This window comes from Thalassospira sp. (genome assembly GCF_002709775.1).
Classification (GTDB): domain Bacteria; phylum Pseudomonadota; class Alphaproteobacteria; order Rhodospirillales; family Thalassospiraceae; genus Thalassospira.
In genome coordinates, this window is record NZ_PAQR01000033.1 from 1 (window position 1) to 57671 (window position 57671).

The 57671-nt window shown below is 55.5% G+C and carries 50 protein-coding genes and 1 tRNA gene (1 of these 51 running past the window's edge); 20 read left to right on the forward strand and 31 right to left on the reverse strand.

Features of this window, described 5'->3' with window-relative positions; translation table 11 throughout:
• Positions 1-58: 58 nt before the first annotated feature.
• The 11 genes from CMO10_RS12245 to CMO10_RS12295 form a co-directional block, all read right to left on the reverse strand.
• On the reverse strand, positions 59-415 hold the full coding sequence (locus tag CMO10_RS12245; protein ID WP_044827705.1) for a Na+/H+ antiporter subunit C: 357 nt from the start codon (positions 413-415) through the stop codon (positions 59-61).
• A 1-nt stretch (position 416) separates the two neighbouring features.
• Positions 417-3281 carry a monovalent cation/H+ antiporter subunit A gene (locus CMO10_RS12250; protein ID WP_297022498.1) on the reverse strand — a complete coding sequence of 955 codons (2865 nt, stop codon included), beginning with the start codon at positions 3279-3281 and terminating at the stop codon, positions 417-419.
• 184 nt (positions 3282-3465) lie between these two features.
• The gene (locus CMO10_RS12255) at positions 3466-4674 is read right to left on the reverse strand and encodes an MFS transporter (protein WP_297022500.1); all 1209 of its coding nucleotides are present in this window, start codon (positions 4672-4674) and stop codon (positions 3466-3468) included.
• Between the two features lie 59 nt (positions 4675-4733).
• Positions 4734-5900: a trans-sulfuration enzyme family protein gene (locus CMO10_RS12260; RefSeq protein WP_297022505.1), complete on the reverse strand. Its 1167-nt coding sequence runs from the start codon at positions 5898-5900 to the stop codon at positions 4734-4736.
• Positions 5901-6131: 231 nt separating this feature from the next.
• Positions 6132-7367, reverse strand: a complete 1236-nt coding sequence (locus tag CMO10_RS12265) for a phenylacetate--CoA ligase family protein (RefSeq protein WP_297022508.1) — start codon at positions 7365-7367, stop codon at positions 6132-6134.
• A gap of 58 nt (positions 7368-7425) precedes the next feature.
• Positions 7426-8208 (reverse strand): ABC transporter ATP-binding protein, encoded by a 783-nt coding sequence (locus tag CMO10_RS12270; protein WP_363928342.1) that lies wholly within the window; start codon positions 8206-8208, stop codon positions 7426-7428.
• Positions 8209-8360: 152 nt separating this feature from the next.
• A complete protein-coding gene (locus CMO10_RS12275) occupies positions 8361-9605 on the reverse strand; it encodes an ABC transporter substrate-binding protein (RefSeq protein WP_297022516.1) in 1245 nt (414 codons plus the stop codon).
• Positions 9606-9710: 105 nt separating this feature from the next.
• On the reverse strand, positions 9711-10784 hold the full coding sequence (locus CMO10_RS12280; RefSeq protein WP_297022519.1) for a branched-chain amino acid ABC transporter permease: 1074 nt from the start codon (positions 10782-10784) through the stop codon (positions 9711-9713).
• Between the two features lie 18 nt (positions 10785-10802).
• Positions 10803-11696, reverse strand: a complete 894-nt coding sequence (locus CMO10_RS12285) for a branched-chain amino acid ABC transporter permease (protein ID WP_044827699.1) — start codon at positions 11694-11696, stop codon at positions 10803-10805.
• Positions 11697-11766: 70 nt separating this feature from the next.
• Complete coding sequence (locus CMO10_RS12290) at positions 11767-13716, reverse strand: long-chain fatty acid--CoA ligase (protein WP_297022522.1); 1950 nt, start codon at positions 13714-13716, stop codon at positions 11767-11769.
• Positions 13717-13718: 2 nt separating this feature from the next.
• Positions 13719-14528 carry an ABC transporter ATP-binding protein gene (locus tag CMO10_RS12295; protein ID WP_044827697.1) on the reverse strand — a complete coding sequence of 270 codons (810 nt, stop codon included), beginning with the start codon at positions 14526-14528 and terminating at the stop codon, positions 13719-13721.
• A gap of 818 nt (positions 14529-15346) precedes the next feature.
• On the opposite strand from CMO10_RS12295, the gene acnA reads away from it, so the two are divergent.
• The 12 genes from acnA to CMO10_RS12355 all read left to right on the forward strand — a co-directional run bounded on the left by acnA (position 15347) and on the right by CMO10_RS12355 (position 28729).
• Positions 15347-18034 carry an aconitate hydratase AcnA gene (gene acnA / locus CMO10_RS12300; protein WP_044827696.1) on the forward strand — a complete coding sequence of 896 codons (2688 nt, stop codon included), beginning with the start codon at positions 15347-15349 and terminating at the stop codon, positions 18032-18034.
• Positions 18035-18254: 220 nt separating this feature from the next.
• Entirely contained in the window at positions 18255-20810 is a 2556-nt protein-coding gene (locus CMO10_RS12305; RefSeq protein ID WP_297022530.1) for an EAL domain-containing protein, read from the forward strand.
• 99 nt (positions 20811-20909) lie between these two features.
• On the forward strand, positions 20910-21662 hold the full coding sequence (locus CMO10_RS12310) for a DUF1223 domain-containing protein (RefSeq protein WP_297022533.1): 753 nt from the start codon (positions 20910-20912) through the stop codon (positions 21660-21662).
• 139 nt (positions 21663-21801) lie between these two features.
• Positions 21802-22515 carry a heme ABC exporter ATP-binding protein CcmA gene (gene ccmA / locus CMO10_RS12315; protein WP_297022536.1) on the forward strand — a complete coding sequence of 238 codons (714 nt, stop codon included), beginning with the start codon at positions 21802-21804 and terminating at the stop codon, positions 22513-22515.
• Positions 22512-23177 carry a heme exporter protein CcmB gene (ccmB, locus tag CMO10_RS12320; RefSeq protein WP_297022540.1) on the forward strand — a complete coding sequence of 222 codons (666 nt, stop codon included), beginning with the start codon at positions 22512-22514 and terminating at the stop codon, positions 23175-23177. The genes ccmA and ccmB overlap by 4 nt, the downstream gene beginning before the upstream one ends.
• A 60-nt stretch (positions 23178-23237) precedes the next feature.
• Positions 23238-24026 (forward strand): heme ABC transporter permease, encoded by a 789-nt coding sequence (locus tag CMO10_RS12325; protein ID WP_297022543.1) that lies wholly within the window; start codon positions 23238-23240, stop codon positions 24024-24026.
• Positions 24023-24220, forward strand: coding sequence for a heme exporter protein CcmD (ccmD, locus tag CMO10_RS12330; protein WP_044827690.1), 198 nt, complete (start codon positions 24023-24025; stop codon positions 24218-24220). The genes CMO10_RS12325 and ccmD overlap by 4 nt, the downstream gene beginning before the upstream one ends.
• A gap of 13 nt (positions 24221-24233) precedes the next feature.
• A complete protein-coding gene (gene ccmE, locus CMO10_RS12335; RefSeq protein WP_082049565.1) occupies positions 24234-24722 on the forward strand; it encodes a cytochrome c maturation protein CcmE in 489 nt (162 codons plus the stop codon).
• Between the two features lie 132 nt (positions 24723-24854).
• Positions 24855-26936 carry a heme lyase CcmF/NrfE family subunit gene (locus CMO10_RS12340; RefSeq protein ID WP_297022552.1) on the forward strand — a complete coding sequence of 694 codons (2082 nt, stop codon included), beginning with the start codon at positions 24855-24857 and terminating at the stop codon, positions 26934-26936.
• Complete coding sequence (locus CMO10_RS12345) at positions 26933-27469, forward strand: DsbE family thiol:disulfide interchange protein (RefSeq protein ID WP_044827687.1); 537 nt, start codon at positions 26933-26935, stop codon at positions 27467-27469. Before CMO10_RS12340 ends, CMO10_RS12345 begins: the two co-directional genes overlap by 4 nt.
• Entirely contained in the window at positions 27466-27969 is a 504-nt protein-coding gene (locus CMO10_RS12350; protein WP_297022557.1) for a cytochrome c-type biogenesis protein, read from the forward strand. The genes CMO10_RS12345 and CMO10_RS12350 overlap by 4 nt, the downstream gene beginning before the upstream one ends.
• A gap of 43 nt (positions 27970-28012) precedes the next feature.
• Positions 28013-28729 carry a tetratricopeptide repeat protein gene (locus CMO10_RS12355; protein WP_297022559.1) on the forward strand — a complete coding sequence of 239 codons (717 nt, stop codon included), beginning with the start codon at positions 28013-28015 and terminating at the stop codon, positions 28727-28729.
• A 15-nt stretch (positions 28730-28744) separates the two neighbouring features.
• On the opposite strand, the gene CMO10_RS12360 is transcribed toward CMO10_RS12355, so the two are convergent.
• The 3 genes from CMO10_RS12360 to CMO10_RS12370 all read right to left on the reverse strand — a co-directional run bounded on the left by CMO10_RS12360 (position 28745) and on the right by CMO10_RS12370 (position 32047).
• Positions 28745-29032 carry a hypothetical protein gene (locus CMO10_RS12360; protein ID WP_297022561.1) on the reverse strand — a complete coding sequence of 96 codons (288 nt, stop codon included), beginning with the start codon at positions 29030-29032 and terminating at the stop codon, positions 28745-28747.
• A 16-nt stretch (positions 29033-29048) separates the two neighbouring features.
• Positions 29049-30902 carry a lytic transglycosylase domain-containing protein gene (locus tag CMO10_RS12365; protein WP_044828182.1) on the reverse strand — a complete coding sequence of 618 codons (1854 nt, stop codon included), beginning with the start codon at positions 30900-30902 and terminating at the stop codon, positions 29049-29051.
• Between the two features lie 254 nt (positions 30903-31156).
• Complete coding sequence (locus tag CMO10_RS12370; protein ID WP_297022565.1) at positions 31157-32047, reverse strand: uracil-DNA glycosylase; 891 nt, start codon at positions 32045-32047, stop codon at positions 31157-31159.
• 272 nt (positions 32048-32319) lie between these two features.
• Between CMO10_RS12370 and CMO10_RS12375 the strand changes: the two genes are divergently transcribed.
• From CMO10_RS12375 to CMO10_RS12395, 5 genes are all read left to right on the forward strand, one after another.
• Positions 32320-33957, forward strand: a complete 1638-nt coding sequence (locus CMO10_RS12375; RefSeq protein WP_297022568.1) for an electron transfer flavoprotein-ubiquinone oxidoreductase — start codon at positions 32320-32322, stop codon at positions 33955-33957.
• A gap of 165 nt (positions 33958-34122) precedes the next feature.
• Positions 34123-34746 carry a DJ-1/PfpI family protein gene (locus CMO10_RS12380; RefSeq protein WP_297022570.1) on the forward strand — a complete coding sequence of 208 codons (624 nt, stop codon included), beginning with the start codon at positions 34123-34125 and terminating at the stop codon, positions 34744-34746.
• Positions 34747-34953: 207 nt separating this feature from the next.
• The gene (locus CMO10_RS12385) at positions 34954-36669 is read left to right on the forward strand and encodes a tetratricopeptide repeat protein (protein WP_297022573.1); all 1716 of its coding nucleotides are present in this window, start codon (positions 34954-34956) and stop codon (positions 36667-36669) included.
• A 21-nt stretch (positions 36670-36690) separates the two neighbouring features.
• Positions 36691-37620: a 4-(cytidine 5'-diphospho)-2-C-methyl-D-erythritol kinase gene (locus tag CMO10_RS12390; RefSeq protein WP_297022575.1), complete on the forward strand. Its 930-nt coding sequence runs from the start codon at positions 36691-36693 to the stop codon at positions 37618-37620.
• A 90-nt stretch (positions 37621-37710) separates the two neighbouring features.
• Positions 37711-37785 (forward strand) — tRNA-Gln (locus CMO10_RS12395).
• Positions 37786-37890: 105 nt separating this feature from the next.
• On the opposite strand, the gene CMO10_RS12400 is transcribed toward CMO10_RS12395, so the two are convergent.
• From CMO10_RS12400 to coxB, 14 genes are all read right to left on the reverse strand, one after another.
• Positions 37891-38862, reverse strand: coding sequence for a sensor domain-containing diguanylate cyclase (locus CMO10_RS12400; RefSeq protein WP_297022578.1), 972 nt, complete (start codon positions 38860-38862; stop codon positions 37891-37893).
• A gap of 172 nt (positions 38863-39034) precedes the next feature.
• Positions 39035-39949 carry an ROK family protein gene (locus tag CMO10_RS12405; RefSeq protein ID WP_297022580.1) on the reverse strand — a complete coding sequence of 305 codons (915 nt, stop codon included), beginning with the start codon at positions 39947-39949 and terminating at the stop codon, positions 39035-39037.
• Positions 39950-40069: 120 nt separating this feature from the next.
• Positions 40070-41329 carry a M16 family metallopeptidase gene (locus CMO10_RS12410; protein ID WP_297022583.1) on the reverse strand — a complete coding sequence of 420 codons (1260 nt, stop codon included), beginning with the start codon at positions 41327-41329 and terminating at the stop codon, positions 40070-40072.
• 46 nt (positions 41330-41375) lie between these two features.
• Positions 41376-42773: a threonine synthase gene (thrC, locus tag CMO10_RS12415; RefSeq protein ID WP_297022586.1), complete on the reverse strand. Its 1398-nt coding sequence runs from the start codon at positions 42771-42773 to the stop codon at positions 41376-41378.
• Between the two features lie 190 nt (positions 42774-42963).
• A complete protein-coding gene (locus tag CMO10_RS12420) occupies positions 42964-43383 on the reverse strand; it encodes a cyclic nucleotide-binding domain-containing protein (protein WP_044827675.1) in 420 nt (139 codons plus the stop codon).
• A gap of 116 nt (positions 43384-43499) precedes the next feature.
• Entirely contained in the window at positions 43500-44987 is a 1488-nt protein-coding gene (locus tag CMO10_RS12425; RefSeq protein ID WP_297022588.1) for a carboxypeptidase M32, read from the reverse strand.
• 77 nt (positions 44988-45064) lie between these two features.
• A complete protein-coding gene (locus tag CMO10_RS12430) occupies positions 45065-45796 on the reverse strand; it encodes an SURF1 family protein (RefSeq protein WP_297022589.1) in 732 nt (243 codons plus the stop codon).
• A gap of 6 nt (positions 45797-45802) precedes the next feature.
• Complete coding sequence (locus tag CMO10_RS12435; protein WP_363928341.1) at positions 45803-46090, reverse strand: DUF983 domain-containing protein; 288 nt, start codon at positions 46088-46090, stop codon at positions 45803-45805.
• Positions 46091-46195: 105 nt separating this feature from the next.
• A complete protein-coding gene (locus tag CMO10_RS12440; protein ID WP_297022593.1) occupies positions 46196-46996 on the reverse strand; it encodes a cytochrome c oxidase subunit 3 in 801 nt (266 codons plus the stop codon).
• Between the two features lie 85 nt (positions 46997-47081).
• Positions 47082-47672 carry a cytochrome c oxidase assembly protein gene (locus CMO10_RS12445; protein WP_297022594.1) on the reverse strand — a complete coding sequence of 197 codons (591 nt, stop codon included), beginning with the start codon at positions 47670-47672 and terminating at the stop codon, positions 47082-47084.
• Positions 47673-47678: 6 nt separating this feature from the next.
• Positions 47679-47819, reverse strand: coding sequence for a hypothetical protein (locus CMO10_RS12450; protein ID WP_200892645.1), 141 nt, complete (start codon positions 47817-47819; stop codon positions 47679-47681).
• Positions 47816-48742: a heme o synthase gene (cyoE, locus tag CMO10_RS12455; RefSeq protein WP_200892644.1), complete on the reverse strand. Its 927-nt coding sequence runs from the start codon at positions 48740-48742 to the stop codon at positions 47816-47818. Before cyoE ends, CMO10_RS12450 begins: the two co-directional genes overlap by 4 nt.
• Positions 48743-48822: 80 nt before the next feature.
• On the reverse strand, positions 48823-50406 hold the full coding sequence (gene ctaD / locus CMO10_RS12460) for a cytochrome c oxidase subunit I (protein WP_297022598.1): 1584 nt from the start codon (positions 50404-50406) through the stop codon (positions 48823-48825).
• Positions 50407-50417: 11 nt separating this feature from the next.
• Positions 50418-51266 carry a cytochrome c oxidase subunit II gene (gene coxB / locus CMO10_RS12465; protein ID WP_297022600.1) on the reverse strand — a complete coding sequence of 283 codons (849 nt, stop codon included), beginning with the start codon at positions 51264-51266 and terminating at the stop codon, positions 50418-50420.
• 790 nt (positions 51267-52056) lie between these two features.
• On the opposite strand from coxB, the gene CMO10_RS12470 reads away from it, so the two are divergent.
• Positions 52057-52881: a hypothetical protein gene (locus tag CMO10_RS12470; protein WP_297022602.1), complete on the forward strand. Its 825-nt coding sequence runs from the start codon at positions 52057-52059 to the stop codon at positions 52879-52881.
• Positions 52882-52967: 86 nt separating this feature from the next.
• Here the strand turns inward: CMO10_RS12470 and CMO10_RS12475 are convergent, their stop codons facing one another.
• On the reverse strand, positions 52968-53546 hold the full coding sequence (locus tag CMO10_RS12475; protein ID WP_297022604.1) for a YqgE/AlgH family protein: 579 nt from the start codon (positions 53544-53546) through the stop codon (positions 52968-52970).
• Between the two features lie 315 nt (positions 53547-53861).
• On the opposite strand from CMO10_RS12475, the gene CMO10_RS12480 reads away from it, so the two are divergent.
• On the forward strand, positions 53862-56078 hold the full coding sequence (locus tag CMO10_RS12480; protein ID WP_297022606.1) for a protein-disulfide reductase DsbD family protein: 2217 nt from the start codon (positions 53862-53864) through the stop codon (positions 56076-56078).
• Between the two features lie 209 nt (positions 56079-56287).
• Positions 56288-56767, forward strand: coding sequence for a peroxiredoxin (locus CMO10_RS12485; RefSeq protein WP_044827665.1), 480 nt, complete (start codon positions 56288-56290; stop codon positions 56765-56767).
• Positions 56768-56857: 90 nt separating this feature from the next.
• On the opposite strand, the gene CMO10_RS12490 is transcribed toward CMO10_RS12485, so the two are convergent.
• Together CMO10_RS12490 and CMO10_RS12495 are read right to left on the reverse strand one after the other, a co-directional pair.
• On the reverse strand, positions 56858-57262 hold the full coding sequence (locus tag CMO10_RS12490; RefSeq protein ID WP_297022608.1) for a hypothetical protein: 405 nt from the start codon (positions 57260-57262) through the stop codon (positions 56858-56860).
• A gap of 210 nt (positions 57263-57472) precedes the next feature.
• Positions 57473-57671, reverse strand: partial view of a protein phosphatase CheZ gene (locus tag CMO10_RS12495; protein WP_297022611.1) — the 3' portion only. 722 nt of this gene lie beyond the right edge of the window; the window shows 199 of its 921 coding nt (coding positions 723-921); the start codon falls outside the window, past its right edge — the gene reads right to left on this strand; the stop codon is at positions 57473-57475.

Consider the following 57671-nt stretch of genomic DNA (forward strand, 5'->3'; position numbering starts at 1 on the left):
ACAATCAGGGCGGCCATCACGGCGGGCAGCACTATGGGAACAACAATCCAGTCACCCATCAGTTTTTATCTCCTGCTTCGGATGGCTCACCAACCGGGCGACCGTCAACATGGTCATTGCCGATTTCAAGATAAGCCCTGATCGCAAGAACCACGATCAGAGCGGTCATGCCGAATGAAATCACAATCGCCGTCAGGACAAGTGCCTGGGGCAACGGATCGGTATATTCGGTCACGCCATCACGAAGGATCGGCGGCATATTGATGGTCAAACGGCCCATCGCGAAAAGGAAAACGTTCACGGCATAGGACAACAAAGCCAACCCGATCACTGCCGGGAAGGTCCGCCCGCGCAGCAACAGATAGGTGCCACACGTTGTCAGAAGCCCGATACTACTTGCGACAAGAAATTCCATATCAGGCCTCCTTTTCCGGCGTTGCCACCGGTGCAGACGGATCGTGATCCATCGGCTCGGCATTTATGTCGACATGTTCTGCCATGCGTTCGATCTGTGAAAGCTTGGCCAGTGCCAGCATCACAGCCCCGACCACGGTCAGGAACACGCCAAGGTCAAAGCCCATGGCAGATGCCAGCTCAAACTCGCCAACGATGGGCAGATGAACATGGGTAAAGCCACTGGTCAGGAACGGAAGCCCCGCAACCCAGGCCGAAGCCCCGGTAATTGCCGCGGCAATCACACCAAGGCCGATCATCCCATGATAATTCACCTTCATGCGGTTCTGGGCCCAGCCAAAGCCGGATGCCATATACTGCATGATCAGGGCGACCGACACGACCAGACCGGCGATAAAGCCACCACCCGGCTCGTTATGACCCCGCAGGAAGATGTAAACACCGACCATAAGTGACAACGGCAACATCACGCGGGTCGCAACAACCATCATCATCGGATGGCGGTTCGGCGAACGACGACGTTCAACCACCCAATCAGCAAGACGCCGTGCGGCATCCCCCTTGGTGACCGTTTCAACCAGCGCAAAGATCGAAAGCGCTGCGATACCAAGCACGATGATCTCGCCAAAGGTATCAAAGCCACGGAAGTCAACGAGGATGACGTTCACAACGTTGGTGCCACCACCCTCGATCTTCGAGTTCGCCAGATGATAGGACGAGATCGAATTGGGCAGATCACGTGTCATGATTGCCCAGATCGCCCCGCCAACCCCAAGACCGGCCGCGATGGAAACAATACCGTCGCGCATCTTACGCCCCGGCAGGCTTTCCTTCGGCGTTTCCTTTGGCAGGATGTTAAGCGCCAGCAACATCAGGATGACTGTTACCACCTCGACCGAAATCTGCGTCAGCGCAAGGTCCGGTGCGGACAGATAGATAAAGCCAAGCGATACGATCAGACCAATCACCCCCACCAGAAGAAGGGTCAGCAGACGGTTGTGATGCAGGAACACAGATGCGACACAGGTCACCATCAACAGCAACCAGCCAATCGCCGCAGGCGGGGAAACTTCAAGAAGCTCACGCGTGCCCGACTGGAAGTCCGGCTTGGCATAGAAGCCCGAAAGCCCGATGCCAATCGCTCCGATCACCATGATCGCAAGATAGCGCTGCAGCGATCCGTTATGCAGATTGTCCGAAACCAGTCGGCTTAGCGCGACAGCCTTGGCAATTCCGCAATCAAACATCGCCTTGGCATCCGGACGCGACAGGTTGGCGGTTGCAGACATCAGGCCACCATGGCGCATCAGCAACAGCGAACCACCAATCAGCGCAATCACACTCATGCCAAGTGCCGGTGTCAGACCATGCCAAAGCGAAAGGTGATATTCCGGCAACTCACCACCGGTAACAGCACCCGCGGTCGCAGCCACCAGCGGCCCTGCGATGGTTGCCGGGAACAGACCGATCAGAACAACCAGAATGGTCAGCAAGGCGGGCGGTGCCCACATGCCAAATGGCGGGTCATGCGGATGATGCGGAAGGTTCTCATCCCGCGGCTTGCCCAGCCAGACATGGAAGATAAACCGGAAGGAATAAGCCACCGAGAACAGGGCACCAACAGTCGCCAGAAGCGGCAGCACCCAGTTCTGATCAAGCCACATGGTGTGCCATGCTTCCTCAAGCATCATTTCCTTGGAAATGAATCCGTTGAACGGAATGACACCGGCCATCGAGGCCGCAGTAATAATCCCGATGGTGCCGGCAATCGGCATCAGGTTCAGCAAACCGCCAAAGCGACGAATGTCACGGGTCCCGGTTTCATGATCGATGATACCGGCCGTCATAAACAACGCTGCCTTGAAGGTCGCATGGTTGATGATGTGGAAGACACCGGCAACAGCGGCCATTGGTGTTCCGAAACCAAGCAACATGGTCACGAGACCAAGATGACTGACCGTGGAAAAGGCCAGAAGCCCCTTAAGGTCATGCTTGAAGATCGCAATCCATGCGCCAAGCACCATGGTCACAAGACCGGCTGTTGCAACGATATAGAACCATTCCGGCGTCCCCGAGAGAACCGGCCACATGCGGGCCATCAGGAAGATGCCCGCCTTCACCATTGTGGCCGAGTGCAGATAGGCCGAAACCGGTGTCGGTGCCGCCATCGCATGCGGCAGCCAGAAGTGGAACGGGAACTGTGCGGATTTGGTAAAGCAGCCCAGCAGGATCAGGATCAAGGCCGGCAGATACATCGGCGATGCCTGGATCAGATCGGCGTTCTGCAGAATGACGGTCAGATCATAGGACCCGACAATATCGCCAAGGATCAGCATCCCGGCAATCATCGCCAGACCACCGGCCCCCGTCACGGCAAGCGCCATACGCGCGCCCTGACGACCAGCCGGAAGATGTTTCCAATAGCCGATCAAAAGGAACGAGGACAGCGACGTCAGTTCCCAGAAAATCAACAGCAGCAGAATGTTATCTGACAGAACGATGCCGACCATGGCCCCCTGGAACAACAGCAGGAACACATAGAACCTGCCCATCGGGTCGTCCTTGGAAAGATAGAACCGCGCATAGATGATAATCAGCAAGCCGATGCCAAGGATCAGGGTCGCAAACAGCAAGCCCAGCCCATCAAGGAAGAAGGTCACATTCAGACCCAGCTCCGGCAACCAATTATAACTGACCTGAAATACCTCGCCGGCAATGACCGCCGGGGCCTTTGCCATCAGCAGGATCAGGGCAAGCAGCGTGACAGAACCGGTCGCTGTCGCACATGCGTTGCGCCCGGCCCTGATCATTATGGCGGGTAAGACCGCCCCAATGAAGGGAAGCAAAACAATGAGGGTGAGACTCATGAAAGACCCTTATTTTTGGATAGTCGCCGCATCGCCCCCAAAACGCGAGGCAGCAAGAAAATTCCGCCAGAAAGTAATATTAGTACAGTTAATGGTCAAGAAAACCCAAACAGCGCAGCTTTTTAGCTTGCAGCTGTCAAGTGAAGACGATCACGCGAAATTACAACCTTGCACGGTCAAAAAGTCACTTTCTGCCACCGGCAAGCTGTATTGCCTCTGGCATCATGCGCAATCGAACCATCGCAATCGTGCCCAAGACTGGGCCAGCCGCCAGCATGGCAAATGCGCCCCACCAACCGGTCTGATCGGCAATCACCGGCACCAGATGGATCGAAACAAGAGCAATCAGGAACCCGATAGCATTTTGCAGGGTCAATGCGGTGCCGACCTGATGGGGATCGGCGAGCTCGATCACACAGGATGAAAACTGCGCAGAGTCTGCGACAACCGAAATTCCCCAAACAATACAAATCACAAGCAGCACAACAAACGATGCATCAGCCAAGCTACCGGCAATGAGCGCACAGGCTCCGCTGACCACCATGGCGGCAATCGTCACCGTCGTGCGCCCGATCCGGTCTGCGTAATAGCCACCGGCCAAAGACCCGAAGGCACCGACACCAACGATGGCAAAGGTCGACAAAGCCGACCAGACACCGGGATTATCAACCATGCGTTCGGAAAAGGCGCCATACAGGAACAAACCGATCCAGCCCCACATGGCATAAAGCTCCCACATGTGACCGAAATAGCCATAGCACGCATGACGCAGTGCCTTGTTTGACCAGATCTTGCCCACCATCCTCGGATCAAAACGCGGCGACCGTCCCGGTGTGCCACCCAGATGTACGAACAAGATGGCAATCGCGGCGAGATAGGCAGTGACACTGGCAGTAATGATCACATATCGCCAATCAAGTGGTACCGCGACCGCAAACAGATGCGGCATGGCCGACCCCATCGTCAGCGCCCCGACCAGAAGCCCGACCAGAAACCCGGTATCACCCCGCGACCAGGTCGCGACCATCTTCATGCCGATGGGATAAATCCCTGCCATACAGACGCCCGTGATCAGACGCAGCAGGATCACCACAACACCATCAATGGGAACCACAAGGATCAGGATATTGGCCGTCGCGGCAATGATCGCCGATGCCGCCCAGAAACGCCGGGGCTCGATACGGTCTGCCAGACCAAGGATCGCGCTGCAGACAGTTCCCAGAACAAAGCCCAGCAAGACCGCGCTGGTAAACAGCGATGACTGCAATGCCCCAATGCCAAACTCGCTGCGCAATTGCGGCAACACGGCCGTTGCGGAAAACCACAAGGCAAGCGCCATCAACTGGCAAATCGTGATCATGGAAACGGCAAATGCCTTGTTAGTCCTTGCCATTACTTCCCCGGTGTCATCTGGCCGCTAATGTCGCTCGCGTACAATCACGATCAAAAAATCTAAGATGCTATCGCATCAACAATCGACTGCAGGTCCCGCCACAAATCATCGGGATCTTCCAAGCCAATACTGATCCGCAAGATCATATTGGCATCGCCGGGCCATGGGAACGTCCTATCTGCTGCGACCGACATCGGCGCCAGCAAACTATGCGTGCCACCCCACGATGCCCCGATCGAGAAGGTTTTGGCACAATCGATCGCCTCAGTCACGAATGATACCTTTTCATCGGGAATGACGATGCTGAACACACCACTGGCACCAGAAAAGTCACGTTTCCAAAGTGCGTGTCCAGGGTCATTCGGCAAGGCGGGATGCAGCACCAGATCGGGCGACACCTGATCACAAATCCGCTGTGCAAACTCAAGGGCCACCTTCTGCGAATGGCGCAACCGCAATGGCATTGTTTCAAGACCACGCAAAACAAGTGCGCAATCATCAGGCGACACACCCAGCCCCATCATGCTCATCATTGATTTCAATGACAGGAACCAATCGCGATCACGTACAGAAACCGACCCCATCAAAACGTCTGAATGCCCGCCTGGATATTTGGTCAGCGCTTCAGCCACAAAGTCCACACCAACCGATACCGGCTTGAAATTAAGCGGGGTCGCCCAAGTATTGTCGCAGCCAACCAAGATGTCACTCGCATGCGCCTTGGCAACAAGCGCCGTAACATCGCTCATTTCCATCGTGGTGGAACCGGGTGTCTCAACCCAGATCAGGCGCACGGTTTCGTCAAACAACTCCGCTATTTCATCAGCGGATGCCAACGGGTTGTAAACACGATGGTGAATGCCCCGTGGTGCCAGAAAGTTTTTACAGAACGACCGAACTGGTGCATAGGCGCAATCAGGAACCAAGACCGTGTCGCCAGGTTTTAAAACCGAAACGAACACCAACATGATTGCTGCCTGCCCGGACGGCAGCAGCAAAGTACCTTCTGCGGTTTGGAGCTCATTGATCGCGGCCTGAAGCTTTCGCGTAGTTGGCGTTCCACTCAGCCCATAGCTATAGCCATCCGCTCCGCGCTCTGCCCGATTGGCATAAGCAGCACTATCGGGAAACACGATGGTCGATGCGCGATGAACGGATGCCGCCAGACTGGCATAGCCTTCTTCGCTTACCTCAGGCGCCCGTACACAAGTTGTTGTATCGCTCATTTGGCTAACCTTTTCTGGATCATCAAGCTTACCAATGAAGTTGTTGCTGATAACACTAGCCCCAAACAATCAATAGTCTCTTACATTTTTTAGAACCTTTGTCGGTAAACGGTTCGATCTTCAAGGGAGTGTCGTTTTTAGCCCAGCGATGCAAAAAGAAATGCCGCCGGTCGAAACCGGACGGCATCAAGTTTCCCGAGCGGGAATGAAACGTTAAGTCAGTTAACTTAATCAACCATGGTCGCGCTGATCATCAATCACCTTGCCATCATTGGGCAAGCTACCGGTTTCGGCTGCCACAACAGCACCACGCAGCTTGCAAACACTGGCGAGCGTCTCGGCAATCGCATCAAACTGGCTGGCGTCAATGCCCTCGCAGTTGAGCGTCATGGTGTCATTGTCGTTTTCGCGCGTGACCACAAGGCGGGCCTTGGTGATCCCGTCATGGCGTTTGACGACTTCAGCAATCTGTTGCGGATGGACAAACATGCCCTTGATCTTGGTTGTCTGATCGGCACGCCCCATCCAGCCCTTGATAAGATGGTTGGTGCGCCCACAGCCACTTTCACCCGGCGCAATCGCCGACAGATCACCGGTCGCAAAGCGGATCAGCGGATAGTCCATATTAAGGGTGGTAACGACAACCTCACCAACCTCGCCCTCTGCCACCGGCTCGCCAGTACCCGGACGGACGATTTCAAGAATGATGTCTTCGGCAACGATCATGCCGTTCTTGGCATCACTTTCGTAGGCAATCAGACCAAGGTCGGCACTGGCATAGCATTGCAGCATGGCGATATCACGTTCGGCAAACCAGGCCCGAAGACTTTCCGGAAGCGCCTCGCCCGATACCAGCGCAAGTTTGATCGAGCTGATATCAGCACCAAGTTCCTCGGCCTTTTCGATCAGGATCTTCAGGAAGGATGGCGTACCGCTATAGCCTGCTGGCTTAAGGTCGCTGATCGCCTTGACCTGTGCTTCGCTTTGCCCGACACCAGCCGGAACGACAACGCAACCGCACGCACGTGCACCACTGTCAAAGATAAAGCCGCCCGGTGTCAGGTGATAAGACAGGCAGTTATGCACGATATCGCCCGGGCGGAAGCCCGCAGCAAAGAACGCACGCCCCATCCGCCACCAGTCATCGCCTTTGCCCTGCGGGTCATAGATCGGACCGGGGCTTTGGAACAGGCGCGCCATCGCGGGGATCGGCGTTGCATTCAGACCTGCCAGTGGCGGTTCCTTGGCCTGTGCATCAATCAGGTCGGATTTGCGCGTCACCGGCAGTTTTGCCAAGGCTTCGCGGGTGGTGATCGACTGAACGTCAACATCGGCAAGCATCCGGCCATAGGCAGCGGATTTTGATTTGGCATGATGCAAAATACGCGGCAAGGCTGCCATCAGGCCAGCCTCGCGGCTTTCCTGGGTTCGCGTTTCGCGCTCGTCAAAATAAGTCTTAAGCATCATACCCGTCTTTCATTCAAAGGCGCCAACCACAGACATGGATGTGGTTGGCGTATTCATCCTAAAGCCAACGTTTGCGGCGTTTGTAGGACTTGATGTTCTTGAAGCTTTTGCGTTCTTCAGAACCGCCGCCGAGATAGAACTCCTTGACGTCCTCGTTATTGAGAAGCTCGTCACGGGTGCCATCCAGAACAACCTTACCGCTTTCCATGATGTAACCATAGTCGGCAACTTTAAGCGCAAAGTTGGCGTTCTGTTCAACGATGAGCATGGTGATGCCCTGCTCGCGATTGATCTTTTCAATGATGCCGAACACTTCCTTGACCAGAAGCGGCGAAAGCCCCATCGACGGCTCATCAAGCAAGATCATCTTGGGGCGCGCCATAAGCGCACGCCCGATGGCCAGCATCTGCTGTTCGCCACCTGAAAGGTAACCGGCAAGACCAGTACGTTCCTTAAGGCGCGGGAAATATTCAAAGACCATCTCGATATCGTCTTTGACCTTGTTGTCCTTGCGTGTATAGGCGCCCAGACGCAGGTTTTCGATACAAGTCATGTCCTCGATGATACGGCGACCTTCCATGACCTGAAACAGGCCGGAGCGCACGATATCCTCGGGGTTGCCATTGGCAATCTGGTTGCCCATGAAATTGATGTCACCACGGGTGACTTCGCCGTCTTCGGTTTTCAGCAAACCCGAAATCGCTTTCAGCGTTGTGGATTTGCCGGCACCGTTCGGGCCGAGCAAGGTAACGATCTTGCCTTGCGGAACCTCAAGCGAGACGCCACGCAGGACCAGAATCACCTCGTCATAGACGACTTCGATGTTATTGACCGACAGCATCGGTTCGGCGGTTTCGACTTTGCGGGCGGGCTCTGCCATGGTGTCCCTTTCGAATTATCGTCTTGTGATCTCCAGCTGTCGGAGACAGGGCATCTTGCGTGTTATGCCCTGCCCCCGAACAGTCTGGGAGACGTTCTTCTTACTGGTTGATCTTAGTAACCAAGCCAGTCGTCACGGCGCGGCAGGGTGACGGTATTGACCTTGGTCACCGTAACTTCGCCGCCTTTCGCACTGCCGTTATAGATGTTGACGGTGTTGATGCCGCGATGGTCCTCGGCGGTCCAGTTCGCTTCCATGCACACACCTTCAAGACCTGCCGGAACCCAATCCTGGCGGGCATACATGCCAGCCTTGATGTTCTCGCCGGTCAGACCACCATTGGCCTTGGCCCATTCCATGGCTTCTTTCATGTAATAGACCGAGCAAATGCCACGGATGTAGTGATGGGTGCGGAACTGCTCGCCCGAGCTGTCCGACATCTTGGAGATTTCACGCACCAGTTCCATGCCCGGAACACCTTCGTCGGTCCAGAAGCTGGTCATGGCCGGGAAGATGTAGTTATCGACATCACCGATGGTTTTAAGGGTCTCGTAGTCACCAGCCCAGATGTTAGCCAGCCATTTCGGGGTCGCGCCAACCGTGTCACAGGATTTCACCAGCGACACAACCGACGGGCCGAGGTTGCCAAGGTAACCATAGTCGGTCCCAGCTTCCTTCATGGTCAGGCACTGTGCCTTGAAGTCACCCGGCTTCATCGAAACAACCACCGGTGCGGTCACTTCAAAGCCAAGCTCGGTGGCATATTCTGCGCATGCTTCTTTCGGTGCGTTCGGATACGGGTGGTTATCACCGATATGCGAGAAGACCGGCTTGCCCGAACCGCCCGACTGTTTCCAGTCTTCGGCTGCCCACTGAACCATCGCACGGCAAGCATCGGAATAGGATGCACCATAGAAGAAGTTATAAGGGGCCGGCTTTGCGGTTTTCGGGTTCTTTGCGGTCGGATCGGTCAGATGGCCGGAATAGGATGCGGAATAGACCGGAACCTTGTCATTGGCGACAAAGCTGATCAGGGCTTCGGTATCACCCGTGCCCCAGCCCTGCATCGCAATCATGTCGTTACGCGAACGCCATTTCTTGTAGTTCGCAATCGCCTGCGGAACTTTATAGGCATAGTCGACGGATTCAGAATCCAGAACCGTGCCATCAATGCCGCCATTGACGTTCACATAGGACAGGGCATCACGCACACCATCAGCATAGAACTTGCCGATAAAGCCGGTGGCACCGGTGATGTCCATCAGATGGCCGACAAAGACCATATCGTCATCTGCCTGTGCTGCCGAGAAGGACAGCCCCGTTGCGACCATCGCGGTCGCAGCAATCAATCTTTTCATCACGACGTCTCCCTTGGACGTTTTCACAAAAGTAAGCCTCCCGGTCGCCCCGTTTTGATCCCGGCCCTTTGATTTTTTATAAGCGGGCCGGGTTCGGGGTTTTGATCAGTACGAGAAGGGATAAAGCTTCCAGTACGCCCTGATCTGTTGCCAGCGATGGGCAAGCCCATCCGGCTCAAAGATCAGGAAAAGGATGATGGCCAGACCAATTGCCATCTCCTTGATGTAAGCCAGACCATCGGTCACAGCCGTCGAGCTGGCCCATTCGAATATGCTAAGTGCACTGACACCACTTTCCATGACTTCGGGCAGTAGCACCATGAAGACCGTGCCCATCAGGGTTCCTTTGACCGAGCCCAGACCACCGATAATGATCATGCCCAGGAACTGGATCGACAGCAGAATGGTAAAGCCCTCGGCCGAGACAAAGCCAAGATAATGGCCATACATCGCCCCGCCGACACCGGCATAGAAGGACGAAATCGCAAAGCTCATCAGGCGATATTTCGTGAGGTTGATCCCCATGATTTCAGCCGAAAGGTAATGGTCGCGCACCGCCACAAAGGCACGGCCATCGCGGGTCCGCATCAGGTTCGTGCCCAGCAGATACATCACCACCAGGAAGAACAGCGCGACATAGAAGAAGCTGAAATCGTCATAGATTTCATAGCCAAACACATTGATCGGATTTGCCGCCGCCCCATAGGAACCACCGGTGAACCATTCCGCACGGGCAAAGAAATCTTCAAGAATGAACTGGGCCGCAAGGGTCGCAATCGCAAGATAAAGCCCCTTGATGCGGGCCGCTGGCAAACCAAACAGCATACCCACCGCCGCCGTCATCAACCCGGCCAACGGGATCGACAGCAAGACCGGAATACCGGTCGTGTTATTTATCCAGGCTGAGGCAAAGGCGCCAAAACCAAAGAACGCGGCGTGGCCCAGCGAAATCTGCCCGGTAAAGCCAACCAGAATGTTCAGACCCAATGCGGCAATCGCGAAATACGAAATCTGGATGAACAGGTTGACGTAATAGCCATCCAGAACAAACGGGATCATGGCAACGGCAAAGATGCCAAGGATCGCGGCGTTGCGGATATAGGTCGTATCAAAGATGCGGGTATCCTGACGATAGGTCGTTCGGAAGTCACCGCAAGGACGTAGCGAAAATCCAGCCATAACGTGTTACTCCGCCCCTTAAATACGTTCGATGTCTTTGGTGCCAAACAGGCCATACGGCTTGATGCACAGAATAATGATCAGCACGTAGAACGGTGCGATCGAGAACAGGTTGCCCCAGTGCAGATACTGGCCGTCGACGAACTCTGCGGTGTTTTCCAGAAGACCAATGATCACGCCGCCGACAATCGCGCCAACGATGGAATCAAGTCCGCCCAGGATCACCGCCGGGAACACCTTGATCCCGATGACCGACAGGGCCGACGACACGCCATTGACCATGCCGATCACGATGCCTGCGACACCCGATACAAGCGCCGAGATCGCCCATGACATCGCAAACACAGTTTTGACGGAAATACCAAGGCTCTGGGCAACCTGCTGATCAAAGGCGGTTGCGCGCATGGCAAGGCCAAGCTTGGAATATTTAAAGAACCAGTAGAACCCGGCCATGATGAACAACGAGATCACGAAGCTCATGATATAGGCCGTCTCGATTTGCATTCCCAAAAGGTTGACCGATCGGGTTTCAAACACCTGCGGATAGGTCGCGGTGGTCGCCCCGAAGATCCATTTGGTCGCAGCCTGGAAAAAGATCGAAAGCCCGATGGTCACCATGATGACCGAAATGATCGGCTCGCCAATCATCGGTCGTAACACGACCATCTGCAGGACAACGCCAAACGCCATCATAAACAGCAACGTAAACAGGAAACCCAGCCAGAAGGGCATTTGCATTTCGACAAGGAATGCATAACACACCCATGCCCCGATCAGCAGGAACTCACCCTGGGCAAAGTTGACGATCTGGGTCGATTTGTAGATCAGAACAAAGCACATGGCGACAACGCCATAGAGTGTCCCGACAATCAAACCGTTCAGCAGAAGCTGGAACAGAAGTTCGAAATTCATGTTGCCATCCCTGTAATGGCGGCCCGCGCACCGGTTATTTCCCGGCCGGGGCCACAGTTATGCTGCTGCCTTATTCGGCGGCTTTCGGGGCCGTCTGTGCGACCTTGTCATTATCAAGATCAACAACCTTCACACTCGTCTGGATGCGGGTTTTTGACCCGTCCTGGAAGGTGATCATGGTGTCGATATCAACCTTGTCATTGCCGGCATAAACCGCATCGATGATGCCGGCGTATTTTTCGGCAACCACGCCACGGCGCACTTTGCGCGTACGGGTCAGCTCGCCGTCATCGGCATCCAGTTCCTTGTAAAGCAGAAGGAACCGTTTGATCCGCTGGGCTTCCGGAAGCGTCTTGTTCACTTCGCGGATTTCCTCGGTGATCATGTCATAGACCTGCGGCTGTGCTGACAGGTTGGTGTAGTTGGTAAAGGCGATCCCGCGCTGCTCGGCCCATTTCGCCATGATCGAATAACGAATACAGATCATGGTCGACAGGAACGGCAGGTCCTTGCCAAGGATCACGGCCTCGGCAATGAACGGCGAGAATTTCAGTTTGTTTTCAATAAACTGCGGCGAATAGCGCACCCCGGTGGATGTTTCCGCCAGATCCTTCATACGGTCGATCACCACAAGGTGCTTGTTCTCGTCCTTGAAGTAACCGGCATCGCCCGTATGCATCCAGCCATCCTTGACGTCTTCGTCATAGGCGGCCTGGTTTTTGTAGTATCCGGTGAACATGCCCGACGTGCGCGCAACGATTTCGCCGACACCATTTTCATCGGTGTTGATCACCTTGATCTCGGAATTGTCAAAGGCAACGCCGACCGTGTCGAAATCAATGTCTTCTGGCTGATGGATGGTATAGGCGCCGCACAGCTCGGTCTGACCATAAAGCTGACGCAGCGGAACGCCCATCGCGTGGAAGAACTTGAAGGTTTCCGGGCCAATCGCGGCACCGCCGGTGGCAGCCGACCGCAAATTGGAAAAACCAAGCCGGTCTTTCAGCGCATTCATCAGGATCACATCGGCCATTTTCGAATGACCGCCGTTTTCCATGGCGGTACGCGCCAATGCCATGCCGAAATCAAACATCTTTTGTTTGAAGGGCGTTGAATCCATCATCCTTGCGCGAACATCCGCCGCAATGGTTTCCCAAACACGCGGTGCCAGCAGAACAAAGTTCGGACCAATTTCGCGCAGGTCGGCCATCATGGTTTCCTGCTCTTCGACGAAATTGACGATCTGGCGGCTGATCAGCGACTGACCAACGACATAGACCTGCTCCATAATCCATGGCAGCGGCAGGACCGAGACATAGTTGTCACCCGGGTATTTCGGGTCAGCACGAAGATAGGCTGCACAGTGATCAAGGAAATCACCGGAATTGAGCATCGCCATTTTCGGCTTGGATGTCGTGCCCGACGTGGTGCACAGGATCGCGCATTCATCGCCACGGGTATCTGCAATCATCTGATCATAGGAACCCGGGTTCTGTTCTTCGAACGTCCGGCCCATTTCATAAAGCTTTTCGACATCCATCAAACGCGGATCGTCGTATTTTCGCATCCCGCGCGGGTCACAATAGACAATGTGCTCCACGGTCGGGATGTCGTCGCCAAGCTCGATCAGCTTGTCGCACTGCTCTTCGTCTTCGGCGATCAGAATGCGCGCGCCTGAATAGGTAATCAGATAGGCGACTTCTTCGTGCAGGCTGTCCTGATAAAGACCGACCGACATACCGCGCAGCGCGTGGGCAGCGATTTCGGCCCAAACCCATTCCGGGCGGTTTTCGCCGATGATGCCAACAACGTCACCCTGCCCAAGGCCAAGGGCGCGCATGCCAAGCGTCATCCATTTGACGCGGTCGTTATAGTCCTGCCAGGTGAATTCCTGCCAGATGCCGAATTCCTTTTCGCGCATGGCGACTTCTTTGGGCCAGTTGCGCGCATTGTAGGCCAGCACTTTCGGGAAAGTATCCAGCGACTTGGTGTCGGCATATTCCGGGATATTGCTGCTCATGCTCAGGCCACCTGCTCGTCTTCATCCGTTTCGTCGTCTTCTTCGCCGAGATAGGCTTTCTTCACATGCTTGTTGGCCATCACTTCATCAGGCAGGCCTTCGGCAATCTTGCGACCGAAATCAAGGACCATCACCCGGTTGGAGATATCCATAACCACGCCCATGTCATGTTCGATCATGACAACGGTCATGCCCCATTCTTCATTGAGGTCGATGATAAAGCGCGCCATGTCCTCTTTTTCTTCGAGGTTCATGCCCGCCATCGGCTCATCCAGCAGGATCAGATCCGGGCGCAGCGCCACCGCACGTGCAAGCTCCACGCGTTTGCGCAAACCATAGGAAAGCGTGCCTGCGGTTGCCTTGCGGATGTGGGAGATTTCAAGGAAGTCGATAACGTCTTCACAGAAGCGACGATGCTCAAGCTCTTCCTTCTGCGCGCCGCCAAGCCAGTAAAGCGGCCCGTTGATGAAGTTGTTCTTCAGCAGGTGGTGACGGCCAACCATGATGTTATCAAGCACATTCATGTGCCCGAAAAGCGCAAGGTTCTGGAACGTACGACCAATGCCCAGTTCGGCACGGTCATTGGGCTTGAGCCCGGTAACATCCTGCCCCTTGAAGGACACCGTTCCCATGGTCGGGGTATAGCGCCCCGATACGCAGTTCAACATGGATGTCTTGCCGGCACCATTCGGGCCGATAATCGAAAAAAGCTCGCCCGGCTGAACCGAAAAGCTGACATCACTCAGCGCACGTACACCGCCGAAAACAAGCGACACGTCGCTAATCTGTAGAATAGGACTCTGTGACGTCATGCCGTCGCATTCCTCCCTGACTTGGGCCGCAAATACCGCAGAACCGCATTTCGGGCTCTATCGCGCAAAAATTTGCAAACCGCTGTTCAGTTTCCCTGATGATGTGTCGTTTATTTTATGACCCTGACCTTACGGAAACCGGGCGTGACACATTTAATAGGCATTTAAGTACCAATTTCAGCATATTGCGTCAATGCAATGATTCTCAAGGGGTTGGGACTTTTCTACAAATTCGCACCGCACAATTATTTGCCCGGTGAACATGTCACCCATTCTACCCTTGATTACGTAACGTTATCTGGCTGACCGGCCAGTTCGGGGGATCGATAATCGCCGCATTGCAAAAATTATTCGCAATCATGCACCGCACAATCAGCGCCCCGGCAACCATGCCGCTTTACACCCTTATCCGTCCCCGTCGCCCCGACTCCGAGGCGGAGTCGTCCGTACTGACAAGTCGGCGGGATCCGCGCACGGGCAACCATCGCCCGATCAGGACGGTGCGATCATAAACATGTCATGAAAAAACAGACTCCGGGCTTGCCCCATCCTATTGAAAGGTCAAAAGCCACGGCACATATCGTCTACAGCTGCTTTTATGCTTGTTGGACTTTGCCAATATGCTGTGATCAACGGGTTTTCCCCAATACCCCTTTTCGGGGTCTGGACTTTCACAGGGAATTGTGGTGTAACCCCGTTGCACATAGATATGTAGCCGTGACCCGCGTCACGCAACACAGATAGCCCACCGCTCGGCGCTCCGACGGTCGGGGTGTCTTGTCACGACAAGCCCTTTTAACCACCTTGAGGAGGGTCTGATGTCCATTTGTGGCAAAGACAACCTGAAAACGCGCCGCACGCTGAAAGTCGGGGACAAGTCCGTCGACTATTACAGCCTCAAAGTTGCTTCCGAGAAATTCGGCGACGTTTCAAAACTTCCCTTCACGCTGAAAGTCGTTCTTGAGAACCTTCTGCGTTACGAAGACGATTTCACCGTTAAAACCGACGATGTCAAAGCTGTTGTTGACTGGCTCAAAGAGCACAAGAGCAGCCACGAGATCAACTATCGTCCGGCCCGCGTTCTGATGCAGGACTTCACCGGCGTTCCCGCCGTCGTTGACCTTGCAGCAATGCGTGATGCCGTCGTCAACATGGGTGGCGACGCCCAGAAGGTGAACCCGCTTTCACCAGTTGACCTCGTCATTGACCACTCGGTCATGATCGACTTCTTTGGCACCGACGACGCACTCGACAAAAACATGGAAGTCGAGTTCGAACGCAACGGCGAACGTTATGGCTTCCTGCGTTGGGGCCAGAACGCTTTCAACAACTTCCGCATTGTCCCGCCGGGCGCAGGTATCTGCCACCAGGTGAACGTCGAGCATCTTGCCAAGGTCGTCTGGACCGGCGAAGACGAAGACGGCAAAACCGTTGCCTATCCGGACACGCTGGTTGGTACCGACTCCCACACCACCATGGTAAACGGCCTTGCTGTTCTGGGTTGGGGTGTTGGTGGTCTGGAAGCCGAAGCAGCAATGCTTGGTCAGCCGATCTCGATGCTGATCCCGGAAGTCGTCGGCTTCAAGCTGACCGGCACCATGAAAGAAGGCATTACCGCAACTGACCTTGTTCTGCGCGTCGTTCAGATGCTGCGTGAAAAAGGCGTTGTCGGCAAATTCGTCGAATTCTATGGCGATGCGCTTGACCACATGAGCCTGCCGGACCGTGCGACCATCGGTAACATGGCACCGGAATATGGTGCGACCTGTGGCTTCTTCCCGATCGATGACGAAACGCTCAACTACATGCGTTCGACCGGCCGTGACGAAGACCAGATCGCCCTTGTCGAAGCATATGCCAAAGAACAGGGCATGTGGCGCGAGCCGGGCTTCGAAGCTGAATACACCGCAACGCTTGAACTCGACATCTCGACCGTCGAGCCGGCCCTTTCGGGTCCGAAGCGTCCGCAGGACCGTGTTCCGCTCAAAGACGCCGTATCGAGCTTCAACAAAACCTTTGCCGACATGGCACCGGGTGTTGACACCGACCGCTCTGTCCCGGTTTCGAATGAAAACTTCGAAATGAAAGACGGTAACGTCGTTATCGCCGCGATCACCTCTTGCACCAACACCTCGAACCCGAGTGTTTTGATCGCAGCAGGTCTTCTGGCGAAAAAAGCTGTCGAACTTGGCCTGAAAAGCAAGCCGTGGGTGAAAACCTCGCTCGCACCGGGCTCGCTCGTTGTTGCCGACTACCTCGAAAAAGCAGGCCTTCAGGATTACCTGGATCAGCTCGGCTTTAACGTTGCCGGTTTCGGTTGCACCACCTGTATCGGTAACTCCGGCCCGCTGGCTGGCCCGATCGCTGGTGCCATCGAAGATCAGGACATGTTGGTAACGGCTGTTCTGTCCGGTAACCGTAACTTCGAAGGCCGTATCAGCCCGCACGTGAAGGCAAACTACCTTGCCTCCCCGCCGCTGGTTGTTGCCTATGCCCTTGCCGGTAACCTGAAGATCGACCTGAACAAGGATCCGATCGGCACCGACAAAGACGGCAAAGACGTCTTCATGAAAGACATCTGGCCGTCCAACAAAGAGATCGCAGACACCATTGCGTCCTCGATCTCGGCAGCGATGTACAAAGAGCGTTACGACAACATCTTTGCAGGTCCGAAGCCGTGGCAGGCCATTGAAATCACCGAAGGCGAAACCTTCGCGTGGGATGGCAAGTCCACCTACGTCCAGAACCCGCCTTACTTCGTCAACATGGCGAAAGAACCGGGTGACTTCTCTGAAGTTCATGGCGCACGTCCGCTCCTGATCCTCGGTGACTCGGTCACCACCGACCACATTTCCCCGGCCGGTTCGATCAAGGAAGAAAGCCCGGCAGGTGAATACCTCAAGGCAAACGGCGTTTCTGTTCGTGACTTCAACTCCTATGGCGCACGTCGTGGTAACCACGAAGTCATGATGCGCGGTACCTTTGCCAACATTCGTATCCGTAACGAAATGGCACCGGGCACCGAAGGTGGTGTTTCGGTTCATTATCCGTCGGGCGAACAGGGCTGGGTCTATGACGTTGCAATGCGTTATCAGGCCGAAGGTACCCCGCTGGTCGTCGTCGCCGGTAAGGAATACGGCACCGGTTCTTCGCGTGACTGGGCAGCAAAAGGCACCAACCTGCTTGGCGTCAAAGCTGTGATCGCGGAAAGCTTCGAGCGTATCCACCGCACCAACCTGGTCTGCATGGGCGTTCTGCCGCTGCAGTTCAAGGACGGCGAAGGTCGTGCGACCTACAAGCTGGACGGTTCGGAAACCTTTGATGTTCTGGGCATTGGTGATGGCATCACCCCGCTTCAGGACGTCACGGTTCGCATCACGCGCAAAGATGGCAGCAGCGAAGAATTCGTTGCCACCTGCCGTATCGATACCGAGAACGAAGTTCTCTACTACCAGAACGGCGGCATCCTGCAGTTCGTTCTGCGTAACATGATGAAAGCTGCCTGATTTCTTTCTGAAATCTAAGGCCGACATTTCGACACCCCACCGGTTCTCCGGTGGGGTGTTTTTGTTTTATCTAATTAAAAAACTGACCGCGTGTCGGTTAAAACCCGTACACTTGATCCAGAACAATTCTCAAGAGCGCCGAACCTGATAGGTATGGCCGCCAAGAAATCACCCTCTTAAGAATAAAGCGAACAAGAACAGAGTCTGACAGAGCAAAGACATGATACGCCCCACATCCTCAGACGGACGTCCGTTTGGTCTGACGGTCGGTACACTCTCACCCGGAACAGTCTTAAGTTGTAGCCCGCAAGCAACCCTTGGCGAAGCGGTTGCAAAGATGCGTCATGCCAACAGCAGTTCCATTATTGTAGTGGTGTCAAACAAACCGGTGGGGATCGTCACCGAGCATGATCTGCTCTCTCTGCCGGCCACAACATCCGCTGCATTTTCCGAACCGGTTTCGACGCGCATGTCAGAACCGGTTCACACCATTTCGGTCCATGCCACGCCGCAATCCGCCATCGTTCGCATGCGCGACCGTGGCGTGCGTCATCTTGTTACCATTGATGCTGATGGCTGCCTTGTCGGGATCATCAGCCAGACCGATCTGATCCGCCATGTTGGCGATAAAAAACCGTTCATCGCCAACGACGTTGCCGATGCTGTACGCCAATCAACCGTTTTCGCGCACAAGAACATTCGTGTCTGGGAACTGCGTCAGCGCATGCATTCCGAAAAATGCGACAGCGCGATTATCACAGGCTTCCCGGACGATCAACCGGCCGAACTTCAGACCGGCATCATCACCGAACGCGACATCCTTCGCCATCTGGCCGAAGAGCATGAAAACCTGACAGCGGGCGACATTGCCACCCGCCCGGTCACCTTCATCCGTCAGGACATGAACCTTGATGACGCGCGCAACATGATGATGCGCGACAATTTCCGTCATCTTGTGGTCCACAACCATAATGACGAAACCATCGGCGTTCTGTCATTTGCCGACCTGCTGGAATTCATCGAACAGGATTACCTGATCCATCTGAGCAGCCTTGCCGAGGACAGTGGCAGCGAATTGACCAAGGCGCGCCAGTCACTGGCCCTTGCCAACAAGCTGATCGAAAATTCGCCCGACTGCGTGATGATCTGCAATGCCAAGTCCGAGATCGAGGCCGTCAACCCGGCCTTCACGCGCGTGACCGGCTATCAGGCAGAAGAAGTCATTGGCAAGACGCCCGCCATCCTCAAATCCGGCCGCCAGAACAAGGCTTTCTATGAAAAGCTCTGGGCGGATTTGACCCGTACGGGCAAATGGGAAGGTGAAATCTGGAACCGCCGCAAATCGGGCGAGATCTATGCCGAATGGCTGTCGATCATGGCCGTGCGTGATGGCGAAGGTACTGTCACCCATTATGCATCGATCTTCACCGATATCAGCGGGCGGGAAAAGAACCGCGAAGATGTACTGCGGATTGCCTTTACCGATGAACTGACCGGCATGCCGAACCGTCGCCGTTTTTCGGAATTGCTGTCGCTTCATATCGGGCGGGCGCGCAGGCTCGGACGGCCGCTGACCATCGCCATGCTGGATCTTGACAACTTCCAGCGTGTCAACAATGCGCTGGGCCACAATATTGGTGACGATGTTCTGGTCGAAGTATCCCGCCGCATGAGCCGCGAACTCGGCCACGATGCCGTTGTCGCCCGCGTCGGGGCGGATGAATTTGCCGCGATCCTGCCGCATGTGAATACCGAACAAGAAGCTTTCAACATTGCCGAAAAGCTGCTGAACCGCCTGGGGGAAGCGCATCTGACCCGCAAGGGCGAGGATGTCTATCTTTCGGCCAGCATCGGCATTGCCTCCTTCCCGGAAGATGCCAACGACACCAGCAACATCATTCGCTGTGCCGAACTGGCAATGACCCAGGCCAAGGAACAGGGGCGCAACCGCGTCGGGCTATACAGCGTTAATCTGCACAGTCAGAAGGGCGCGGACCTGGCCCTTGAAACCGCCTTGCGCCGCGCGATCGATAACGAGGAACTCCACCTTGTCTATCAGCCGCAATTTGATGCCAAGACCGGCGAAATTGCCGGGGTCGAAGCCCTGCTGCGCTGGACCACATCAGATGGCAAAACCATTCCGCCCTCGACCTTCATCCCGATTGCCGAGGAAATGGGTGTGATTGGCGAACTGGGCCGCTGGGTCATCCGCACCGCCTGTAATCAGCTGATCGCATGGCGTCAGGAAGGCCTGCATAATCTGCGCCTTGCAGTGAATGTGTCCGTGCAGCAATTCTATGGCTCGATGGATTTTGCCGAACAACTGCGCGCCATCATCGTTGATAAGGGTGTCGCCGCCGACCGGCTGGAAATCGAAGTCACCGAAAGCCTGTTCATGCGCAATATCGACGATATGCGCGCCAAGCTTCAGCGCCTTCGTGATCTTGGTGTGCGGATCGCCCTTGATGATTTCGGCACCGGCTTTTCGAGTCTCAGCTACCTGCGCACCTTGCCATTCGACGTGATCAAGCTTGATCGCAGTTTCGTCTGGGATATCGAAGATGGCCCGGACGGCCAGACCCTGCCGATCACGATCATCAACATGGCGCGCAACCTTGGCAAAACCTGCGTTGCCGAAGGGGTCGAGAACGAACACCAGCTCGAAGTGCTGCGCGAAGCGGGTTGCGACCTGATCCAAGGATACCTTCTGGGACATCCGATGCCCGCCGAACAGGTTTCCGAACTGGCCAAGACCAAAATCGCTGCCGCTTCCTAGAAAAAAAGCGCAACAAGATCATCGCGTTCTGGCACCTCGCCTGGCTTTCAAGGCCTTGTGATTGGTCGGTGATGGCGGTTTTCAGGCATGATCAGTGTCATGAAAAACCCTCGCCCCCTTTTAAGTGCCCTTGCACTGTTGCTCATGACCGTATCCGCCCCGGCAGGCGCGAGTGAAAGCGTATTGCCCCGCGCGGTTGTCGAACTCTACACCTCGCAAGGATGCAACTCCTGCCCGCCCGCCGATCAGGTCCTGCATGACATGGCAGATCAGCATGATGATCTGCTGTTGCTGTCCTATCATGTTGATTACTGGAACTATCTTGGCTGGGAAGATCCGTTTTCCGATGCCCGCTTTAGTGAACGCCAGCGCGACTATGCCAATCGCATGCGCGAACGTTATGTCTATACCCCGCAGGTCATCATCAATGGCGATCACGTGGTCCGCGCCACTGCCAGACAACAGATCGAAACCACCAGCACAACCGTCGCCCCCCTCGATGACATTGCAAACATCCACCTAAGCACAACGGACGCAGCACAACCGGCCAAAGGCACGATCTCGCTTCGTGGAGTTGGCAGATCTTCGCCGGGCCGGATCGCGCAAGTCTGGTTGATCGGCTTTGACCGGGAACATCAACGCGATGTGCTGTCCGGGGAAAATGCCGGCAAGCGGTTGGTCAATGCCAATGTTGTGCGTGAAATGGTCAGCCTCGGCCAGTGGGATGGCAGCAGTCAGCAGAAAATCCCCTTTGCCATGGCAGATGCCTATGACGGCGGGATCGCGGTTCTGATCCAAAATGGCCGTGGCGGCCCGATCAGTGGTGCGGCGATGGTCCGTTTCACAGACTGAAACCCCACCTGATAGTGAGTTTGGATTGATTTGAAACAATGCCAACCAGACGATTGTCGGTTATTGCATGAATAATCCGCTGGAACGCGTTATATCATGACGTGTTGCAGAATGAATTTCAGACAATCTAACGGGTTATATGGCTGATTTTAGCGGTTCTGATCTGACCTGCCTGCGCGGCGAAAGACTGGTATTTGGCGGCCTTTCCTTTTCGGCCAAATCCGGTGATGCCGTGATGCTGCGTGGTCGAAATGGCGCCGGGAAATCAAGCCTGTTGCGCCTGATGGCGGGTCTTCTCGCACCGCGATCCGGCGCATTATGCTGGAACGGCGAAAACATTTCTGATGATCGCGCTGCCCACCATGCCCGCACTCATTATCTGGGTCATCAGGACGCCATCAAACCGGTTCTGACCGTGCGCGATAATTTGCGCCTTTGGGGTCAGCTGCGCGGTGTTGCAGCTCTTGAAGCCGCGATTGACCGCGCGCTCAATGCGCTTCAAATCCACCACCTGTCGCGCGTCACCGGCCGTTACCTTTCAAGTGGCCAGAAACGGCGCACGGCCCTTGCCCGCATTCTGATTGGTGACAGTCACCTTTGGCTGCTGGATGAACCGACCGTGGGGCTCGACCGCGAAAGCTGTGCCGAACTCGCACAACTGATTGCCGAGTTTCGCGCCAATGGTGGCATTGTCGTTTATTCGACCCATATCGATCTTGATGTCGAAAACCCGACCATTCTTGATCTCGATGACTTCGCCATCCCGATGGTCGAATGGCTGGCTGAACAGGACGATATCGAAGACATGGCCCCGACCAAAGGCACCCCGACATCGCAGGAGGCCGCACAATGAACGGTTTTCTGGCTATCCTGCGTCGTGATCTCAGCCTGGCCCTCCGTCAGGGGGCTGATTCCGTCATGGTCGTGGCCTTCTTTATCGTCACCACGACACTTTTTCCGTTCGGCGTCGGGCCAGAGGTCAATATCCTTGCACGCATCGCGTCCGGTGTGATCTGGGTCTCAGCGCTGCTTGCCGCCATGCTGTCGCTTGAACGTGTTTTTCAGGCCGATTACGAAGACGGATCGCTTGAACTTTTAACCTTGTCGCCGGTGTCGCTCGAACTTCTGATTTTGGGCAAGGTGCTTGCACATTGGCTGACAACCGGGCTTCCGCTGATCATTGCGGCCCCGCTGATGGCGGTGATGCTCAATATGGATCAGAACGGTTTTGCCATTCTGATGATCGCCATGTTGCTTGGAACACCGGCCCTTAGCCTGATCGGGGCGATTGGCGCGGCACTGATACTTGGCGCGCGACGAGGAGGTGTTCTTGTATCACTTCTAGTTTTACCACTATATATTCCGGTACTGATATTTGGAGCCGGTGCGGTTGAGGCCGCCCTACTTGGAATTTCGGCGACCGCGCAACTACAGATCATGGCCGCCATCCTGCTTTTGACATTGGCAGCCGCACCCTTTGCTACCGCCCATGCCGTACGCCAGGCCATGGAATAGAATAAAAAGACGACGAGACGGGATGACCCTTTGCGGATTTCCGCACCAAGGATAAGAAAAATGCATCGCTTTGCTAAACCAAGTGTGTTTTTGAAATTTACAGCCCCGATCCTGCCGTGGCTGTCGGTTCTGACTGCAATCCTGATTGCGGCCGGGCTTTACTTTTCCCTGATCGGGTCGCCGGTTGATTACCAGCAAGGCCACACCGTGCGGATCATGTATATCCATGTTCCCGCTGCGTGGATGGGGCTGTTTTGCTATGTCGGCATGGCGATTTGCGGGGCGATGAGCCTGATCTGGAAACACCCGTTGGCCGATATCTGCGCACGCGCCACCGCCCCGGTTGGCGCGACCTTTACCGCCCTTTGCTTGATTACCGGATCGCTATGGGGCGAACCGATGTGGGGCACCTGGTGGGTATGGGATGCGCGCCTGACCTCGATGCTGATCCTGTTGTTCCTCTATCTCGGCTATATGGCGCTGGTGAATGCCTTTGATGATCCCGAACGCGGATCCAAGGCCGGATCGGCCTTGGCACTGGTGGGTGCGGTCAATGTGCCGATCGTCAAATTCTCGGTCGATTGGTGGAATACGCTTCATCAGCCAGCCTCCATCGTGCGCATGGACGGCCCGGCCGTGGATCCGAGCATGCAATTGCCGCTTGCCCTGATGATCCTTGGTTTCACCTGCTATTACTTTGTCCTGCTGATCCTGCGCGTGCGTCTGGAACTGAACGAACGCCGCATTCGTGCCTTGCACCTCTCAGGCATGTTTGATGAAACCGCGACCCCGGCAGCAGCCAAAGACAAGGCCTATGAAGCGGGTCACAATGCGGAGGCCAAACAATGAGTGAATTCTTCTCAATGGGCGGCTATGGCAGCTACATCTGGGCCAGTTATGGTCTTACCGCCCTTGCCATGATTGTCTTGCTGATTGCCACCCTGCGCGGTTTGCGCAGCAGCCGCATCGAACGTGATCAGCTTGAGGCCGTCTTGCAATCCCGGCGTCCGCGCCGCACCAAAAAGACCCAAAAGGCATCCTGAACGGAGAACGACTGTGTCCCTTTCCCGCGCAAAAATCCGTAAACGCCAACGCATGTATGTCATCGGTGCGATCCTGCTCGCCGTCGGTGGTGCTGCGGCCCTGATGCTGACCGCGTTTGAAGATTCGGTCGTCTTCTTCTTCAGCCCGACTGAAATCGCCGAAAAATCCCCCATCGATCCCGATCAGCGTCTGCGCATTGGCGGTCTTGTCGTCGAAGGGTCGGTGGCAAAGCAGGATGACGGCCAAACCATCGCCTTTGCCGTGACCGACATGGCCGAAACCGTGCCGGTTTCCTATCGCGGCATTTTGCCAGATCTGTTCCGTGAAGGCCAAGGCGTAGTCGCCGAAGGCCATATGAGCAGCGAAGGCACCTTTATCGCGTCTGAAGTTCTCGCCAAGCATGATGAAAACTACATGCCGCCCGAAGTTGCCGAATCGCTTAAGAAAAGCGGCTATTGGGAAGAAATCGAAGCCAAGAACGCCGAACAGATGCGCAATTAAGCCACATTCTGCCGCCATAAAGCCCGACCATACGCGCAAGAAGAACATAGCTGCGACCATTGCCCCTTGATCTGGACCCCACCGATCAGGCAATAGGTCACAGGGGAACTATTGGGGAAGCCTTAGACGCACATGCTTGCAGAGTTAGGACATTTTGCCCTGCTTCTGATGGTGGTCACGGGAATTGGACAGGCCGTTCTGTTCAGCCCGCTTTGGCTGCGCTCATCCCTGCGCATGTTCTCCCCGCAAAAGGCCCCCGCTACCCCGGCCGGCAGCCCCGACTTCCCCGATGACAATGACAACGATGGCAACGCCCATGGCGCCTTGGCACCAATCGTTGCGAAACCTGCCAACCTGTTCCTGCTGCCGATTGCCATCCTTCTGCTGGGTCTTCTGGCCGAGGGCGCATTGCTAAACGCCTTTATCGTCAGTGACTTCACCCTGCCCGTCGTCACCGATGTCAGCCATTCTTCCACTCCGCTGCTGTATCGCATCGGGGCTGCATTCACGCCGGACGGCGGGGCGATGTTGCTGTGGCTTGTGGCCTTGTCGCTAGTGAACCTTTTGCTGGCGTTTCAGTTGCGCAAATCAGCAAGTCTTGATACCGATCGCTTTGCCCGCAATACCCTTTCCATTCTTGGCATGCTGATAGCGGTTTTGGGCGTTGTCACCCTGATTGATGCTGATCCGTTCCTGCGCGTGACCGTGGTGCCGCTTGATGGTCGCGGCATGAACCCGCAAAATCAGGACCTGCTCAAGGTCCTGCGCGAACCGTTCCTTTATCTGGGGCTTGCCGGGCTTGCCGGGATCTTTGCTCTGACACTGGCTGGCTTGCTGGATAACCGGATTGACCGCCAGTTTGCCGAAACCATGCGGTCATGGACGATTGCAAGCTGGGTCTGTCTTGGCACCGCGATTGCGATCAATGCCTATCGGTCCTATAGCGAACAGGCATGGGGCGGCTGGTGGTATTGGGACACATCGGAAAACAGTCTGCTTTTGCCATGGCTGCTCGCCCCCGCCCTTCTGCATTGCCGCGCGGTTCTGGAAAAAACCGAAACCCTGCGCAGCTGGACGGCGTTTTTGGGGATCACGACGCTTGCGGTTGGATGGTTCGGGGTTTACCTGACCCGCTCTGATCTGTTTGCGCCGCTTCCCGAAACACAGATCCTGCCGATCGATAGCAACGGTCTTCTGATCGGGTTCTGCTTGGTTTTTGCCGCCGCCTATTACCTATTCTGGCGGTCAGTCGATCAGATGGGCGAAGGCCGCTGTTTCGAGGTCATCTCGCGCGAAAGTGCGATGTTCCTCAACAGCGTGATGCTGGCCCTGATTGCGGCTGTGGTTCTGATCGGCACGATCTATCCGCTGGTCTTGCAATGGATCACCGGCGAGCCGATCACGGTCGGTGCACCATTTTATGTCGAAGTGCTCGTGCCCATCGTTCTTCCCCTGATGTTCCTGATGGCCTTTGCCCCGGCGTTGCGCTGGCGGCAGGATGAATTGTGGATGATTGGGCGGCGCATGAAACTGGCGGCGATCCTGTCGCTGATTACGGTCCTGTTCGTTTCGATCCGCTTTATCGACCTGTCGCCGGCACCGCTGATCGGGATCGGCCTTGCCGGATGGATTTTGACCGCATCCTTAAGTGACCTTTGGGCGCGGCTGTGGCGCCACCCGGAACATGGTGAAAGCAAATATCGCAATCTGCAACTTCTGGGTCCCCGCTATGTCAGCATGACGCTGGCCCATATCGGCTTGGCAGTCCTGATTGCCGGTGGATCAGCCAGCAGCATCTGGGAAGAACAGGTTGTTGTGTCCGCCCGTGCCGGTCAAAGCATTCAGGCGGGCCCCTATAACCTGCAATATGAAGGTGTCTCGCTTCTGGCCGGTGAAAACTATGCCACCCGTCAGGCGACCTTTATCCTGTATCGTCATTCCCAGCCCGTGACCGAGCTGTTCCCTGAAATCCGCTATTACCCGATCCGCGGCGTTGAAACCCGCGAAGCCGACATCTGGCATGGTCGCGATGGTGATTTGCATGTTTCAATCGGCGACCGCGATGATGATGGTGGCCGGGTGGTAACAGTTCATTATCTGCCCATGATGCCCTGGGTCTGGGGCGGCATGTTATTAATGTTGATCGGGGGATGCTTCAGCATCCTCACGCGCGTAATCCTGCGCCTTAAGAAGCCTGGAGTTTCTACTTCATGAGATTTTCGATCGCTGTAATCCCGCTGGTTTTGTTTGCCGCCTTGGCCGGGGTGTTTTTGCTCAATATCGACAAGGACGCCTCTGTTGTGCCATCGGTCCTGATCGATAAACCGGCACCGGAATTCTCGCTGCCGCCGCTTCCCGGTCGGGATCACGGCCTGTCGCGTGCGGATTTGACCAAGGGCAACGTTTCGGTTCTCAACGTCTTTGCAAGCTGGTGCATCCCGTGCCGCGCAGAACACCCGCTGATCAAACGCCTGTCGCGCGAAGCTTCTGTGCCGGTCTATGGCCTGAACTACAAGGAAAAGGACCCGCAGGACGGGGTAAAGTGGCTTGATGAGCTTGGCGATCCCTATGCCGCAGTCGGCATGGATATTTCAGGCCGTACGGGCATTGATTTTGGCGTCTATGGCGTCCCGGAAACCTTCATCATCGATGGTAACGGGCAAATCAGATACAAGCATGTCGGCCCAGTCACAGTCGAAGTCCTTGAAAAGGTCCTTATGCCCAAAATCGAGGAGTTAAAGGGATGATCAGACGCTTCAAACTCGTTTTTGGTGCCCTTGCCATTCTGCTGCCCGTCATGGCGGCGAGCCCCGCATTTGCCGTCAATCCGGATGAAATGCTGTCCAATCCGGTTCTGGAAGAACGCGCGCGCGAAATCAGCAAGGAACTGCGCTGCCTTGTTTGTCAGAACCAGTCGATTGATGATTCTGATGCCGAACTGGCGCGTGACCTTCGTGTGCTGGTGCGCGAACGCCTGATTGCGGGCGATGACAACGAAGAAGTCATTGACTATATCGTTGCGCGCTACGGCGACTATGTTCTTTTGAACCCGCCGCTGAAGCCTGAAACCTACATCCTGTGGGCAAGCCCGGTGGTGCTGGTGCTTCTGGCAATGCTGGCTGTTTTTGCCTTCTATCGCCGCAAGAAGCGCGATGGCAGCACGGCGTCCGCGTCGCTATCCAAGGATGAACAGGCCCGTCTGGACGAGCTTCTTGGCACTTCAAAAGATAACGGCAAATCCGAATGAAGCTTAACCGCCTGACATATCGCCACCCGATCGGAGGTTTCCGGTGATCTGGGTTGGCCTGACTGTTCTGGCAATTCTGGCAGGTGCCGCCCTTTATGCGAGCCTGCCGAAATCAACGGGTCACGGATCGCGTGCGCGCCGCGTGACCTTTGCTGCCCTGCCGGTGATTGCGGCCTTGGGCCTTTATGCCATGCTGGGCAGCCCGACCCTACCCGCGCGCCCCTATGCGGAGCGTGCCGGCGAACGTAACCTTGCGGCCGCCGCCGCCGTTGCGGATAACGCCACCGACCCCGATTTCCAGACCGACCAGCAGATCCGCCGCCTGCTTGATCAGATTGTCGTCTCGCTTGAGGTCAACCCGCGCAATCTTCAGGGCTGGGTCGCCTTGGCCCGCGGATCACTTCGCCTTGGCAATATTGAACGCGCGGTTGCCGCCTTTGCCCAGGCCTATGCCCTGTCGGGGCACAATCCGTTGCTTGCCATCGAATATGCCGATACCCGCATCACCGCCCAGGACGGGCAGATCGACAATACATCCCGCGATCTTGTCCTGCATGCACTGGGTCAGATGCCCAACCATCTTCTGGCGCGCTATTATTACGGCATGATGCTGAAACAGAACGGCAAGCCTGACCAGGCCCTTCGCGTGCTTGGCGATCTTTATCGCGACCTGCCCAAGGACGACCCGCTTGGCAATGCCACGGCAAGCGAAATCAAGGCCCTGCAATCAGATGCAGATACCGCGATCAACGCCGATTAGGTTGGATAGTTGATCTCAGGCGGCGAACAGATACAGCACGCCCAGCAACACCGCGACAATCAGGAACAATGTCCCGCCAAGGGCAACCAGCTTCATGATCGGATGAAGTGTCTCAAGCTCACCGGGCTTGGTTACGCTCCCACCACCATTTTGCGCTGAATGCCCTTCGCCAAACCGTCGCAGGGCTTCCTCGCCACTCATCGGCGGCATCTTGATACGATCAAGGACCGTCCCCTGATCCGGGGCACGGTCCTTGTCTTTGTTTGGGTGCTTGTGCGGTCCGTCGCCGTTATGGGCTGTCATCGCAGGAAGCGATCGCCTAGCGCTGCGCGGTCAGGCCACGGTCCGTGTCCTGATCCTGCGGCTGATAGGTCGGCCATTCACCAGCTGCCAGAAGATCAAGCGACGGTGTTTCCTGACCAAAGCGCGAACGATACATCCAAAGGTTTGCCATCACGCGTTCGATAAACAGACGTGTTTCACGCGACGGAATACTTTCGATGAAATACAACGGATCGACATTGTCCTTAAGCGCCTTCTGCCAGCGGCCAAGATTGCCAATGCCACCGTTATAAGCCGCCATCAACTGCAGGAAGCCGTTATCAACGCCATTCTGCTCAAGCAGGTGATCAACATATTTCTGCCCAAGGGCAAGGTTGATTTCCGGCTGATACAGCTCGGCACGCTTTTCACCGCGATAACGCGTATTGCCGATATAGCTCGCCGTTGCCGGCATCAGCTGCATCAGACCACGCGCACCGGCATGGCTGCGCGCATCGGTGTTGAAACCCGATTCCTGACGCATGAAGGCATAGATCACCGCACGGTCAACTTCATAGCCACCTTCCGGCGCCCATGGCGGCACGGGGTACAGCGCGTTAACAAACACATCACCGGTCTTCTGCGCGATATAGCTGCCAAGACGCATGGTAAGCGATGCAAAATTCGCAGTATCGGTCAGGGCCAGAACAGCACGGCGCAGCGAATCGTCATCCTTTGCTGCGGCCTTGCGCAATTCGCGTTCGGCTTCATCGCGCTGACCAACCTGCAGCAGCGACAGCGCACGACGTCCATGCGGATCAAGCTTCAGCTTGTTGGCACGGTTTTCATCAAGCTCAAGGCTGTCCCAGTCAAACACGTCATCGCGGCCAAGCGCGCGCATCGCCAACTGACCATAGAAGGAGCGAGGATATTCCGCCGCCCGGTTCAACATGGCATCGGCTTCATCAAAGCGGCCAGCGGCCAGATCAATACGCCCGGCCCAGAATGCACCGGCGGTGCGGGTCCAGCTTGATGCATATTTGTTGGTGCTAAGCGCTGCGAAATGCGCGTGCGACTCATCCATCTTGTTCAGACGCCACGCGGTTAGGCCCGCAGTCCAATGCGCCTGCGGCAAATATTTGCCCGAACGCTTTGCCGCCTCACCAGCATATTTCAACGCAAGGTCGGGCTTGCCAAAGTAATAATAGCCCGATGCAATCGCGGCCTTGGCATGGTCCTGCTCATAGGCATCAAACAGACGCTGTGCTTCGTCGCTTTCAAGAACTTCCAGCGCCCCGGTCGGCCAGCCACTGCCAATGCGATGGCGAATACGACGCTTCAGTGTCGCAACGCGCGAACGCTGCTTGGAAGACAGCTTTTTCGATGACTTGTGATAATAGGGCGTGATGTTTTCGTAATCATAACCCGCACCTGAAACATAACTGCCGACCGGCTTTTTCGGGTAATTGGCCGAACCACGGCGTGTCAGCGCAAGCTTGTAGATGCGCGGTGCCTGCGGATGGTCAGCATATTCTGCCAGCCAGTTTTTCAGTTCCTTGTAACGCGAACGGTAGGCCGTCGGATGCAGATAACGCTGCGCCATCACATGCCCCATCAGGACATCATCAGACAGGCGCGAAATCAGGCGGTCGGCATCATCCCACCGACCTTGCTCCTGCACGGCAAAAATCTGTTCGTAAAGTTCTGCGTCACGTTCGGAAAGCGGCCGGGGGATAAGGGTCGAAAGCGCGTCATCAAGGACAGGACTGCCAAGCGCTGCCTGTTCCTGCGTGCTCGCAGCAGCAGGTAACGCGGCCCCCATGACGGTCATGGTGCCAACAAACGCAAAGAAAAGTCCCTGCCTTACGGTGTTTTTTACACCCGGCAGGCGTGTTCTTATTGCTTCGATCAAAATCAGTTTCCCCAACGAGGCTTGTTTTCAAGCCGCGTGTTTATCCCGAAGCAGTTTGGTCTCGCAACCCGTTGCCGTCGGTGTTCCCCCTTGTGCAACGGTCCTCCTTATAGCAGCAAACACCCAAACCGCGAAATCATTTATCTGGAATCAATCACTTGGCGCAAAGCCAAGACAGCACTCCAAATGCATGCATATCTCCTATGCATACAGCTAGATTATTGCCAATTCCTTAGGGTAGGAGAATTCACCGCCTAAAGCTTCTGCGCAATCGCGCGAAGGTCACGCCAGGCAAGGCGCTTTTGTTCCGGCGTCCGCAGAAGATAGGCCGGATGGAACATCGCGGTCAGGTCGGCTTTTTTGCCATCGGCAAAGGAAACTTCCTTCCACGTGCCGCGCAAACGCGTAATCCCGCGATCCTCTTCCATCAGGGTTTTGGCCGAACTACCACCAAGACAGACCACAACCTTCGGTCCGATTAGCTCAAGATGACGACGGACAAACGGCTCACACACCGCAACTTCGGCAGTGGTCGGCTGACGGTTTCCCGGCGGGCGCCAGGGCAGGATATTGGTGATGTAAACTTCTTCCCGTGCAAGACCGATGGATCTCAACATGGCATCAAGCAACTTGCCACTCGGCCCGACGAACGGAACCCCCTGACGGTCCTCTTCGGCACCGGGCGCTTCGCCGACCAGAACCAGCTTGGCCTCGACATTGCCGGTGCCAAACACGGTGTTACTGGCCGATTTCTTAAGCGCGCAACCCTCGAACTTTTCAATCGCCGCCTTGAGTTCCTCAAGACTGTTTGCAGCAGCCGCTGCGTCGCGTGCAGATTGCCGGGCTTCGTGCGGTGTATCAGATAACAGGAACCCGCCATCTGCCCCCGCAGGCATCGGTACCGGGCCAGAGCCAGCCGCCTGTGCCGGACGTGCAAACGCACCTGCCGCGCGCTGTACACCTGGCCGTGCTGCCGCACCAAAGCCCTGCCGGTTGGCGGCATTCTGGCGCAGGCTTTCGGATGCCTTGAAACGGTCAAGCGGCTCGTCGGCGATGGCCTCGTCCGCGCCCATTTCAAATTGCCAGACAAGGGCCTCGAACGGGTCGAGATTATTTACATCAAAGTCTGTAATTGGTTTGCTCATCTACACAAAGGCGATGTATGTTGCACCGCGAACGGGATCGCGGGCACTGCTTGGGAAGACCTTATACGATTTTGGGTCCTTTGTGCCAGAGTACAAACGCGACACCGTTCATGACTATGGATTGTCAACCGATCCCATGATCGGTATAGCTTTATCCAGTAAGAATATCTGAGAAATCAGGGCTTGGGCGAGACCCTGAACGGTGAATACCGGCTCACGGCCAACGAACGGGAACAGTTCGATAAGGTCGCCAGCCAAAGGAGAGAGGCCAAATGGAACGGGAATCCATGGAATTTGACGTGGTCGTTGTTGGCGCCGGTGTGTCCGGTCTGTCAGCGGCCATCAAGCTGATGCAACTCGCCCAGGAACAGGAAAAAGAAATCACCGTCTGCGTGGTTGAAAAAGGTTCCGAGGTCGGCGCACACACCCTGTCGGGTGCCGTGATGGAACCGCGCTCGATCAACGAACTTTTCCCGGACTGGAAAGAACGCGGTGCACCGCTGAACGTGCCTGCAGGCGAAGACCAGTTCCTGATGCTGAGCGAAACCGGCGCGAAAAAGCTGCCGACCCCGCCGCAGATGCATAACAAGGGCAACTATATCGTCAGCCTCGGCAACGTTTGCCGCTGGCTTGGCGAACAGGCCGAAGCACTGGGTGTCGAAGTTTACCCGGGCTTTGCCGCTGCCGAAGTTCTGTTTAACGAAGACGGTTCGGTCAAGGGTATCGCCACCGGCGATATGGGCCTGCAGCGTGACGGCACGCCGGGCCCGAACCACGAACCGGGTATGGAACTGCACGCCAAATACACCTTCTTTGCCGAAGGTTGCCGTGGCTCGCTTTCCGAACAGCTGATCAAGAAATTTGATCTGCGCAAGAATTCCGATCCGCAGACCTATGGCATCGGCATCAAGGAACTCTGGGAAGTTGATCCCGAAGTCCATAAGGAAGGCCTTATTCAGCACACCGTTGGCTGGCCGCTGAACAAGGACACCTATGGCGGGTCGTTCCTGTATCATCTTGATAACAACCAGGTGGTTGTTGGTTTCGTCATCGGTCTGGATTACGAAAACCCGCATCTCAGCCCGTTTGAGGAATTCCAGCGTTTCAAGACGCATCCGGAAATCCGCAAGATCTTTGAAAACGGTCGTCGTATCTCTTACGGCGCACGCGCGCTGAATGAAGGTGGCTTCCAGTCGATCCCGGATCTCGTATTCCCGGGCGGTTGCCTGATCGGGTGTTCGGCCGGCTTCATGAACGTGCCGAAGATCAAGGGTTCGCACACCGCGATGAAAACCGGCATGCTGGCCGCCGAGGCCGCATTCGAAGCACTGACTGCTGACGAAGTCCCGGCACAGATGGATAGCTATCCCAAGCGCCTTAAAGACAGCTGGGTCTATCCGGAGTTGCACAAGGTACGTAACATCCGTCCGAGCTTCGCCAAATGGGGCTTCTGGGGTGGCATGGCCTATAGTGCGGTTGATACCTATCTGTTCGGTGGCAAGGCACCCTGGACCTTCAAAAACCACGAAGACCATTCCTGCCTGAAACCGGCAAAGGACATGCCGAAGATCGACTATCCGAAACCGGATGGCAAAGTCAGCTTCGACAAGCTGTCATCGGTCTTCCTGTCCAACACCAACCATGGTGAAGATCAGCCCATCCACCTGACGCTGAAAGATGCCAGTGTTCCGGTGAACACCAACCTTGCCGTCTATGACGGGCCCGAAGCCCGCTTCTGCCCGGCCGGTGTTTATGAATTCGTCGAAGACGAAGACAATGGTGGCAAGCGTCTGCAGATCAACGCGCAGAACTGCGTGCATTGTAAGACCTGCGACATCAAGGACCCGACCCAGAACATCGTTTGGGTCGTGCCCGAAGGTGGCGGCGGGCCAAACTACCCGAATATGTAAGCCTTACGGCTTTCGTCACATAAAAAGGTCCGCCTCGTGCGGGCCTTTTTCTTTTGGTCTGATGATTGGTTTGGCCTGGGAAGAATGGCTTATAAGATTTTACTTGTTTCAATTTCAATCTGCGCGTTCAATACCGGCCCTTTTTAAACCGCAGGCAAGAACGATATGAAAATCGCGATCGTGACACTAGAAGGCTTCAACGAACTCGACAGCTTCGTCGCCTTGGCGATTTTAAACCGTGCCAAGGCCGATGGCGTTCATGCCGAAATCACTGGCACCGGTGACAGTGTTACGTCAATGAACGGCGTTTCTGTATCCGTGCAAAAGCCCCTGTCCTTTGCACAGGAAGCCGATGCAGTTCTTCTGGGCAGCGGCATTCATTCGCGCGATCACATCAATGATCCGGACATCATGAAGCAGCTATCGCTTGATCCATCCCGCCAGCTCATCGGCGCACAATGCTCGGGCGTTCTATTTCTCTATCGCATGGGACTTCTGCCAGCGACAGTCACGACCGATACCAAAACCCGCCCGTTGATTGCGCGCACCGACGCCGTGATCGAAGACCGCCCGCTGGTTGCGCAGGGCAACATCGTAACCAGTGGCGGCTGCCTGTCATCAAGCTATCTGGCGGGTTGGTTCCTGTCCAAGGCGGTCGGCCTTGAAAAGGCGATTGCCGTTCTTGAAACCGTCGCACCGGTTGGTCAGCGCTCGCAGTTTGCCAAGCAGGCCCGCGAAGTCATCGGCAAACAGCTTGATGTCCCGGCCAAACGCCCGCTTTATTGCTAGGCGCGAACCGGGCAAAACCACCTTATTGGCGACCCATTTTGCGGCTTGAATGTGATTTCACTTCAATGTGTGCGCTTTGCACATGGTTCCGTGTTGCAAATGCTTTGCCTTATAATTGCCGACTGAGTAGGCTAAACCCGAAATTCACTATGGCGATGGGCCAAACTCGACATCGCCGAACCCGAATTGCGGACGCAGGAAAAGCCTTTGAAACGTAAACTGTTACACCTCCTCATCCCGATGACAGCTGTTGCGCTTTCAGCCTGTGGCACCATGCCGCAGAGCAGCGACGATGCCGTCTTCGAGTATCCGCAATCCAACGGGTTTTCTGGTAACTTCCTGGCTGGCAAGGCCGCCCAGATTGAAAGCCAGTCGGGCTATGCTGCGCAGTATCTTTTGCGCGCCCATGAACTTGACCCCGATAATGCCGAACTCCGCCGTCGTGCGTTTCTCGCCCTGATCAGCGATGGTCGCATCAGTGATGCGCTCGACATCGCGATTCAGCTGCAATCTGAAAATGATCAGGACCTGTTTGCCGCCCTGACCGTTATGGACGGGGCCATTCGCGAAAACCGTTATCAGGATGCACTTGATATCGTCTCAAGCCTGCCCGAACGCGGCATCAACGCCCTGATCGCCCCACTTGCCAAGGCGTGGCTCTATACCGGGCTTGATCAAAAGGCCCCCGCCATGGCAGCCCTCGATGGCATGCAGGGCAACGGCGCGCTGAACCCGCTTTCGGAATATCATCGCGGTCTGATCCTGGCCCACTTTGGTGACTTTGACGCAGCCGAACGGGCCCTTGCCAGTGCTTACGGCGATCCGGCTGACGCACCTTTGCGCGCGGCCGAGGCATTGGGTGCCGTTTACGAGCGCAAAGGACAGGTGCAAAAGGCATCGCTTCTCTATGAAAGCTACATGGACCGGCATCCGCAATCGCTTGCCATGCCGTTCCATCTGAAACGGCTTGAGCGCGAAGAACCGCCCATCGCAACCATGCTGACCCCGGCCGAGGGGCTGGCAGAGGCTTACCTTGATATCGCCACCCTGCTCAGCCAGGAAAATGCGGTTGATCCATCCTTGCTGATGGCGCGCTATTCGCTGTCGCTGCGCCCGGATGATGACATCACCCGTCTTCTGGTCGGTGAAGTCATGGAAATCCAGAACCGCTTTGAAACCGCGATCGATGTTTATAGCGCGATCCCGGTTTCCTCGCCGCACAGCTGGAATGCCCGTCTGCGCACCGCATCAAGCCTTGAGCAGATCGGTCGCGCCGATGAGGCAATTGATATCCTTGAAGACATGGTCAGTGAACGCCGTGACCGTCCTGACGCCCTGATCCAGCTTGGCGACATCCTGCGCATTCAGCAGGAATATGATGGGGCCGCCGATGCCTATGACCGGGCCATCGAACGCCTTGGCGGCAAGACCCAGGTTGGCTGGCGCCTGCTATATCGTCGTGGCATTGCCCATGAACGGGCCGGTGACTGGGCCAAGGCCGAGGCTGACTTCCTTCAGGCACTCGAAATCGAACCGGAACAGCCCTATGTGCTGAACTATCTTGGCTATAGCTGGGTTGATATGGGCATGAATTTCGATCAGGCCGAAGACATGCTCAAGCGCGCTGTCGAGCTGCAGCCTGATGACGGCTATATCGTCGATAGTCTGGGCTGGGTTTACTATAAGCTCGGTCGCTTTGATGACGCGGTCGAGCAGCTTGAAAAGGCTGTCGAACTGAAACCGGACGATCCGACAATTAATGATCATCTGGGTGATGCCTATTGGCAGATCGGGCGCTATCACGAAGCTCGCTTCCAGTGGCACCGTGCCCTGTCCTTCAATCCGACCGAAGAACTGCGCAGTACCGTAGAAGCCAAAATCAGTGGTCAGGTACCAAGCGTGGCCCCGATTGTCGTGAACTGATGCATTTGGGAAGAAACGTTGATGTCTGCGACCTATCGCCAGCAGGCGCCTGCCAAGGTTAACCTGTTCCTGCACGTCACCGGCAAACGCGATGACGGCTATCACCTGCTTGAAAGTCTGGTCTGCTTCACCGCGACCGGGGATGTCCTGACCGGTGAGTTACGCGATGATGACAAAATCACGCTTTCGATCACCGGCCCGATGGCGGGCAACCTTGCCCTTGAAAGCACCGATGACAACCTTGTAATGCGCGCAGCAAAAATGCTGCAGGAAACTGGCACCCCAAAACAGGGGGCCGACCTGATCCTTGATAAGCGCTTGCCGGTTGCCTCGGGCATCGGGGGCGGATCGGCTGATGCCGCTGCTACCATCCGCTTGCTCTGCGAGATGTGGAAACTCGAACTGGATGAAGCGACCCTGTCTCGCATAGCCCTGTCACTCGGGGCCGATGTGCCGGTATGCCTGCATGGCAAAACCTGCGTGATGTCGGGAATCGGCGAGGAAATCACGGAGCTTCCCGACCTGCCGCCCGTGCCGATGGTCCTGATCAATCCGGGTAAAGCCGTTTCAACGCCCGAGATTTTCAAGGCCCGTGCGGACGAAGGCTTTAGCCCAACCAGCGCATGGGATACCGCCCAAACCTTCCAAAGTGGCGCCTCCCTTGCCGATGCCCTTTCGGAATGCGGCAATGACCTGACCCTGCCCGCGACCGGGATCCTTCCCGAAATCTGCGATGTACTTAATGCGCTTGCGCGTGAAGAGGGCTGTCTGCTCGCCCGAATGTCTGGCAGCGGAGCGACTTGTTTTGGCATCTACGACACAAATGATCAGGCCGAACGTGCTGCCCATGCCATTGCGGCACAGAACCCGGACTGGTGGATTTCACCCACCCATATCCTGACGGAAAAGACCCGCGAACAGGCCGATATGGGGGCGGCCTTCCCGGACTGAACATCAGGGTAGTGAGCGGATAAAAAAACCTTCAAATAGAGGGTTGCACTCTTCGCATGACGGCGCTATTTTCCGCGCCACACACGCTGATGGGGCGTGGCCAAGTGGTAAGGCATCGGTTTTTGGTATCGTGTACCGTAGGTTCGAATCCTACCGCCCCAGCCAAGACAAACCGCTTTGAGGTTTTCCTCAAAGCGGTTTTCTTTTGCCTGCTTCTCGCAGCTGGGCGGCACACGAATGTGCCACCCTATTTTTCCCGAGATTAACCGTTCAGGATTGCTTGGACTGATGCATGGCGATGTCTGCGCGTGACACCAGTTTATCAAGCGTATCGCCCTCTTCCGCAATGCCAAGGCCAACGCTTAGCGTCAGCCGCGGATGTTCCGTGCCCGCCTGGAAGTCCTCGGCACCGACGCGATCAGTCAGGCGCTGCAGATAGTTCAACGCACCCGCCGCCCCGGTTTCAGGCATCAGGATAATGAATTCCTTGTCGCTCCAACGCGCAATCACATCGGTCTCACGCATCATTTCCGATGCTACGTTGGCAAACAGTTTGAGCGCGGCGTCACCGGCATCATAGCCAAAGTCTTCGTTAAGGTTCTTGAGATTGTCGAAATAGACCATGCCGACAACAACCGCATTGCCATAACGGTTTGAACGCTCAAGCTCTGTGCGCAGCACAGTTTCCATGTAACGGCGGTTATAAAGCCCCGTCAGCGGATCGGTATTAGCAGATCGTTCAAGGTCCGCACGCGCCTGATCAAGCGCCTTGCGATCATGGATATGGGCAACCGTCTGGCCGATTGAATCGGCAAACAGCTGCACCAGATCGGTGTCATGTTCACCAAAGGCCGCAACCGGGCTGGTGCTGCCAAATGCAAGAGTTCCGATGCACTCGCCCTCAACCACGATCGGTGCGCCAAGATAGGCGGCAAAACCAAACTTCTCACCAGCCGGGTGCGAACCCAGTTCGCTTTGGCTCACATCGTGGAAGGCAAAGACCTTGCTGGCCGAAATCACCTGACTGCAAAACGTTTCTTCGAGATCGAATTCCATGCCCGGGGTCAGGACATTCTCAGGATGAAGAACCTGGCGAATTTCATAGGTCTCTTCGCCAATTGCGCTGAAGATTCCAACAGGCAGACCGAACTGCTCGATGCCAAGCTTCAGGATCGCCTCAACACGCTGTTCGAACATTTTGGCCATTTCTGCCTGATGATCGGTCTCAAACTCGGTCGTCATGATGTTTCCCATGTTTTGACCGGCGTGGCCTTGCCCCAGACGCCGGTCATAAAGCCTTGTTATACCGCAACATTTAAGTCGCTAACGGCAAATTCTAAACCCTTAACATACCAAGGCATAGGGCATTCTTCGGCTTGGATAACATTTTCCTGATATGCGGACCGCATTGGCCCTATTTCGCGTGCGCCGCCATCTGATGCAGCAATGCAGCCCCTCGCAAACCGCCGTCACGGGCATGGGCACCCGGAACCACCAACGGCGCGTCATAACGGCCCAGCACCTGCTTGCGAACGCGTACGTCGATCTCGGCAATCAGGGCCACCTCGGACGCCAACCCACCCCCGACCGGGATGCAATCCGGATCAAGAACATTGACCATCAGTGCGAGTTCACGCGCCACCAGATCACAGTAAATGTCGATGACACGTGCTGCCTTGTCATCCCCCGCCTGCCATGCAGTGGTGATGGCATGACTGCCAAGTTCCGCGCCATGGATTTGCGCATAAATGCGTTCAAGCCCGCGCGCGCCGCCCCAACTATCAAGGCACCCGGTGCGTCCGCAGCCACAGGCAACAGATGAAAGGCCATGGTGGATCAGCGAACCGGTAACATCATTGCCATGCCCCCATTCGCCGCGAATGCCGCTTTTGCCACCGACAAACTGCCCGTCAAACACGATGCCGCCACCGACCCCGGTACCAAGGATGATGGCAAAGACGGTTCGGGCATTTTTGGCAGCACCCGTTGTCGCCTCGGCCAGGGCAAAACAATCGGCGTCATTTTCAACAAGAACCGTCCGGCTCAGAACATCGGAAAGTTCGGCGGCCAGCGGCCAGCCGTGAATTGCTGGAATATTGGCCGAAATCACCGCCCCGGTTTTCGGATCCACCCCACCGGCAAGGCTGATGCCGACAGGACATTGGTCATATTGCTGATCAGCTTCCCGCGCCAACCCGGCAAGGGTCTCAACAAAGGCATCCCGATCATCACGCGGTGTCGCGACCTTGCGATGAAGCGCAACCGCCCCATCCGCATCAAAAACACCGAACTCGATATGCGAGCCACCTATGTCAAAGGCATATTGCATGCTGTGCGTTTCCCTAACCGTCATGCTATCGGGATACACCAGCAAAACGATCGCAGCAAAAAGAAACGGCACCTGCCGGGGTCGACAGGTGCCGTTCTATTGTTTGCAAAGGTCCAGGCCTTAGCCGCGCAGGCGTGCTGCCAGATCGTCATAAGCTGGCATCTGATCCACCGGACCAAGAGCCGTCACCGTCGGTTTGCCTTCAAGCAACGCCTTGCCGGAACGGCGTACGCTTTCAAGATCGACGGCATCGATCTTGGCGACGATTTCTTCCATGGTTTGCGGTCTGCCGAAAATCTGGATCTGCCGGGCAAGGGTTTCACAGCGACCGGAATTGCTTTCCATCGCCATCACCACCGATGCCTTGAGCTGCGCACGTGCACGCGTCACTTCCTCTTCCGAGAGGTCCTGGGTTGCACGCACCAGTTCATCACACATGACCGGCATCAGTTCGCCAATGTCATTGGCGCCGGTTCCGGCATAGATCGAAAACAGGCCGCCATCGACATAGTGCGACGAGAAGCTGTAGACCGAATAGACCAGCCCGCGCTTTTCACGGATTTCCTGGAACAGGCGTGATGACATGCCACCGCCCAGCAGGGTATTGAACACCTGCAGGTCATAGAAGCTGTCATCGGTGTAGGACACGGTCGGCAGCCCCATGATCACATGGACCTGTTCAAGCTTGCGATTTTCGATCCGGCTGCCGCCTTCATATTTCGCAGGCTCAATCGCGTGCTCTTCATGGGCGGGCAGGCTATCGAACTTTTTCGACACCATATCGACAACACGGTCGTGTTCGACCTTGCCGGATGCTGAAAACACCATGTTTTGCGGGCTATAGCGGCGCGACATGAAATCGAACAGATCATCGCGGCTGAGCGACGATACATTTTCAGGACTGCCCAGGATCGAGCGCCCCAATGCCTGATTGGGCAGGGCAGTTTCCTGGAAATAGTCGAAAATGATGTCATCAGGCGTGTCATTCGCCTGACCGATTTCCTGAAGGATGACCTGACGTTCGCGTTCAAGTTCCTTCGCATCAAGTGTCGAGTGCTGCAGGATATCGGCAATCACATCAATCGCCAGTTCCTGATCTTCGTGCAGGACCTTGCAGTAATAAGCCGTGTTCTCGCGTGAGGTATAGGCATTCATCTGCCCGCCCACAGCTTCGATTTCTTCGGAAATCTGAAGGGCGGAACGGCGACGCGTGCCTTTGAACGCCATATGTTCAAGCATATGGGAAATGCCGTTGATGTCAGGCGATTCATTGCGCGCCCCAACATTAACCCATGTGCCCAAAGCAACCGACTCTACGTGATCCAGACGGTCGGTCGCGACAATCATTCCATTGTCAAGCCGGGTGAGCTCGACTGTCATTTAGCATTACTCCTGTTTCGCATTTCAGGTCCAACCATGGCGGGTCTCAGGCTGCACGCCGATTTTTACGGACATGCGCCATCAAGGCAGCCACATCATTGGACATGGGTTCGACCATTTCAGGCCGGTCATATAGATCAGAAAGACGCGGCGGCAAGTCCGGGTAGATCCCCGACGCCTGCTTGACCGCATCCGGGAACTTCGCCGGATGTGCGGTTGCCAGTGCCACCATCGGTACCGATTTGTCCCGATTGCACTGACGGCCCGACACGATGCCGATCACGGAATGCGGATCCACCAGTTCACCACTGGTCGCCAGCACATCCTTGATCGCGGCTTTGGTTTCCCCGTCATCAAGGCGATAGCCATCGAAATGTTCACGCGCGCGGCCAAACTGGCCCTGCGACATTTCCATAACACCCGTCTCGCGGAACTTGGTCAGCATCTCGGCAATCGCCAGACCATCACGATCATAAAGATCAAACATCAAACGTTCGAAGTTCGAGCTGACCTGAATATCCATCGACGGGCTAAGCGACGGCTCAACGCCTTCCATCTTCATGACACCCGTTTCAAAGAAGCGGGCGAGAATGTCGTTGCGGTTGGCACCAACCACGAACTGCTTGATCGGAAGGCCCATCTGCATGGCAGCGTAACCGGCATAGACATTGCCAAAGTTGCCCGACGGTACGGAGAATGAAATTTCACGTTCCGGCGATCCAAGCTGTACACCCGCCCAGAAGTAATAGGCGATCTGGCACATGATACGCGCCCAGTTGATCGAATTCACCGCCGACAGGCCAACTTCATCGCGGAAGCCGTGGTCGTTAAACAGCGCCTTGACCAGGTCCTGACAATCGTCAAACGATCCTTCGACGGCAACGTTATGCACATTGTCCGACAGAATGGTCGTCATCTGGCGACGCTGGACCTCGGAAACGCGGCCCTTCGGGTGCAGGATGAAGATATCGATATTTTCACGATCCCGGCAGGCTTCGATTGCTGCTGACCCGGTATCACCGGACGTCGCACCGACAATCGTGATACGCTCGCCGCGTTTGGCCAGAACATGGTCAAACAGACGGCCAACCACCTGAAGTGCATAGTCCTTGAACGCAAGCGTCGGACCATGGAACAGCTCCATCACCCAGTCATTCGGGCCAAGCTGCTTGAGCGGCGCGACGGCTTCGTGATCAAAACCGCGATAGGTATCTTCGAGAATGTCCTTGAGTGCGGCGTCATCAACGGTACCCGCGACAAACGGCTGGATCACCTTGAAGGCCACTTCGGCATAGGTCAGAGTTCGCAGCGCACGAATGTCGTCCTTGGAAAAGGTCGGCCAGGTTTCGGGAACATAAAGCCCCCCGTCACGGGCCAGACCGGCAAGAAGAACTTCATCGAACTGCAAAACGGGGGCGCTTCCCCGCGTGCTGACATAGCGCACTAGACCTGCTCCTGCGTAAGGCAAATACTGGTTAGGTGCATTCGAGCATGATGACCGCCCGAAAACACGCCAAGGCCTGATTTAGTGAGGGTTTGGGCCGATATAGTCAAGGGCCAATACAGCAGGTCTGGCCAGCAATCGGCATAAAGCGCGATCAAGGCAGGCCACAGCAGCAAACATCGCCGACAGCTTAGCTATCAAGCGGGATGTCATGTTCCTTGAGCTTCGCCTCGGCCAAGGCAGCACGGCGGACAACCGTGCGATAGTTGCCCAGAAGGATTCGCAAGACCGCCTTGATGAACCTGTCCGAGCCCGACATTTTCTTTTCAAACGTCTGGCGGCTGATTGCGATCAGAACGGTGCGTTCTGTTGCACGGGCCGATGCCATGCGCGGCTGGTTATCGACAAGGGCAAGCTCACCAAATAAACCGCCGGAATCAATCGTCCCCAAAATGACTTCTTTATCTTCACTCAGGGTCTTGAAAATCTCGACCTTGCCTTCCTGTACAACATAGGCAGCATTCCCCGGTTTTCCTTCCCGGAAAATAATCTGATCCATGGCATAGACCTGTCGGTCCATTACCTTCTTGTTGCCGTCAGTTATGCCCATGTGTTTGCAGTGCCCATAATAGGTTAGCCGGGATTATATCCCCGATCATTGATGAAAGCGTATATCACTACTTCATCAACCAATGCTATCAGATTGCCCGATCCATTCAATTGAATTTACCGGCCATACCTATTCTCAAGATGGGTCTTGAATGCCTCCACGCCAAGGACCTTTCCTGTCGCGGCTTCAAGAATCGCATCGGTGGATTTGCTTGATGCCTGACTGTGAATGTTTGTGCCAAGCCAGCCCATCAATGGCGCGAAATCACCTCGGGTCAATCCGGTGGCAATTTCGGGGTTGGCGTCCTTGGCAGCGGCAAAGATCTGGGCTGCGGCCATCGCCCCTAACGTATAGGTCGGGAAGTACCCCCATGCACCTGACGGCCAGTGGATATCCTGCATGCAGCCATTGCGGTCATCTTCTGGCACAATCCCCAGAAGCTTCTGCATCAGTTCGTTCCAGGCCGACGGCAAATCGGCAAGCTTCATGTCGCCTTCGATCAGCGCGCGTTCAATGCGATAACGCAGGATCACATGTGCCGGATAGGTGACTTCATCCGCATCCACACGGATCAGGCCCGGCTCAACGCGGGTGTAAAGGCGATGCAGGTTGTTCGCTGTCCACGCCGAACTGTCACCCCCAAATGCCGCCTCGAACACCGGCCCGGCATAGGTCAGAAATTCTTCCGACCGACAGGCCTGCATTTCAACAAGCAGCGACTGGCTTTCATGCATGGTCATGCCACGGGCCGTGCCAACCGGCTGGTTCTGCCATTCCTTGGGCAGGCCGCGCTCATACATGGCATGACCGGTTTCGTGCAAAACGCCCATGATCGCTGAGGTAAAATCATTCTCGTCATAGCGCGTGGTCAAACGCACATCTTCCGGGATACCACCACAGAATGGATGATGGGATATATCCAGACGCCCATGGTCAAAATCGAACCCGACCGCCTTCATCAGATCAAGACCAATGCGGTTCTGGGTTTCAATCGGGAACGGACCAACCGGTTTGATCGGCTTGTCTTCGGATTTCTGACGCTCGATAACATCGGCCGTGAAATCGGGCAGGAAGGATTCCAGTTCGGCAAACAGACTATCAATCCGCTCAGAACGCATCATCGGATCATATTGATCAAGCAGCGCATCATAAACCGATGTCCCCAATGCCTCTGCCTTGGCCTTTCCGGCCTCGATCGACAGATCAAGTACTTCCTGCAATTGCGGCAACAGTCCCTTGAAGTCATTGTCCGCCCGCGCTTTACGCCATGCGACTTCGCAGCGGGTTTCGGCGCGCGACATCTTCTCGACCAGATCGGCGGGCACCGCCGTGCCATGCACCCAGCCGCGCTTCATCTCTGCCAGATTGGCCTTTTGCCAGTCATCTAGGTTCTCGGTTTCGGCACTGGCAATCAGATCACCCAGATCCGGAGCATTGATCAGCTCGTTTTCCAGAACACTCAGCGTTGCCAACTGTTCGGAACGGGCATCCGCGCCGCCGCCCGGCATGATCACCGCCATATCCCAATGCAACATGCCGCCGATCCCCGACAGGACACTCATGCGGTGAAAACGGGCTTCAAGCTGTTTATAGGCTTCGGTCATGGGAACTCCTGCGCGGGCAATCAGATGGGATGACTAGCCGCAAAATATCAATCAGATGGGGACTATAGGACGGTGGATCAGGCTTGGCTGTCGGTTTCCTTATCGCCGGATGGGCGGCGATGGTACAGAACAAACATCACAATCAGGGTCAGCGCCAGGCTGTACCAGGTAATGGCATATTCCAGATGGTTGTTGGGCAACTCAACCTTTGCCTGACCACCAATCGGCAAACCACCCGGGACCTCTGTATCATCAAGCTCCAGATAGTAGGGGCTGGCAAGATCCGCACCGGTATCTTCGGCCATGTGATTAACATCGACATAGAACCACTGATTTTTAATCGCGTCGTTTTCCGGCTGTGCCCAATGCTTTTCCTTGGGCAGGCGCAAGACGCCAGATACGCGAACCGGTCCCTCGATCAGGCTTTCGGGGCGGGTTGCAGGATCACGGTAATCCTGCGGCACCCAGCCACGATTGACCAGAATGATGCGCCCGTCTTCTTGTTCAAGCGGGGTGATCAGCTGAAAGCCGACATTGCCGCGCCGGGTGCGCGCCATCAGATACTTTTCCTGATCGTTCAAATACGTTCCTTCGGCATAGGCCGCGCGAAACGCCATGTCGGGATCAAGGGTGGTATCGGTCGGCACCGCAATCGGCGCCATATGCGCCTGTGCCTGGCGGCTTTCAATGATGCCTTGTTTCCAGAACAGCCTGTCCACCTGCCAGGAACCAAGGGCCAGCAGAATGATCAGAGACAGTCCGGCGCAAATTTTCATCGCCAGACTGGGACGCGTTTTAAGAAGAGGCATGAAAGGTCAGTCCTGTTCGGATGTCGATCGGTGACGATATTGCAGCGCCACCATGATGCCTTTGAGCGGCCTTAGCAAGACCAAGGTCACGCCAAGGATAACCGGCCCCCAGACAACGGCGTGCAGCCACAGGGGTGGCATATAGGTCATTTCAACCCAAAGCGCCATCGGCACCACCAGAAAGCCGAGAATAAAGATGATGAAAACGGCCGGGCCATCACCGGAATCATGGCCGCGCAGATCCAGTCCGCACACCTCGCAGGTTTCGCGAACAGTCAGATAGCCTGAAAACAACTTTCCCCCACCGCAGCGGGGGCATTTGCATGCCAGCCCGGTACGAATGGGGGAAAGGTTTGGATAATAGTCATCCATGGTCTTGAACGTTTACTGGCGGGTGGCTTATTCGCCACCCCAGATGTAAACGGCAAAGAACAGGAACAGCCAGACAACGTCAACGAAGTGCCAATACCAGGCTGCTGCCTCAAGACCGAAATGATGGTCCTGCTTGAAGCCGTCCTTCATCGCACGCACAAGGCAAACCGCCAGGAACACCGTTCCGACAAACACGTGGAAACCGTGGAAACCGGTCGCCATGTAGAAGGTCGAGGAATAGATGTTGTCAGCAAAGCCGAATGCCGCGTGGCTGTACTCGTATGCCTGCAGGAACAGGAAGATGATGCCAAGACCAACGGTCAGTGCCAGACCCTGAACAAGGTCCTTTTTCTTGCCTTCGAGGATGCCATGGTGCGCCCAGGTAAGGGTGCAACCCGACAGAAGCAGGATAAGGGTGTTCAGGAACGGCAGATCCCACGGATCAAGCACTTCAACGCCTGCGGGCGGCCATTCGGTCACACCGGGGCTGAAGATCACAAACGCGTTGTGGAAGAATGCCCAGAAGAAGGCGACGAAGAACATCACCTCGGATGCGATGAACAGCGACATCCCGTAACGCAGGCCGATCTGAACGACCTTGTTATGATAGATGTGTGATTCGCTGATCACGTTGCTCCACCAACGGAACATCACGAACAGAATGCCCGCAATGCCCAGTGCTGCCAGCCAGAAGTCTGCCGGCGCACGGTCCGAATGCATGAACATGACCATGCCACCGGTGAACAGACCAGCGGACGCCGCAGCCACCAGCGGCCACGGGCTCGGGTCTACCAGGTGGAACGGATGCTTTTGTGCATGATCACTCATTCCTTGCCCCCCTCAATCCTTACAAAAGAAACTCTAAGTTCGCTTTGTTAAACAAAGACCGTCCAGCCCACGAAACCGTGTTCTGTCAGCCTCCCTGATCTTCTTTCCCGCCAACTGCTTCGACCGATGCCTCGGATTTGAAGAAGGTGTATGACAGGGTAATCGTCTTCACGTCCTGGGTATTGATGTCTTCGGCAATGGCAGGATCAACATAGAAACTGACCGGCATGTCGACGCGCTCACCCGGTTGAAGGGTTTGTTCGTCAAAACAGAAACACGCGATCTTGCTGAAATACTGCCCAGCTTTCAGTGGTGTCACATTGTAAACGGCCTGACCGGTGATCGGCTGGAGCGCCATGTTTTCGGCAACGTAATGCGCCAGATTGTCTTCACCCAGACGCACCGTGATTTCACGCTGTTCGGGTTTGAACTGCCATTGCAGGCCGGAATTCACATCGGCATTGAACCGGACCTTGATGGTCCGTTCCGAAACTTCGATCCCGGTGTCTTTGCCAACCTTTGGCGTGCCACCAAAACCGGTCACCTGACAGAACAACTCATAAAGCGGGACTGAGGCATAGGACAGACCGATCATGCCGCCAACGACGACAACACAGCTCAACAACACGCGCTTGTTGCGCGCCTTGATCGTATCTGTGTGTTTCTGATCAGCCATGGTTTCCTAGCTCATCTTCAAAATGGTTATCGCAAAGAACAGGACAATCAGACTGGTCAGGATGACCAGAAACGCCCAGTTCTTCTTCTTGCGCTTGGCATAGAACGCTTCGAGTTCCGCCTTGTTCATTTTGGGCTGCTCACTCATCCGATCAACCCGCCAAGCCAGACATCTGCAACCATCGCCCCGAACAGAACGAACAGATACAGAATGGAATATCCAAACATCTTGTGCGGGGCGCGTTCTTCGGCATTGCGCAGAACACGAACCGCATGGCGCAGGAACCAAAGCCCGGTCAGGCCCGCGGTCACGCCATAAAAGACACCAAGCAACCCGGTCGCCACCGGCACAAAGGTCACCGGCAAAAGCAGGATGGTGTAAACCAGCATCTGCTTTTTGGTTGCGGCTTCACCAGCCACGACCGGCATCATCGGCACCCCGACCTTGGCGTAATCGCCACAGCGGAACAGTGCCAGCGCCCAGAAATGTGGTGGTGTCCACATAAAGATAATCATGAACAGCGCGATCGAATTGACATCGATCCCGCCGGTCACCGACGCCCAGCCGATCATCGGGGGAAAGGCCCCGGCGGCACCGCCAATGACGATATTCTGTGGTGTGCTGCGCTTGAGCCACATGGTGTAAACGAACACGTAGAACGCGATCGACACCGCAAGCAAAACCGCCGCCGCAAAATTGATGGCAACCGCCATGACGGTTACCGAAACAATCGACAATGCAATGCCAAGCGACAATGCCTCGTCCGCAGGAACCCGTCCGGCCGGGATCGGTCGGCTCTGGGTACGTTTCATGTGGATATCGATATCGCGATCGTACCACATGTTGATCGATGCAGCCGCGCCACTGGCAACGGCGATACAGGCGATTGCGACGAGTCCGAGGAACGGATGGATGGATCCCGGGGCAATCAACAGACCGACAGCACCGGTGAAAACCACAAGGGTCATCACACCGGGTTTCAGCAATGCAATATAGTCACGCACGTCCGAAACCGGCAGGGATACTGCGCTTTCGAGTGCTAGGGTCTGGTCGGCAACCTGCTTGGTCATTTGAACTCTGGTCTTCTCTTTTGGGGCGGTAGGATGTCCCCCGCAAACCGGGGTCTGCGGGGGACTTAAACCAGTGTCACTTACTTGATACGCGGCAGTTCGTCAAAGGTATGGAACGGCGGCGGAGAGCTCACAGTCCATTCCAGCGTATCGGCACCTTCCCCGTACGGGTTTGCCTCGGCCTTCTTGCCACGGATGAAGGCATGCGCCACCACACAGAGGAAGAAGATGGTCGCAGCAAACGAGATATAGGCACCATAGGACGAAACCATGTTCCAACCCGCGAACGCATCCGGATAGTCGGCATAACGACGCGGCATGCCGGCCAGCCCAAGGAAGTGCTGCGGGAAGAAGGTCAAGTTGACGCCGATGAAGAACAGCCAGAAGTGGATCTTCGCACCGAGATCGGAAATCTCGTAACCCGACATTTTGCTGAACCAGTAATAGAAGCCCGCAAAGATCGAGAAGACCGCACCAAGCGACAGAACGTAGTGGAAGTGCGCCACAACAAAGTAGGTGTCATGAAGCGGCAGATCCATGCCCGAGTTCGCCAGCATCACACCTGTCACACCGCCCACAGTGAACAGGAAGATAAAGCCGATCGCCCAAAGCATCGGAGCACGCAAGGTGATCGAGCCACCCCACATGGTCGCAATCCACGAGAAGATCTTAACCCCGGTCGGCACAGCAATCACCATCGTCGCCGCGGTGAAGTATGCACGGGTGTCAACATCCATGCCCACAGTGTACATGTGGTGCGCCCACACGATGAAGCCGACAACACCGATCGCCACCATCGCATAAGCCATCCCGAGATAGCCGAAGACCGGCTTGCGCGAGAAGGTCGAGATGATGTGACTGATGATGCCAAAGCCCGGCAGGATCATGATATACACTTCCGGATGCCCGAAGAACCAGAACAGGTGCTGATACAGGATCGGGTCACCGCCGCCGGCCGGATTGAAGAAGTCCGTGCCAAAGTTACGGTCGGTCAGAAGCATGGTGATCGCGCCACCAAGAACCGGCACAGCCAGCAGCAGCAGGAAGGCTGTCACCAGCATCGACCATGCAAACAGCGGCATCTTGTGCAGGGTCATGCCCGGCGCACGCATATTGAAAATGGTGGTAATGAAGTTCACCGCACCAAGGATCGAGCTGGCACCGGCAAGGTGCAGCGCAAAGATCGCAAGGTCGACAGAGGCATCAGGATGCCCGAGCACGCCCGAAAGCGGCGGATAAACCGTCCAACCGGTACCAGCCCCGCTACCCACCACAGCTGACAGCATCAGCATCAGGAAGGCCGGAACGATCAGCCAGAAGGAAATGTTGTTCAAACGCGGGAACGCCATGTCCGGCGCGCCAATCATGATCGGAACGAACCAGTTGCCAAAACCGCCAATCATGGCGGGCATGACAACAAAGAAGACCATGATCATGCCGTGTGCGGTCACGAGCACGTTGAAGAAATGGTGATCTTCAATGATCTGCGTTCCCGGCTGTGCCAGTTCCATACGGAACCAGACCGAAAACGCGCCACCGATCAAACCGGCGATCACAGAGAAGATAAGATAAAGCGTCCCGATATCCTTGTGGTTGGTCGACAGGAACCAACGGGCAAAGAAGCCGGGGGTATGATCGTGATCATGTGTGTCAGCGTGAGCCATCAGTCTCTCCCTCACTCTGCCGATGCCACTGATACCGCAGACGGCAGATCAGCAGATGCGAATTCTTCTTGGGCCTTGGCTACCCAGGCCTCGTATTCTTCCATGGTAACAGCTTTGACTGCGATCGGCATATAGGCGTGGTTAACACCGCACAGCTCAGAGCACTGACCATAGAATGTCGTACCGGCATACTCGCCTGGAATGCGGGTCCAGGTTTCATTGAGACGGCCAGGAACGGCATCAAGCTTGATGAACAGCGAAGGCATGGCCCAGTTATGGATCACGTCGTCAGACGTCATGATCAGGCGAATGTTCTGGTCCACCGGCAGGACAACGGGATTGTCCACATCCAGAAGGCGGTTCATGCCTTCTGCAACGGCAGTTTCTTCATCGATCATCAGGGAATCAAACGTGAAGTTGCCGTTATCCGGATATTCGTAGGTCCAGTACCACTGCTTGCCAATGATCTTGAGCGTAAGATCGGCATCCTCGACACGGTCTGCAAAATACAGCAGGCGGAAGGACGGGATAGCAATCACAAGAAGGATCAGCACCGGAACAACCGTCCAGACCACTTCAAGAAGGGTGTGGTGGGTCGTTTTCGACGGCACAGGGTTGCGTTTCGCGCTGAAGCGGAAAAGAACATACAGCAGCAAAAACAGAACGATCACGGTAATGATCGTCATCAACCAGATCAGTAGATTAAAGAATTTCTGGCCTTCAACAGCCACCGGTGAAACCGGATCCTGCAGCCCAAGCTGCCACGGCTCGGGCTGACCGACAGCAAGCGCTGCGCTGTCAAACCCGGTAATAACCGCCAATCCCAACAACAGGATGGGAAATAGCTTCTTGATCGACATGCGAATCTGCCCCCTCGCATTACATCTCAAGGCGATATGCCTCACTCTTCCCCACCTCCGTCTCTTTGAACAGACCGGGTTTCAAGGTTCCTTCTTGGAAGCTTTCCACCATATCAACCAAAGATTAAAAATTGACGGACCGGAGCATTTCCTCTGACATATCTTATTCTTAAATAGCCTGCACATGAAAGTACATTGGTATCGCAGGCAAATAGCGTATCTTCGGCACCTGTTCCAGAAAAAACCTCGCTGCATTGCACAAAAAATGTATTTGATAAGTCATCAAATTAGCGCTCTGGTTTTAGCTGAAATCGTTCTAAACACCCACCCTTGGATAGAAAAACCGCCATTCCTCTTGGCCGGATTTTGCATCATTCCAGTTTGCTGCTTTGCAATATATGCGCAAAAGACCTTGGAATCACTTCAACCAATGGCTAAAGCCGTTTCGTTGTAAAACTTACGGCGTTGAAACGTCATCCGATCAAACCAACGCTACGGCATCCTCAACGCTTTGCAATTGGCCACGATTTCCCGCCAGACACCGGGCAAAAACCGGTTTTGCAAACGATTCGGCGTACCGTTTTGACCGGGCAAAGTTTCCCAAAAGCAAAAATACGCGGCGAACCCTTTAATTGGGCGGGCTTTTCCCCAATATCACGGATAGAAATTCGGTTGGATATATCAGCTTTGCGGACTATTCTACCCACACGTATGCATTCCCGATGTTCCGTGCAAGACAGCCAGACAGGCTCTTGCCCGCTGCAGACGGTACAAAGACAGAGGTTCGTCTATGGCACGCTCAGGAAGTAAAAGACTATTTACCGCAGAGATGCGGTTGCTCAACAAACTCGAAACCATGAGTGACATGGTCGCCCTGCCGACCGACATGCCGACCGATCCGAATGGTGCTGCCGGCGGTGCCGATATTTCAAGTCTCCATAGCGCGATCGAGGATCTCAAGCTTGAACTGCTTTCCGACATCCGCGTGATGATCGAGGAACAGAAAAAGGCGAACAAGGCAGCGGTCCCGGATGATGACGAACAGGCCGATGCCCGCAATGAGCTTCGCCTCGTGAAAAACGAAGTCCGCGCACTGGCCAATTCCATTCAGGAAACCAAAAAGGAAATCGCAGCCCTTTATACCGCGCCCGAAGATGACAGCGGCACGCGTATCAATATCGTGAAGGGTGAGCTTGATTCCGTCGTTGCCGCGACCGAGGACGCAACCGCCAACATCCTTGAGACCGTCGAAAAGATCGATGCGGTCGCCCATAACATTCGTTCCGCAGCACCTGACGACTATACGCAAGGGCTGGCCGACGACATTGTCGAACTGGTGGTCAAGGTCTTTGAATCCTGTAACTTCCAGGATCTGACCGGACAGCGCATCACCAAAGTCGTCAATACCATGAAATATATCGAGGAACGCGTGAACCGCGTGATCGAGATTTGGGGCGAAGATGACTTCGGCGATTTTGATCTGCCGCCAGATCCCAAGGGCCTCGACAACTTGGATAAAACCGTCACCAAGGCCCCGCAGAACGCCAATCGTGTTTCGCAGGATGAGGTTGACCAGATCTTCTCACAGGAAGAAATCGACGCCCTGTTTGATTAAGCCCGTAGATCACGTGCAAAATACAAAAGCCTGCCGAAGTGGCAGGCTTTTTCTTTGGGCAGATCACACGATTTTGGAAATACCGCCTAGGCGTGTCCGGCTTCGCCCGACAGCAGTTCCGGGGCAAAGCCAAGCCGCGAGAACGCCTGTTCCCACTTGTCTTCGCAATCGGTATCAAACAACAGATCCGCATCGGCATCGACGTGAAGCCAGCCATTGGCAAGGATTTCACTTTCAAGCTGCCCGCTGCGCCATCCGGCATAGCCAAGTGCGAGGATCCGGCTTTGCGGGCCTTCACCGACCGCAATCTGTTCAAGGATATCGACCGTGGCCGTTACCGAAACGCCGCGATCAACATGCAGGGTTGCTTCGTTGGAAAAGTCGGTTGAATGCAAAACAAAGCCACGGCTGCTTTCGACCGGGCCGCCGAAATGCACCTGAATGTCTTCGATCGTCGGTGCCGGACGAGCAATGCCAAGCTGTTCAAGCAATTCCGGGAAGGTGATGCTGTCGATCAGGCGGTTGATCACCAGCCCCATCGCACCGTCTTTATTGTGCGCACAGATATAGACCACACTTTGCGAAAAGCGCGGATCACGCATTCCCGGCATCGCGACCAACAGCTTGCCACCGAGATAATCGCCCGTGTCTATACCTTCACCCATATCGAAACTCTCTTTAACCTGTTTCATAAAGCCTATCGCGAATGCCTTTCCATTACCATCAAGAACCCGGGAAACCCGATATTTTGTCGTTTGACATGTCGGCTTCCCATATTAGGTCATGTAGGCAGCAACAACCTGCCATGCCAATGGAGGACGCTGTTTTTGCGCTGTGTCATGCCAGTGTGCGGTATGCTTGTGCTATGAAGATCACATAGTCGTGGCTTGATTTGAACAGGGTGTCGAATTACGCCTGTTTTGTGCCACAAGTTTGGCCGACACTGCGCTCATCGATCTTTCGTGCTTAAGGAACAACACGTGCTCCGCCACCTTATCGTCCGCCTGACATTTTTGTTTGCCCTTTGCCTTTCGTCCATCGGCGTTACCACCGCCGCCATGGCCGCATCGGATATGGCAACCGACTGGATTGATGAGGATTTTACCTCGGTGCGCCTGATCAGCGCCCAGACCGAAACAGGTGGAAAACAGACACTGCGTCTGGGCCTTGAATACGAATTGCAGCCTGACTGGAAGATTTACTGGCGAAGTGCTGGCGATGCCGGCTTCCCGCCGCAGCTCGACTGGACCGGATCGCAGAATGTGGGTGAGGCAAACGTTCTTTGGCCCGCCCCGCATCGTTTCTCGATCTTTGGTCTGGAAACATTCGGCTACAAGAATCAGATCATCCTGCCGATTGATGTCACGATCCCCGATCCCACGCAGCCGGTCGCGATCCAGCTTAATGTCGATTATCTCGTCTGCAGCGACATCTGCATTCCGGCAAGTGCGGACTTCAACCTTGATATCCCTGCAAGTGCAGCGGGCGGCAGCGGTGTTTCGACCGCCAGCAACCATGCGCACCAAATCGAAAAGTTTGTCTCGCGCGTTCCGCTTACGGGCGCGGGCCTTCCCATGGAAGTCACAAGCCTGACCACGACAACAATCAACGATACAACCCATCTGCGCCTTGCTGTACGTGGCCTTGATGAAGCCGGGGTTGCGATTGACGATATCCTGATTGAAAGCGACCTGCGTGCTGGCTTTGGCCTGCCCAAGCCAGCAACCGTTGACGACGACGACAGCACCGATACCAAATATTTCGACATCGCCGTTCTGGGACTGGCAGAAGACCAGTCGCTCAACGATGAAGCCATTACCGTCACGGCGATTGCCGGTCCCCTTTCTGTTGAACAGAACCTTGTTGTTGGTGCTGCTGGCGACAGCGTGGCTGGAACGACATCGATGGCGGCTTCCGGTGCAACCGCTGGCATGAGCTTCTGGATGATCGGCCTGTTTGCTCTGCTGGGCGGCTTGATCCTCAATGTCATGCCGTGCGTCTTGCCGGTCCTGTCGATCAAGGTCATGTCGGCCCTTAAGGCCCGCGAACAGGATACCAACCGGGTGCGCATTGGGTTCCTTGCCAGTGCGGCCGGGATCATCACATCCTTCTGGATGATTGCCGCTGTTCTCGTCGGCATCAAACTGGCTGGCGGCACCATCGGTTGGGGTATTCAGTTCCAGCAACCGCTTTTCCTGACCGTGATGACGATCATCCTTGCCCTGTTTGCATTGAATATGTGGGGCTTGTTTGAAATTTCCGGCCCGGATCAGCTTGGCAATGCCGCTAATGACGCCATCACGCGCAGCGAAAGCCACGGCCACCATATCAGCAGCAACTTCCTGACCGGTATGTTTGCCACCTTGCTGGCCACCCCGTGCTCTGCACCGTTCCTGGGGACGGCTGTCGGGTTCGCACTGGCCGGCAGTGTTTTTGATATCTTCTGGATCTTCACCCTGCTCGGTATTGGTTTGGCCCTGCCCTATTTTGCCATCGCCATTCAGCCGCGCGCGGCCCATATCCTGCCCAAACCGGGACGCTGGATGAATGGTGTCAAATTCGTTCTTGGGCTTGCCCTGATCGGGACGGCGGTCTGGTTACTTGGCGTGTTGTCGGTTCAGATCGGCATGACTGGTGCCATTGCTGTCGGGCTCGGCCTGATTGCCGGTGGTGTTTTCATCTGGGCACGCAAACGCACATCGAACCTGCGTCCGCGCTTTGCCTTTACCTCGCTTGCTGTTCTTGGCTTCCTTGTTGCACTGTTTGCGCCCGGTTTCTCACAACCGCCGTCATCAACAAGTGCGTCGTCAAGCAACGGCACACTTGCCTGGCAGGCCTTTGCACCTGAAACCATCGACACGCTGGTTGCCGATGGCAAAACCGTCGTGATTGATGTGACGGCCGAATGGTGTGTCACTTGTCAGGTCAACAAGAAGCTGGTTCTTGAAAAGCCGGATGTCCGTACCGCCCTGACACAGGACAATGTCGTTCTGATGCAGGCCGACTGGACCCGCCCGGATCAACAGATTGCCGATTATCTGGCGTCTTATGGTCGCTTTGGCATTCCATTCAATGCTGTGTTCGGCCCGGCCGCGCCTGAGGGCATCCTGCTGTCCGAACTGCTCGGCGTCGATGAGGTTCTTGGCGCGCTTGATGATGCAAACGGTTCTCCCAGCCTTGCCAGCTCGGCACAGTGATCACATCTGATTGGGGACGCGTATTGTTTTGATCCCGCACGCCTATTTGCGGGGAACAAGATCGAACCTGCTAACGTTAAACGTCAAGCAGATGACAGTTGTTAAAAACTCTGCGTGAAAGCATTGAATACCAACCAGATTTGGTGTTTGATTCCGGCATGCGATCCAGCGCGCAGTCAACGGGATTGCGCCAATTAACGGAGATACCCATGACCATTTCAGTCGGTACTGAACTCCCGGAAGTTACTCTTTTCCGCGCAACCAGCGACGGTCCGGAAGCCGTCAATTCCAAGGAATTCTTCGCAGGTCGCAAAGTTGTCCTGTTCGCAGTGCCAGGTGCCTTCACCCCGACATGCTCGGCAAAACACCTGCCCGGCTTTGTCGCCAAAGCCGATGAAATTAAAGCCAAGGGTGTCGATGAGATTGCCTGCCTTGCGTCAAACGACGCCTTTGTCCTGCAGGCATGGGCAGATGCGGAAAAGGCCGATGACGTCACCATGCTTTCTGACGGCGACCTTGCCTTTGTCGATGCAACCGGGCTTGGCCTTGATCTGACCGGGCGTGGCCTTGGCAAGCGTGCCAACCGTTTCGCCATGATCGTCGAAGACGGCAAAGTCACCGATCTTGCGATCGAGGAACCGGGTGCGTTTGAAGTTTCAAGTGCCGAAGCTGTGCTGAAAAAGCTCTAAGCCTTTAAAGGCTTACCCGCACAAGCGCTTAAAGCTCCGCAGTCACTTGCGGAGCTTTTTGCTTTTCCGATCATCCGTCCATGCCGCAAATCAGCGCGGCAGCAGGACCGGTATCGGGTCTTCCTTGCTGTCATAGTCGCATTCAAAGGTCGGGTTAGTATGCTTGGCAATGAAGTGCACAACACCTTCCCGGAAGCTGCCCTTGATCGGCGACCAGCTCATATAGACGCCACCGCGGGCATCATATTCGCGGATATCCGGATCACGGGCGAGTTCAGCAAAGCTGTGGCCAAGATCCTCTGTCGCACCGGCAACAAGCCAGGACGGTTTCAAACCGCCATGCCACAGCAGGTAAACGCCACCGACCCCATTCAGGCTAAGCTCTGAAATGTCGTCGATCATGAACAGACGGTAGTAATCCCCACGCGGGCTCTTTCGCCATTTGATATCCTGCGCCTTAGGCTGGCGAATAGCACCGAGAGACCAAAATCCCATATTAACCTCCAAGCACGCCAAAACACGTGCAACCTGATGTCACACGCATCCCAACATAGCTTCTTATTCTTATAGGTAAGACTGTATCTTAGCATATGTAAACGTTTGGTTGACAAAAGACGTCACCCAAACGCCTGCTATCCCCCCTCCGAGAATAGACAGGCAACGCTACTACCTTAAATCAGGCCCTGAAACCAAGTATTTTTCGAGTTATTCGAACAACTTATCGATATCGTCCTGGCTGATGCCTTCGCCTTCAAGCTGCGGACCATTGAGAAGATCGGCATCCTCTGGACGCGCTTCTTCCTCAACTTCCGGAACCGGCAGTTCGCTAAAGGCCTCTTCACCCCAGATCGAGATCATGTTGTGGACACGCTCTTCAACGAACTCAAGCGTGCTGACCACCTTA

What these genes read in the sequence shown, in the direction of transcription:
- CMO10_RS12430 (WP_297022589.1), bottom strand. Translation starts at nt 45,796, where the DNA reads ATGCCTCTTCTTAAAACGCGTCCCAGTCTGGCGATGAAAATTTGCGCC.
- CMO10_RS12250 (WP_297022498.1), bottom strand. Translation starts at nt 3,281, where the DNA reads ATGAGTCTCACCCTCATTGTTTTGCTTCCCTTCATTGGGGCGGTCTTA.
- CMO10_RS12350 (WP_297022557.1), top strand. Translation starts at nt 27,466, where the DNA reads ATGATCAGACGCTTCAAACTCGTTTTTGGTGCCCTTGCCATTCTGCTG.
- CMO10_RS12275 (WP_297022516.1), bottom strand. Translation starts at nt 9,605, where the DNA reads ATGAAAAGATTGATTGCTGCGACCGCGATGGTCGCAACGGGGCTGTCC.
- acnA (WP_044827696.1), top strand. Translation starts at nt 15,347, where the DNA reads ATGTCCATTTGTGGCAAAGACAACCTGAAAACGCGCCGCACGCTGAAA.
- CMO10_RS12260 (WP_297022505.1), bottom strand. Translation starts at nt 5,900, where the DNA reads ATGAGCGATACAACAACTTGTGTACGGGCGCCTGAGGTAAGCGAAGAA.
- CMO10_RS12410 (WP_297022583.1), bottom strand. Translation starts at nt 41,329, where the DNA reads ATGACAGTCGAGCTCACCCGGCTTGACAATGGAATGATTGTCGCGACC.
- ccmA (WP_297022536.1), top strand. Translation starts at nt 21,802, where the DNA reads ATGGCTGATTTTAGCGGTTCTGATCTGACCTGCCTGCGCGGCGAAAGA.
- CMO10_RS12265 (WP_297022508.1), bottom strand. Translation starts at nt 7,367, where the DNA reads ATGATGCTTAAGACTTATTTTGACGAGCGCGAAACGCGAACCCAGGAA.
- CMO10_RS12345 (WP_044827687.1), top strand. Translation starts at nt 26,933, where the DNA reads ATGAGATTTTCGATCGCTGTAATCCCGCTGGTTTTGTTTGCCGCCTTG.
- ccmD (WP_044827690.1), top strand. Translation starts at nt 24,023, where the DNA reads ATGAGTGAATTCTTCTCAATGGGCGGCTATGGCAGCTACATCTGGGCC.
- CMO10_RS12440 (WP_297022593.1), bottom strand. Translation starts at nt 46,996, where the DNA reads ATGAGTGATCATGCACAAAAGCATCCGTTCCACCTGGTAGACCCGAGC.
- CMO10_RS12270 (WP_363928342.1), bottom strand. Translation starts at nt 8,208, where the DNA reads ATGCTGTCGGTCAATAACATCGAAGTCGTCTATGACGAGGTGATTCTG.
- CMO10_RS12255 (WP_297022500.1), bottom strand. Translation starts at nt 4,674, where the DNA reads ATGGCAAGGACTAACAAGGCATTTGCCGTTTCCATGATCACGATTTGC.
- CMO10_RS12425 (WP_297022588.1), bottom strand. Translation starts at nt 44,987, where the DNA reads ATGACCGAAGCCTATAAACAGCTTGAAGCCCGTTTTCACCGCATGAGT.
- CMO10_RS12340 (WP_297022552.1), top strand. Translation starts at nt 24,855, where the DNA reads ATGCTTGCAGAGTTAGGACATTTTGCCCTGCTTCTGATGGTGGTCACG.
- CMO10_RS12405 (WP_297022580.1), bottom strand. Translation starts at nt 39,949, where the DNA reads ATGCAATATGCCTTTGACATAGGTGGCTCGCATATCGAGTTCGGTGTT.
- ctaD (WP_297022598.1), bottom strand. Translation starts at nt 50,406, where the DNA reads ATGGCTCACGCTGACACACATGATCACGATCATACCCCCGGCTTCTTT.
- CMO10_RS12290 (WP_297022522.1), bottom strand. Translation starts at nt 13,716, where the DNA reads ATGAGCAGCAATATCCCGGAATATGCCGACACCAAGTCGCTGGATACT.
- CMO10_RS12325 (WP_297022543.1), top strand. Translation starts at nt 23,238, where the DNA reads ATGCATCGCTTTGCTAAACCAAGTGTGTTTTTGAAATTTACAGCCCCG.
- CMO10_RS12490 (WP_297022608.1), bottom strand. Translation starts at nt 57,262, where the DNA reads ATGGGATTTTGGTCTCTCGGTGCTATTCGCCAGCCTAAGGCGCAGGAT.
- CMO10_RS12360 (WP_297022561.1), bottom strand. Translation starts at nt 29,032, where the DNA reads ATGACAGCCCATAACGGCGACGGACCGCACAAGCACCCAAACAAAGAC.
- CMO10_RS12375 (WP_297022568.1), top strand. Translation starts at nt 32,320, where the DNA reads ATGGAACGGGAATCCATGGAATTTGACGTGGTCGTTGTTGGCGCCGGT.
- coxB (WP_297022600.1), bottom strand. Translation starts at nt 51,266, where the DNA reads ATGTCGATCAAGAAGCTATTTCCCATCCTGTTGTTGGGATTGGCGGTT.
- CMO10_RS12370 (WP_297022565.1), bottom strand. Translation starts at nt 32,047, where the DNA reads ATGAGCAAACCAATTACAGACTTTGATGTAAATAATCTCGACCCGTTC.
- CMO10_RS12470 (WP_297022602.1), top strand. Translation starts at nt 52,057, where the DNA reads ATGGCACGCTCAGGAAGTAAAAGACTATTTACCGCAGAGATGCGGTTG.
- ccmB (WP_297022540.1), top strand. Translation starts at nt 22,512, where the DNA reads ATGAACGGTTTTCTGGCTATCCTGCGTCGTGATCTCAGCCTGGCCCTC.
- CMO10_RS12245 (WP_044827705.1), bottom strand. Translation starts at nt 415, where the DNA reads ATGGAATTTCTTGTCGCAAGTAGTATCGGGCTTCTGACAACGTGTGGC.
- CMO10_RS12295 (WP_044827697.1), bottom strand. Translation starts at nt 14,528, where the DNA reads ATGACGTCACAGAGTCCTATTCTACAGATTAGCGACGTGTCGCTTGTT.
- CMO10_RS12420 (WP_044827675.1), bottom strand. Translation starts at nt 43,383, where the DNA reads ATGGGCATAACTGACGGCAACAAGAAGGTAATGGACCGACAGGTCTAT.
- cyoE (WP_200892644.1), bottom strand. Translation starts at nt 48,742, where the DNA reads ATGACCAAGCAGGTTGCCGACCAGACCCTAGCACTCGAAAGCGCAGTA.
- CMO10_RS12310 (WP_297022533.1), top strand. Translation starts at nt 20,910, where the DNA reads ATGAAAAACCCTCGCCCCCTTTTAAGTGCCCTTGCACTGTTGCTCATG.
- CMO10_RS12280 (WP_297022519.1), bottom strand. Translation starts at nt 10,784, where the DNA reads ATGGCTGGATTTTCGCTACGTCCTTGCGGTGACTTCCGAACGACCTAT.
- CMO10_RS12475 (WP_297022604.1), bottom strand. Translation starts at nt 53,546, where the DNA reads ATGGGTGAAGGTATAGACACGGGCGATTATCTCGGTGGCAAGCTGTTG.
- CMO10_RS12305 (WP_297022530.1), top strand. Translation starts at nt 18,255, where the DNA reads ATGATACGCCCCACATCCTCAGACGGACGTCCGTTTGGTCTGACGGTC.
- CMO10_RS12380 (WP_297022570.1), top strand. Translation starts at nt 34,123, where the DNA reads ATGAAAATCGCGATCGTGACACTAGAAGGCTTCAACGAACTCGACAGC.
- CMO10_RS12400 (WP_297022578.1), bottom strand. Translation starts at nt 38,862, where the DNA reads ATGACGACCGAGTTTGAGACCGATCATCAGGCAGAAATGGCCAAAATG.
- CMO10_RS12445 (WP_297022594.1), bottom strand. Translation starts at nt 47,672, where the DNA reads ATGGCTGATCAGAAACACACAGATACGATCAAGGCGCGCAACAAGCGC.
- CMO10_RS12285 (WP_044827699.1), bottom strand. Translation starts at nt 11,696, where the DNA reads ATGAATTTCGAACTTCTGTTCCAGCTTCTGCTGAACGGTTTGATTGTC.
- CMO10_RS12485 (WP_044827665.1), top strand. Translation starts at nt 56,288, where the DNA reads ATGACCATTTCAGTCGGTACTGAACTCCCGGAAGTTACTCTTTTCCGC.
- CMO10_RS12450 (WP_200892645.1), bottom strand. Translation starts at nt 47,819, where the DNA reads ATGAGTGAGCAGCCCAAAATGAACAAGGCGGAACTCGAAGCGTTCTAT.
- CMO10_RS12390 (WP_297022575.1), top strand. Translation starts at nt 36,691, where the DNA reads ATGTCTGCGACCTATCGCCAGCAGGCGCCTGCCAAGGTTAACCTGTTC.